General features: G+C 43.0%; 56 protein-coding genes, 1 tRNA gene and 1 pseudogene (1 of these 58 running past the window's edge). 23 read left to right on the forward strand and 35 right to left on the reverse strand.

Annotation, left to right across the window (positions count from 1 at the left end):
- Nucleotides 1-15 precede the first annotated feature (15 nt).
- The 3 genes from rpl18a to ftsY are packed head-to-tail and all read left to right on the forward strand — an operon-like array spanning nucleotide 16 to nucleotide 1813.
- Nucleotides 16-192, forward strand: coding sequence for a 50S ribosomal protein L18Ae (gene rpl18a / locus J7W08_RS01605; protein WP_048193904.1), 177 nt, complete (start codon nucleotides 16-18; stop codon nucleotides 190-192).
- A 5-nt stretch (nucleotides 193-197) separates the two neighbouring features.
- A complete protein-coding gene (gene pfdA, locus J7W08_RS01610) occupies nucleotides 198-614 on the forward strand; it encodes a prefoldin subunit alpha (RefSeq protein ID WP_233084928.1) in 417 nt (138 codons plus the stop codon).
- A 59-nt stretch (nucleotides 615-673) separates the two neighbouring features.
- Nucleotides 674-1813 carry a signal recognition particle-docking protein FtsY gene (gene ftsY, locus J7W08_RS01615; protein WP_233084929.1) on the forward strand — a complete coding sequence of 380 codons (1140 nt, stop codon included), beginning with the start codon at nucleotides 674-676 and terminating at the stop codon, nucleotides 1811-1813.
- Nucleotides 1814-1973: 160 nt separating this feature from the next.
- On the opposite strand, the gene trpA is transcribed toward ftsY, so the two are convergent.
- The 3 genes from trpA to J7W08_RS01630 are packed head-to-tail and all read right to left on the reverse strand — an operon-like array spanning nucleotide 1974 to nucleotide 4808.
- A complete protein-coding gene (trpA, locus tag J7W08_RS01620) occupies nucleotides 1974-2750 on the reverse strand; it encodes a tryptophan synthase subunit alpha (RefSeq protein WP_233084930.1) in 777 nt (258 codons plus the stop codon).
- A gap of 1 nt (nucleotide 2751) precedes the next feature.
- Nucleotides 2752-3936, reverse strand: coding sequence for a tryptophan synthase subunit beta (gene trpB, locus J7W08_RS01625; protein WP_233084931.1), 1185 nt, complete (start codon nucleotides 3934-3936; stop codon nucleotides 2752-2754).
- Between the two features lie 29 nt (nucleotides 3937-3965).
- Nucleotides 3966-4808 (reverse strand): indole-3-glycerol-phosphate synthase, encoded by an 843-nt coding sequence (locus tag J7W08_RS01630; RefSeq protein ID WP_310742514.1) that lies wholly within the window; start codon nucleotides 4806-4808, stop codon nucleotides 3966-3968.
- 684 nt (nucleotides 4809-5492) lie between these two features.
- On the opposite strand from J7W08_RS01630, the gene J7W08_RS01635 reads away from it, so the two are divergent.
- The 7 genes from J7W08_RS01635 to J7W08_RS01665 all read left to right on the forward strand — a co-directional run bounded on the left by J7W08_RS01635 (nucleotide 5493) and on the right by J7W08_RS01665 (nucleotide 11684).
- Nucleotides 5493-6272: a flagellin gene (locus J7W08_RS01635; RefSeq protein ID WP_048193910.1), complete on the forward strand. Its 780-nt coding sequence runs from the start codon at nucleotides 5493-5495 to the stop codon at nucleotides 6270-6272.
- Between the two features lie 205 nt (nucleotides 6273-6477).
- Complete coding sequence (locus tag J7W08_RS01640) at nucleotides 6478-7416, forward strand: hypothetical protein (RefSeq protein ID WP_233084933.1); 939 nt, start codon at nucleotides 6478-6480, stop codon at nucleotides 7414-7416.
- Nucleotides 7417-7525: 109 nt separating this feature from the next.
- Nucleotides 7526-7768, forward strand: coding sequence for a glutaredoxin family protein (locus J7W08_RS01645; RefSeq protein ID WP_233084934.1), 243 nt, complete (start codon nucleotides 7526-7528; stop codon nucleotides 7766-7768).
- A 14-nt stretch (nucleotides 7769-7782) separates the two neighbouring features.
- Nucleotides 7783-8703, forward strand: coding sequence for a thioredoxin-disulfide reductase (gene trxB, locus J7W08_RS01650; RefSeq protein WP_233084935.1), 921 nt, complete (start codon nucleotides 7783-7785; stop codon nucleotides 8701-8703).
- 85 nt (nucleotides 8704-8788) lie between these two features.
- Complete coding sequence (locus tag J7W08_RS01655; RefSeq protein ID WP_233084936.1) at nucleotides 8789-9181, forward strand: DUF2111 domain-containing protein; 393 nt, start codon at nucleotides 8789-8791, stop codon at nucleotides 9179-9181.
- 72 nt (nucleotides 9182-9253) lie between these two features.
- Nucleotides 9254-10144: a serine/threonine-protein kinase RIO2 gene (locus J7W08_RS01660; protein WP_233084937.1), complete on the forward strand. Its 891-nt coding sequence runs from the start codon at nucleotides 9254-9256 to the stop codon at nucleotides 10142-10144.
- A gap of 55 nt (nucleotides 10145-10199) precedes the next feature.
- A complete protein-coding gene (locus J7W08_RS01665) occupies nucleotides 10200-11684 on the forward strand; it encodes a trimethylamine methyltransferase family protein (RefSeq protein WP_233084938.1) in 1485 nt (494 codons plus the stop codon).
- A gap of 144 nt (nucleotides 11685-11828) precedes the next feature.
- Here the strand turns inward: J7W08_RS01665 and J7W08_RS01670 are convergent, their stop codons facing one another.
- The 6 genes from J7W08_RS01670 to J7W08_RS01695 form a co-directional block, all read right to left on the reverse strand.
- The gene (locus J7W08_RS01670) at nucleotides 11829-12386 is read right to left on the reverse strand and encodes a DUF2284 domain-containing protein (RefSeq protein ID WP_233084939.1); all 558 of its coding nucleotides are present in this window, start codon (nucleotides 12384-12386) and stop codon (nucleotides 11829-11831) included.
- Nucleotides 12387-12454: 68 nt separating this feature from the next.
- Complete coding sequence (locus tag J7W08_RS01675; protein ID WP_233084940.1) at nucleotides 12455-15436, reverse strand: nitric oxide reductase activation protein NorD; 2982 nt, start codon at nucleotides 15434-15436, stop codon at nucleotides 12455-12457.
- A 6-nt stretch (nucleotides 15437-15442) separates the two neighbouring features.
- Complete coding sequence (locus tag J7W08_RS01680; RefSeq protein WP_233084941.1) at nucleotides 15443-16267, reverse strand: CbbQ/NirQ/NorQ/GpvN family protein; 825 nt, start codon at nucleotides 16265-16267, stop codon at nucleotides 15443-15445.
- Nucleotides 16268-16335: 68 nt separating this feature from the next.
- Entirely contained in the window at nucleotides 16336-16833 is a 498-nt protein-coding gene (locus tag J7W08_RS01685) for a hypothetical protein (protein WP_233084942.1), read from the reverse strand.
- Nucleotides 16834-16851: 18 nt separating this feature from the next.
- Entirely contained in the window at nucleotides 16852-18231 is a 1380-nt protein-coding gene (locus J7W08_RS01690) for a monomethylamine:corrinoid methyltransferase (RefSeq protein WP_233084943.1), read from the reverse strand.
- Between the two features lie 13 nt (nucleotides 18232-18244).
- Complete coding sequence (locus tag J7W08_RS01695) at nucleotides 18245-18895, reverse strand: cobalamin B12-binding domain-containing protein (protein ID WP_233084944.1); 651 nt, start codon at nucleotides 18893-18895, stop codon at nucleotides 18245-18247.
- 417 nt (nucleotides 18896-19312) lie between these two features.
- Between J7W08_RS01695 and J7W08_RS01700 the strand changes: the two genes are divergently transcribed.
- From J7W08_RS01700 to J7W08_RS01715, 4 genes are all read left to right on the forward strand, one after another.
- The gene (locus J7W08_RS01700) at nucleotides 19313-20359 is read left to right on the forward strand and encodes a DMT family transporter (protein WP_233084945.1); all 1047 of its coding nucleotides are present in this window, start codon (nucleotides 19313-19315) and stop codon (nucleotides 20357-20359) included.
- Nucleotide 20360: 1 nt separating this feature from the next.
- The gene (locus J7W08_RS01705) at nucleotides 20361-20657 is read left to right on the forward strand and encodes a hypothetical protein (protein ID WP_233084946.1); all 297 of its coding nucleotides are present in this window, start codon (nucleotides 20361-20363) and stop codon (nucleotides 20655-20657) included.
- A gap of 12 nt (nucleotides 20658-20669) precedes the next feature.
- Nucleotides 20670-20828, forward strand: coding sequence for a hypothetical protein (locus tag J7W08_RS01710; RefSeq protein WP_233084947.1), 159 nt, complete (start codon nucleotides 20670-20672; stop codon nucleotides 20826-20828).
- Nucleotides 20829-21046: 218 nt separating this feature from the next.
- Complete coding sequence (locus J7W08_RS01715; protein ID WP_233084948.1) at nucleotides 21047-23032, forward strand: DUF460 domain-containing protein; 1986 nt, start codon at nucleotides 21047-21049, stop codon at nucleotides 23030-23032.
- Between the two features lie 114 nt (nucleotides 23033-23146).
- Here J7W08_RS01715 and J7W08_RS01720 read toward each other — a convergent pair whose 3' ends face one another.
- A complete protein-coding gene (locus J7W08_RS01720) occupies nucleotides 23147-23692 on the reverse strand; it encodes a ferredoxin domain-containing protein (RefSeq protein ID WP_233084949.1) in 546 nt (181 codons plus the stop codon).
- Between the two features lie 89 nt (nucleotides 23693-23781).
- Between J7W08_RS01720 and mobA the strand changes: the two genes are divergently transcribed.
- The 3 genes from mobA (at nucleotide 23782) to J7W08_RS01735 (ending at nucleotide 29081) form a co-directional block, all read left to right on the forward strand.
- A complete protein-coding gene (gene mobA / locus J7W08_RS01725; RefSeq protein WP_233084950.1) occupies nucleotides 23782-24387 on the forward strand; it encodes a molybdenum cofactor guanylyltransferase in 606 nt (201 codons plus the stop codon).
- A gap of 605 nt (nucleotides 24388-24992) precedes the next feature.
- Nucleotides 24993-25817: a CbbQ/NirQ/NorQ/GpvN family protein gene (locus tag J7W08_RS01730; protein ID WP_233084951.1), complete on the forward strand. Its 825-nt coding sequence runs from the start codon at nucleotides 24993-24995 to the stop codon at nucleotides 25815-25817.
- Nucleotides 25818-25823: 6 nt separating this feature from the next.
- Complete coding sequence (locus tag J7W08_RS01735; RefSeq protein WP_233084952.1) at nucleotides 25824-29081, forward strand: nitric oxide reductase activation protein NorD; 3258 nt, start codon at nucleotides 25824-25826, stop codon at nucleotides 29079-29081.
- Between the two features lie 155 nt (nucleotides 29082-29236).
- On the opposite strand, the gene J7W08_RS01740 is transcribed toward J7W08_RS01735, so the two are convergent.
- The 12 genes and pseudogenes from J7W08_RS01740 to J7W08_RS01795 form a co-directional block, all read right to left on the reverse strand.
- The gene (locus J7W08_RS01740) at nucleotides 29237-30472 is read right to left on the reverse strand and encodes an MBL fold metallo-hydrolase (RefSeq protein WP_233084953.1); all 1236 of its coding nucleotides are present in this window, start codon (nucleotides 30470-30472) and stop codon (nucleotides 29237-29239) included.
- Nucleotides 30473-30494: 22 nt separating this feature from the next.
- Entirely contained in the window at nucleotides 30495-32717 is a 2223-nt protein-coding gene (locus tag J7W08_RS01745) for a DNA topoisomerase I (protein ID WP_233084954.1), read from the reverse strand.
- A gap of 246 nt (nucleotides 32718-32963) precedes the next feature.
- The gene (locus tag J7W08_RS01750) at nucleotides 32964-33731 is read right to left on the reverse strand and encodes a succinate dehydrogenase/fumarate reductase iron-sulfur subunit (protein ID WP_233084955.1); all 768 of its coding nucleotides are present in this window, start codon (nucleotides 33729-33731) and stop codon (nucleotides 32964-32966) included.
- Nucleotides 33731-35407: an FAD-dependent oxidoreductase gene (locus J7W08_RS01755; RefSeq protein ID WP_233084956.1), complete on the reverse strand. Its 1677-nt coding sequence runs from the start codon at nucleotides 35405-35407 to the stop codon at nucleotides 33731-33733. The genes J7W08_RS01750 and J7W08_RS01755 overlap by 1 nt, the downstream gene beginning before the upstream one ends.
- The gene (locus J7W08_RS01760; protein WP_310742515.1) at nucleotides 35404-35805 is read right to left on the reverse strand and encodes a hypothetical protein; all 402 of its coding nucleotides are present in this window, start codon (nucleotides 35803-35805) and stop codon (nucleotides 35404-35406) included. Before J7W08_RS01760 ends, J7W08_RS01755 begins: the two co-directional genes overlap by 4 nt.
- Nucleotides 35785-36759: pseudogene (locus J7W08_RS01765) on the reverse strand (lyase family protein); the annotation flags it as partial. The pseudogene J7W08_RS01765 and the gene J7W08_RS01760, both read right to left, overlap by 21 nt.
- Nucleotides 36760-36869: 110 nt before the next feature.
- Entirely contained in the window at nucleotides 36870-38360 is a 1491-nt protein-coding gene (locus J7W08_RS01770) for a glutamate synthase-related protein (protein ID WP_233084957.1), read from the reverse strand.
- Nucleotides 38361-38421: 61 nt separating this feature from the next.
- Nucleotides 38422-38583 carry a rubredoxin gene (locus tag J7W08_RS01775; RefSeq protein WP_233084958.1) on the reverse strand — a complete coding sequence of 54 codons (162 nt, stop codon included), beginning with the start codon at nucleotides 38581-38583 and terminating at the stop codon, nucleotides 38422-38424.
- A 30-nt stretch (nucleotides 38584-38613) separates the two neighbouring features.
- Nucleotides 38614-39051, reverse strand: coding sequence for a DsrE/DsrF/DrsH-like family protein (locus J7W08_RS01780; protein WP_233084959.1), 438 nt, complete (start codon nucleotides 39049-39051; stop codon nucleotides 38614-38616).
- 15 nt (nucleotides 39052-39066) lie between these two features.
- The gene (locus tag J7W08_RS01785) at nucleotides 39067-39288 is read right to left on the reverse strand and encodes a sulfurtransferase TusA family protein (protein ID WP_048193926.1); all 222 of its coding nucleotides are present in this window, start codon (nucleotides 39286-39288) and stop codon (nucleotides 39067-39069) included.
- Nucleotides 39289-39387: 99 nt separating this feature from the next.
- Nucleotides 39388-39843 carry a TIGR00725 family protein gene (locus tag J7W08_RS01790; protein WP_249778714.1) on the reverse strand — a complete coding sequence of 152 codons (456 nt, stop codon included), beginning with the start codon at nucleotides 39841-39843 and terminating at the stop codon, nucleotides 39388-39390.
- 24 nt (nucleotides 39844-39867) lie between these two features.
- Entirely contained in the window at nucleotides 39868-40389 is a 522-nt protein-coding gene (locus J7W08_RS01795) for a DUF367 family protein (RefSeq protein WP_233084960.1), read from the reverse strand.
- A 437-nt stretch (nucleotides 40390-40826) separates the two neighbouring features.
- Between J7W08_RS01795 and J7W08_RS01800 the strand changes: the two genes are divergently transcribed.
- Genes J7W08_RS01800 through J7W08_RS01815 form a run of 4 tightly spaced genes read left to right on the forward strand, consistent with a single transcriptional unit; the run spans nucleotide 40827 to nucleotide 43475 of the window.
- Nucleotides 40827-41174 carry a DUF5518 domain-containing protein gene (locus J7W08_RS01800; protein WP_233084961.1) on the forward strand — a complete coding sequence of 116 codons (348 nt, stop codon included), beginning with the start codon at nucleotides 40827-40829 and terminating at the stop codon, nucleotides 41172-41174.
- 34 nt (nucleotides 41175-41208) lie between these two features.
- Nucleotides 41209-41958: a DNA/RNA nuclease SfsA gene (sfsA, locus tag J7W08_RS01805; protein ID WP_233084962.1), complete on the forward strand. Its 750-nt coding sequence runs from the start codon at nucleotides 41209-41211 to the stop codon at nucleotides 41956-41958.
- A gap of 40 nt (nucleotides 41959-41998) precedes the next feature.
- Complete coding sequence (locus tag J7W08_RS01810; RefSeq protein ID WP_233084963.1) at nucleotides 41999-42625, forward strand: class I SAM-dependent methyltransferase; 627 nt, start codon at nucleotides 41999-42001, stop codon at nucleotides 42623-42625.
- Between the two features lie 13 nt (nucleotides 42626-42638).
- Entirely contained in the window at nucleotides 42639-43475 is an 837-nt protein-coding gene (locus J7W08_RS01815; protein ID WP_233084964.1) for an MBL fold metallo-hydrolase, read from the forward strand.
- Nucleotides 43476-43487: 12 nt separating this feature from the next.
- On the opposite strand, the gene J7W08_RS01820 is transcribed toward J7W08_RS01815, so the two are convergent.
- On the reverse strand, nucleotides 43488-44702 hold the full coding sequence (locus J7W08_RS01820) for an MFS transporter (RefSeq protein WP_233084965.1): 1215 nt from the start codon (nucleotides 44700-44702) through the stop codon (nucleotides 43488-43490).
- A 125-nt stretch (nucleotides 44703-44827) separates the two neighbouring features.
- On the opposite strand from J7W08_RS01820, the gene J7W08_RS01825 reads away from it, so the two are divergent.
- Complete coding sequence (locus J7W08_RS01825; protein ID WP_233084966.1) at nucleotides 44828-45001, forward strand: PLDc N-terminal domain-containing protein; 174 nt, start codon at nucleotides 44828-44830, stop codon at nucleotides 44999-45001.
- 199 nt (nucleotides 45002-45200) lie between these two features.
- Here the strand turns inward: J7W08_RS01825 and J7W08_RS01830 are convergent, their stop codons facing one another.
- The 6 genes from J7W08_RS01830 to J7W08_RS01855 form a co-directional block, all read right to left on the reverse strand.
- Complete coding sequence (locus J7W08_RS01830) at nucleotides 45201-45419, reverse strand: hypothetical protein (protein WP_233084967.1); 219 nt, start codon at nucleotides 45417-45419, stop codon at nucleotides 45201-45203.
- Nucleotides 45420-45628: 209 nt separating this feature from the next.
- The gene (locus tag J7W08_RS01835; protein WP_233084968.1) at nucleotides 45629-46903 is read right to left on the reverse strand and encodes a Glu/Leu/Phe/Val family dehydrogenase; all 1275 of its coding nucleotides are present in this window, start codon (nucleotides 46901-46903) and stop codon (nucleotides 45629-45631) included.
- Nucleotides 46904-47144: 241 nt separating this feature from the next.
- Nucleotides 47145-49439: a CDC48 family AAA ATPase gene (locus tag J7W08_RS01840; protein WP_233084969.1), complete on the reverse strand. Its 2295-nt coding sequence runs from the start codon at nucleotides 49437-49439 to the stop codon at nucleotides 47145-47147.
- Between the two features lie 225 nt (nucleotides 49440-49664).
- Nucleotides 49665-50324, reverse strand: a complete 660-nt coding sequence (locus J7W08_RS01845) for a DMT family transporter (RefSeq protein ID WP_310742516.1) — start codon at nucleotides 50322-50324, stop codon at nucleotides 49665-49667.
- A gap of 57 nt (nucleotides 50325-50381) precedes the next feature.
- Entirely contained in the window at nucleotides 50382-50531 is a 150-nt protein-coding gene (locus J7W08_RS01850; RefSeq protein WP_233084970.1) for a hypothetical protein, read from the reverse strand.
- A gap of 62 nt (nucleotides 50532-50593) precedes the next feature.
- A complete protein-coding gene (locus tag J7W08_RS01855) occupies nucleotides 50594-51403 on the reverse strand; it encodes a helix-turn-helix transcriptional regulator (protein WP_233084971.1) in 810 nt (269 codons plus the stop codon).
- A 286-nt stretch (nucleotides 51404-51689) separates the two neighbouring features.
- Between J7W08_RS01855 and J7W08_RS01860 the strand changes: the two genes are divergently transcribed.
- Entirely contained in the window at nucleotides 51690-54383 is a 2694-nt protein-coding gene (locus tag J7W08_RS01860; RefSeq protein ID WP_233084972.1) for an FAD-binding and (Fe-S)-binding domain-containing protein, read from the forward strand.
- 577 nt (nucleotides 54384-54960) lie between these two features.
- Here the strand turns inward: J7W08_RS01860 and J7W08_RS01865 are convergent.
- The 6 genes from J7W08_RS01865 to J7W08_RS01890 all read right to left on the reverse strand — a co-directional run.
- Entirely contained in the window at nucleotides 54961-55497 is a 537-nt protein-coding gene (locus J7W08_RS01865) for a thiamine pyrophosphate-dependent enzyme (RefSeq protein WP_233084973.1), read from the reverse strand.
- Between the two features lie 292 nt (nucleotides 55498-55789).
- Nucleotides 55790-55867 (reverse strand) — tRNA-Glu (locus tag J7W08_RS01870).
- A gap of 71 nt (nucleotides 55868-55938) precedes the next feature.
- The gene (locus J7W08_RS01875; protein WP_233084974.1) at nucleotides 55939-56292 is read right to left on the reverse strand and encodes a helix-turn-helix transcriptional regulator; all 354 of its coding nucleotides are present in this window, start codon (nucleotides 56290-56292) and stop codon (nucleotides 55939-55941) included.
- Nucleotides 56293-56317: 25 nt separating this feature from the next.
- Nucleotides 56318-56542: an LSM domain-containing protein gene (locus J7W08_RS01880; RefSeq protein WP_048193936.1), complete on the reverse strand. Its 225-nt coding sequence runs from the start codon at nucleotides 56540-56542 to the stop codon at nucleotides 56318-56320.
- Nucleotides 56543-56748: 206 nt separating this feature from the next.
- Entirely contained in the window at nucleotides 56749-57120 is a 372-nt protein-coding gene (locus J7W08_RS01885; RefSeq protein ID WP_048194191.1) for a DUF3467 domain-containing protein, read from the reverse strand.
- Nucleotides 57121-57214: 94 nt separating this feature from the next.
- Nucleotides 57215-57671 carry the 3' end of a DUF5814 domain-containing protein gene (locus J7W08_RS01890; RefSeq protein WP_233084975.1) on the reverse strand. Its footprint extends 2021 nt past the window's final position, so only the last 457 of its 2478 coding nucleotides appear in the window; the start codon falls outside the window, past its right edge — the gene reads right to left on this strand; it ends in the stop codon at nucleotides 57215-57217.

Consider the following 57671-nt stretch of genomic DNA (forward strand, 5'->3'; position numbering starts at 1 on the left):
AACAGGTGATTCCGTATGCAGAATTATGTTGTCAAAGGCACATTCAAAGCAGGTCATTCTTGGGAAAATTTTACTAAGACCGTTGAGAGCCAGAACGAGAAGAATGCTCGTGAAAAGACGTATTCCACTTTCGGCAGTAAACATCATATTAACAGATCATTGATCAAGATCGATAGTATCGTAGAGGCGTGAAGCACATGTCAGAATTAAGTGAGCAGGATGTGAGGAATCTCGCATCTCAGCATCGCGAGCTCCAGAATCAGGCAGAATCTCTGCAGCAGCAGATGGGAATGGTTCAGATGTCCATCGAAGAGTGCACACGTGCAATAGGAACTCTCGAGGAACTTGAATCTGTTTCCGGCAGTATCAACACGATGCTTCCTCTTGGGGGCGGTGCATTCGTACATGCAAATGTCGCTAATCTCGAGAAGGTTGTTGTAAGTGTTGGTGCAGGCATAAGTGTGGAGAAACCCCCTGCTGAAGCAAAGGAACTCCTTAATCAGCGCAAAGAAGAGCTAAATAAGGTAGTTGAACGCTTGAATGGATCAATTGCTCAGGTCGGACAGCGTATCCAGTCCATAGAATCTATGGTTGGTAACAGAAGTCCGCAGTGATCCTGTTCATGAAGTTCTGATACTTTTTTTATTTTTATTATTTTTAAGGATGAGTTTGCGTGTTCAATAAACTCAAGGATAAACTCAGTAGTTTCAAGCAATCGATTGGAAAAACGATCGATGAGAAAGCAGTTGATCTTGAAGAGCCGGTGGTAGAATCTGTTGAAGTGCCAGCTGAAGAGTTGGTTGCCGAACCTATCGAAGAGTCCGTCATTCTAGGGGAAAAAACTTCTACTCCTGAAGCTTCAACCACTCCGGAAACTTCAACTACTCCTGTGGCTCAGCCAGAATCAAAACCCTCATTCAAGCAGAAGATAGGTTTTGCCCAGAAGGCCAAAGCTCTTGTTTTTGAGCGTGAGGTCATACTGGACGAGGGTGATATCAGCGATTCCCTCTGGGAACTGGAGATGGCATTGCTTGAAAGTGATATTGCTATTACCGTTGCTGAAGCTATTGTCGAAGCTGTCAAAGCAGAACTTGTGGGCAGCCGTAAAAAGATAGGAAGTAACACTGGTGAACATGTGGAGCAGGCTCTTAGGAATGCGATATATAATGTGATGTCTGCTAATGTTTTCGATCTTGACGAATACATCGAAAAGGCTGATAAGCCTGTTCATATAGTTTTCATCGGCATCAATGGAACCGGTAAGACCACAACGATCTCCAAGATGGCAAAACGTCTGAAAGACATGAAATATTCTGTTGTCATTGCAGCAGGTGACACTTTCAGGGCAGGGGCTATTGACCAGATCGCTATCCATGCAGAACGAATTGGCGTAAAACTGATAAAACATCAGGAAGGCGGCGATCCCGCTGCTGTTGTCTATGATGCGGTACAGCATGCAAAGGCCCACAATGTGGATGTCATTCTATCTGATACTGCAGGCAGGATGCACACCAATGTGAATCTCATGGCACAGCTTGAAAAGGTTTGTCGTGTAAGCACTCCTGATCTTATCATCTTTGTTGATGAGGCCGTTGCAGGGAACGATGCTGTAGAGCGTGCAGAGCAGTTCAACGCTGCTGTCCCTATCGATGGGTCCATACTGACAAAAACAGATGCAGATTCAAAAGGTGGCGCAGCTATCTCCATCGCATATATCACTGGAAAACCGATCCTGTTCCTTGGAATGGGTCAAGGATATGATGATCTTAGGAAATTTGATCCGCAATGGTTTGTGGACCAGTTGTTCGAATGAGAAGATCCTAAAAATGACACTTTAAAAGAAATCTTAACGAAAAAAGGTCTTTGAGTTTATCAAGGACCTTCTTTGTTTAATTTTCTTTTAGTTTTGTATTTTATTATATTCGATTGTATTCCTTTATATAATAGCATACTTGACCAAATTTTACTATTTTTCAGACCTTGCATCCGCTTTTAATATCGCTTGCAAGTTCTTCAAGACGTTTGTTAACATTCTCTCCTGATGCGACGATGTCCACAAAAGCAGATCCCACGATGATGCCGTCAGCTCCTGCTGCAACAACTTTTGAAGCCTGTTCTCCGTTCGAGATCCCAAATCCGACAGCTTTTGGTATGTCGGTCTTCACCCTGGAAAGTATCTGTGCAGTAGCATCGGTAACCTCTGAACGTGCTCCTGTAACGCCAAGTCTTGAGACAATGTAAACAAAGCCGGAACTTTTTTCCAGTATCATCTTTATTCTCTCATCTGTAGTAACAGGTGCTATCAGGAAGATCAGGTCTACACCGTTAGTTGAACATGATCTTGCAAGTTCTTCACTTTCCTCTGCAGGCAGGTCTGGTACTATAAGTCCGCTAATGCCGGAGTTTACACAATCTTTCACGAATTTGTCAAGACCTCGCTGGAATATCAGGTTATAGTATGTCATGCAGACAAGAGGTACATCAACATCAAGGGACGCAACCAGTTCAAAGTACCTGTCAGGGTTCATTCCGGCTGCAAGTGCTCTTTCGGATGCTTCCTGTATCGTAGGTCCGTCTGCAACAGGGTCTGAAAAAGGTAATCCCAGTTCGATGATGTCGGCACCGCCTTTTATAAGTGAATCAACGATCGCTGGTGTTGCTTCAATATTTGGATCGCCTGCGCAAACATATGCCAGTAAAGCAGCTTCTTTCTTAGCACTAAGTTCACTGAATTTAGTAGATAATTGCATTTTACTCACCCCTGTCGATCTTTCGAACAGCTTCAAGGTCTTTATCTCCCCTTCCTGAAAGGTTGATAACCACAAGTTCACCAAGCTCTCCTGACTCTGCTGCTTCCATGACATGGGCAACCGCGTGTGAGGATTCAAGTGCCGGGATGATGCCTTCCATAAGGCTCAGTTCATGGAATGCATTGAGTGCCATGTCATCATTTGCAACGCGCGGTGTAAGCCTGCCAATATCTGCAAGATATGCCAGTTCAGGCCCCACTCCGGAATAGTCCAGTCCGGCAGAAACCGAACTTGATTCCAGGATCTGTCCGTGTTTGTCCTGTAGGATACGGGTGCGAGCTCCCTGGAGGACACCATCTTCTCCCACTGAAAGTGATGCGGAGTGGAGTGCAGCACCTTCTGTCTGTTTCATCCCGCTACCTCCGGCTTCCACAGCAACAAGTTTCACTTCCTTCTCTTCAACAAACGGATGGAAGATTCCCATGGCATTACTGCCACCACCTGTGCAGGCTACTATGGAATCAGGGTAACGTCCTTCCTTCTCCATTATCTGCTGTTTGACCTCATTTCCTATCACACTCTGGAAATCCCTGACCATCATTGGGTATGGATGTGGTCCCACTACTGAACCTATAAGGTAGTGAGTTTCCTCTACATTTGAGACCCAGTCCCGTAAAGCTTCATTGATTGCATCTTTGAGCGTCTTTGAACCGGATTCTACAGGATGTACTTCTGCTCCCATAAGCTCCATGCGGTAAACATTCATTCGTTGCCTGACGGTATCCTTTGCTCCCATGTATACGTGGGTCTGGAATCCCATGTTCGTGCCTGCCATGGCCGTTGCAGTTCCATGCTGGCCTGCCCCGGTCTCAGCTACAAGTCTTGTTTTTCCCATGTATTTTGCAAGTAGTGCCTGGCCGATGGTATTGTTCAGTTTGTGTGCTCCACCGTGTACGAGATCCTCTCTTTTCAGGTAGATCTTAACACCGTATTTCTTGCTCATGTTCTTTGCATAATACAATGGGGTCTCACGTCCGGCAAAGTCCTTGAGGTAATAATCCAGTTCCTTCAGGAATTCTGGATCATTTTTATATTTTTCATATCCTTCCTCAAGTTCCTCAAGTGCGGGCATAAGTATCTCAGGGACAAATTGTCCTCCGTACTTGCCATACTTTGGTCCACTCATTTCATTTCCTCCTAATTGTCAATTGTATTTCAGTCAAGAGCATCAACAAGCTCTTTCGTCTTGCTGTAAATATCGTCATTTTTCACGATGGATGTTCCAATGAGTATCGCATCGGCACCAGCTGAGATCATCCTTCTCACATCATCTGCAGTATGAACTCCACTTTCACTTATTATGAGATGTTCAGTACCGCTCATGCGATCGTGTTCTTTTATTATTGGTATAAGTTCTTCTGTTGTTGCAATGTCCACTTGCATTGTTGTAAGGTTCCTGTTGTTAATTCCAATGATCCTTGCTGAGGTATCAAGTGCATTGAGCAGTTCTTCTTCATTGTGCACTTCTACCAGAGGTTCGAATCCCTTTGAACGTGCATATATGATGAAATCTTCAAGTTTCTCATTTAGAAGGCCTGCGATAAGCAGAATCAGATCACTTTTAACCTCATCGAACTGGACTTTGTCAATTATAAAGTCCTTTCTGAGGACTGGTATAGATATATTCTCCCTGACCGCTGTCAGGTTATCAGTGGACCCATTAAAAAATTCAGGTTCAGTTAGAACAGAGATCGCAACAGCTCCGGCCTTTTCCATTTCTGTGGCTATTCTCTTTGCTTCGGTAGGATCTATATCTCTTATTTTCATTGATGGGGATGCTGGCTTTACCTCAGAAATGATAGGAGCTTTTCCCTTCTGTTTTTTTGATAATATTGAGTTGATTATGTTTTGTGTATTGGGTGTGGAATTATCTAGGGGTATGCTATCATTTTTAAGTTCATAAAGTTTTTTAACCCTATTTTCAGTTGAATTTATAATTTTATGTATTGCAGAATGCATAATAACCACTTGTGTACAATGATGTCTAATGATGTACATAATACTTATTGTATATACGTTTTGCGGATTATAATATATTCTCAAGTATTGCTGTTACATAGTGTACAGACATGTCTGTTTTGAATTATTTGGGTAGGTAGTTAGGTTACACAAGACTGTAAAATAGATACGATCGTTGCAATTAACCTACTAATATCAATTCTGTAGTGACGGTTGTTTTATCTTTCCGAATGTCTTTTTTAGTAATAATTGCTGCAAAGGTTAAAATGCATAGTTGTGATAGCAATGCAAATTGCTGTGTTTAAAAGTAGTACTGGATTCTTTCGATTCATCTTTTCTAATCATATGAGAACTTCTTATACAAAAAATCCAGTCATTTACGTTTGAAGCAAAGGTTTATTTGAAATCTCCAACCGGTGAGTATTTATACGATATTCTTCAGACTCATAATGATTATAATAATATTAACTTTAAGTAATATGTAGCATTGTTTGTTTGGGCTATAAGCTTTAGAAAGGATAAAAACAATTACTTAAATGCCTCGATACTTGTCCTGGATTCAGGCTTGAGCCTTAATTCAATGACAACCGGGGATATTCAGATAATTCCATAAAATGGATTCCAAACGATTCAAAGTTTACCATTCAACTCTGAATTTGAATGAAAAATACATAACATAATCATAATTCAATGATCAAATATAACTTATGAGGAGATGAATAAATGAAAGCAAACAGGCATCTGATGAGAAAAGATGAGTGTGGACAAGTAGGTATAGGCACACTTATCATCTTCATCGCAATGGTATTGGTAGCTGCGGTAGCTGCCGCGGTATTGATCCAGACATCTGGTGTTCTTCAGGATAGGGCACAGTCAACTGGTACACAAGCTGCTCAGGAAGTATCAACCAACATGATGATCAAGAGCATTGAAGGTGTAAGGTCCAGTAATGGTACCGAGCTCTCTGACACCGTTGACCTTCTCAAGGTCAAAGTAGCACTCAATATTGGTAGTTCTGCCATGGACCTTAATCAGTTTGTCATTACTGTGACTGATGGTGTGACTACAAATGATCTTGTCTATGCTGGTAATGATAAAACACATAGTACTGCCATGGCTGGTTTCTCTTCATCTGCAAACGCTTCTGCAAATACAATTCAGTTACTCACAAACAATACAACTGGTGTCGGTGAGAACGGCAAGTACTTCTTCACTGTTGAGAAGATGAGGGATGATGACGAGTCATTCTCACAGGATAGTCCAATTATGAACCAGGGAGATTTTGTTACGATCTACATCTCTACTGTAGGCAATGCTGCAACAGGTAACACAGCTGTTGGTGATTTGACTGTATCTTCTGGTAGTCTCGATAATACCGGGCTTACAATTGAACCAAGATCAACATTCAGCCTAATACTAACTCCTGAAGCTGGTTCATCAACGACTGCGAAGTTTACAGCACCATCCTTTGGTCTGGACACAAACATTGCCCTCAAGGCATAAGGTGAATTAATTCACCTTATTCTTTTTTATTTTTAAAACCGTGAATATCAATATTTCTATTATTTTGGCCATTAATTTATCTTAGTGTATTATATTGCCTTCAGGTTATTAATCTAAAAATAATGTGGTAAAAATTGTATCTGGTTGTATGCATATTTAGAAATGCATAGGTTATACAAGGAGTTATTTTCATATGGTGGTAGTGTTGGGAAAAACATTTTTTTGTACATTAATGTGCATTGCCTTGTTGCTGGTCACTTGTAGTGGGTGCCTGGGTTCAAGTTCCGATGAAGATGTAAATGAGACTATATCTTCATTTTTGACTTCATTTAATAATGGTGATCTTAATACCGCATTTTCTTATTATGAAGGGAAAGATTTCCTTGTTCCTGCGACATTGGAGATCAAGTTCAATAACAGGGGTATACTAATTGATTCCATAAAACAGTTCGAACTGAAGGATACTGTGGTTGATGGAGATGTTGGTTATACAACTGCAGTATGTGAGGTTACGCATTTTGAAAAGAACAAAGCTGCTGGTACAGAACAGAAACTGATATACTTCAGGGTCCAGAAAGTGGGTGCCCTCTGGGTCATTACAAAAGTAGATCTTGATGGACCGATATCTGCTTCTGAAACGCTTGAAGATATAGAAGTTCCCGCTACACCGGTTGATCCGATCATCAATAATATTCCTCTAATTTCAGGGGTAACAGTTGCTGTGTTGGCTCTAGGTATTATCTTGAATAAAAAGGATAAGTCCGGGGGTGACAGCACTCCGGTACTGGATATTTCTACTGCTGTGCCGGTGGAAAAAGAAGCTCTTGCACAGTTCATTAAATTCGTACCTGCTCATCAGTACTCTGCAGGTTCAAAGGCAGCAGTGGATATATGGATCAAGAACTTCTCGCAGCAATCCTATGATAACTTAACAGTAATTGCCAATTTCCCGGGAACTGTCAAAGTTAAAAAGCCTGCATTATCATTTGGAAGCATTGGTCCGGGTGAGACTGTCAAGAAGACATGGAGTATAACTCCGGCTATATCTGGTTGGGTTGCCATAGAAGAACCTATGGTCGTTTTCGAGTATGCTGGTACCCGATATTCCGGGCAGCTTGATCCTGTCTGGCTTAATGTTCAGTGAAGGCGGAAGGTTTTTCTAAACCTTTTTATTTTTCACTTTTTAGTATGTATTTTTAAAAGATGAGCTACATATTATATTCTGTTATTTAACAAACAAGGGGATGTAGTTTATGGTAAAAGTAACTCTTATTCATGCTTCGTGGTGTCATGTTTGTCCTGCTGCCAGAAAGTTCTGGAATGATCTTAGATCGGAACGTGACTTTGACTATGAGGAGGTAGATTATGATACTCCGGAGGGTGCCGAACTCTCGGAAAAGTATTCGATCATGTCTGTTCCAACAACTATAATCGATGGTGAGATTGCTTTTATAGGCGTCCCTGGCAAGGAAGAAGCTCTTTCGAAAATATCCTGATGAGGTGGCTCAAAATGGTATACGATCTAATTATTGTAGGTGGCGGCCCCGGAGGCCTGTCTGCCGGAATATATGCTGTTCGTTACGGGTTGAACACACTCGTTCTTGAGAAAGGATTTGTCAGTGGCCAAATAGCGACCACTGGTGAAGTAGAGAACTATCCGGGTTTTCCTTCCATAAGTGGTATGGACCTGATGGATAAGTTCTCCGAACATGCAAAAGCAGCAGGTGTGGCAGTTGAGAGCAGGGAGATCCTTGGGATCCGGTCAGAGGGTGATCGTAAGATCATCAGTACGGACTCAGGAGACCTGGAAACGCTTAGTGTCATAATAGCTACAGGTGCGAATCCCCGACACCTTGGAGTTCCCGGGGAGAAAGAGTTCCGCGGAAAAGGAGTTTCATATTGTGCTACTTGTGATGGTCCTTTCTTCAAGGGTCGCAATGTGATCGTTGTGGGCGGAGGTGAATCTGCACTTACCGATGTATTGATCCTTTCAAATATTGCAGCTTCTGTATGTGTTGTACATCGCAGAGATACGCTTCGAGCATCACAGATACTTCAGGACAGGGCTTTTGCGAAGCCCAACGTTGAGTTCTCATGGAATACTGTCCTTGAAGAGATCATTGGTGATTCCGTTGTAAGGGAGGTCGTACTTAGAAACACCGTTACAGATGAGGTATGGAGAACTCCTATTGATGGTATCTTCATCTATGTTGGCATTGAGCCAAATACTGAATTTGTTGATGTTGAAAAAGATGCTTCCGGCTTCATCATAACAGATGAGAGAATGGCTACATCAGTGGATGGCATATTTGCAGTCGGGGACTGCAGGGCAGGTATTCTGCGTCAGGTTATAACTGCTGTAAGTGATGGTTCTATTGCGGCGTTTGGTGCCTACGAATATGTTTCCAATATGAAACACAAAAGCGAATGAATAGATATTTCTATTGTCTTACCCTTTAGGAATACCTTAAAAACAAAATAACTAAATGTTTCAATTTCAGGTGGGATGTAATAATATGATGTGTTTAAAGATCTGTCCGGATTCAACTTCTGAAGACCTTAAGCCAATTGCAGAAGCGGTACATTCGCTTCTTGGTATCCCTACTACTATCCGAAGCAAGAGCTTCCATGGGATCCGAATGGAGAAGGGTCAGATAATCGATGAAGATTATACCGGTCCTGTTCTGGAAGAGGTGTTGGAAAAGAATACGATCATCAGGAAAGTTCCTATGGAGGGTGTCTACAAAGGCAAAGCTGTGGTCGTGGTTCCTATCAGGTCAGCCGATGGTGAGGTTTTAGGTGCTATTGGTCTTGTGGACCTTGTGGCAGCTCTTGATATCCTTTCTGTCTTCCGTGAATATCCTGACATCATCGGTGAGGTCGAAGATGCTAAAAAGCGTATGTCATGATGGCATAGGTTTTTCTTCTCATTTTTGATCTGGTAACACAAAGCTCTTTAATATTCAGGACAATTACTGCCGATGATAGACGATGTGCTCAAGTTCTTCAGGACACTGGATAGTAAGGACCTCAGAATTCTGACCGGTATTGAGATCGGGATGAAAAATTATGAATGGGTCCCTATCGAAGAGATCCGTAAATATACAAAACTCTCTTTCGAACAGCTTGAGTACAGGCTTTTTAAGCTTTACAAGTCAAACATCGTCGTGGGTACGAAAACCCCCTATGAGGGCTATCAGATCTATTTTGACGGATATGATGCACTTGCATTGAACACATTTGTAAAAAGGGGAGTCGTCAGCGCCATAGGTGATGAGATCGGTGTCGGCAAGGAATCAGTGGTTCATGAAGCTATTCAGGAACCTGAGTTAGCTATTGCAGATCCTATCCCTGTTATCATCAAGTTCCATAGGGAAGGAAGGACTAGCTTTAAACGCGTAAAAAGAGTGCGTGACCACCTTGTTGACCGTGAACATTTCTCCTGGATATACGCAGCCAGACTTGCGGCCAAAAGGGAGTATGATATCATGCAGACATTATATGACAAGATATCAATACCTAAACCTCTTGATCACAACAGACATGCAATTGTCATGGCTCCCGCAAAGGGAAGCATTCTTGTAAAGACCAGACTTCTGGAACCGGAATGGGTTCTCGATGAGATCCTTTCCCAGATAAAGATCGTTTACTCTGAAGGAATAATACATTCTGACCTTAGTGAGTACAATATCTTCGTCAGTGATGAAGGTGTGGAGTTCATAGACTGGCCTCAGTATGTTACAGTGGAGCATCCCCATGCAGATGAGCTTCTTGAGAGGGATGTTTTCAATGTGCTGACACATTTCAGGCGCAAGTACAATCTTGAGAAGGATCTGGATGAGGTAATTTCCCAGATCAAAGAAGATGCATAAAGGTTGACCTCAAAATTGTATGTTAGTTTAAAATAATTATTATAGGTGATCGTTTATGCTAAAAGGTCTCAAAGGCAACATGAATGGTAAGTTAAAATTCCTCTCCGATGAGGAATGTGAAGAGATTCATTACTCTTCTTTGGAAGTGTTGGATGAGACCGGTCTGAAGATCGAATCTAAAAAAGCTTTGGACAAATTAGATGAATTTGGGTGTGATGTAGATAGAAGAACTTCTATTGTTAAGTTCCCAAGTTATATTGTGGAAGAATGCCTGAAGCTCACCCGTCCTTCTATTAAATTGTATGGTATTGATTCCAAATATAACCTTAAGATTGAAAAAAGAAGGTCTTATGTATCTTCTTCTTCCGGCTATGGAATAATAGATCGCGAGACACATTTGCCTCGTGATGGAAACTTAAATGATGTTGCAGAAGGTGCTTTGCTTGCAGAGAATCTTGATAACATCCACTCAGTTGTTCCTTTAATGGCAGGAGTTTCTGATGTTCCGAGTCCTGTGATGACTCCTGTCATATTAGGGGAAACTTTAAAGAATACTCAAAAATCGATTGAGTTCTACATAACCGGGGGGGTTGATGCAGATACTGATATGGACAACATCATTGAGATGTGTAAAATTGTATCTTCGGGTTCGTCTAAGTTAAAAAAGAACCCTTTTTTGATGTTCGTTGTTGATTCATTCTCGCCTTTGACTTACACAGATGATCAAATAAAAAGCCTGTTCAGATCAGTCGAAGAGGGTTTGCCTGTGGTACTTATGCCTGGTGTAATCGGTGGTGCAACAGGTCCTCTTACTCTTGCTGGTATGCTGGTTCAAAGCAATTCTGAATTTTTAGCAGGTGTGGTACTTTCAAATCTGATCAAAAAAGGTGCTCCTCTGATGTATGGTCACTATAACACTATTATGGATATGCGTACAGGTATCTATTCTGCAGGTGCGGTCGAGATGGGCATACTTGGTGCATGCATTGCTCAGATGGGTAACTATTATGATATTCCTACAAATGGTTTTTATCCAATGTCGGATTCACACGTTCCTGATCAACAGGTTGGTTATGAGAAAACAATGCAATGGGTTTTGTCGTCTCTGGGTGGTATGAATTATTTGACAGGTGCCGGTGGAGTTGAAAATGGAACTTTGGTCTCACTTGAACAATTAGTTATTGATAATGAGGTTGTTGGGATGGTGGATCGAATGCTGGAAGGTATTCAAGTAGACGATGAGCGAATTGGTGTTGATGTTATCAAGAGTGTTGGTCCAGGTGGTAATTATCTCAAGCACAAACATACGAGGGAATGGATGTATCGTGAATATTACACTCCTAAGATAAGTGAAAAGCATTCATTTGCTGACTGGAGTAAGGATAGTGGGAACGATGTAGTTCAGAGGGCCAAAATTAATCTTGAGAACATTCTTCAAAAATCAGATTCTCCTGTACCAAGTGATATTATTAAAGATATTTCGGAATTTCAGGAGCATTTGATAAAAGGATCAATTAAGCAATACTCAAACTCAAGCTAACTAGCTGATAGTTATATACCTTTTTTATTAGATGCATAACTTTGGCAGAAACATTGCATTAATGAATTAATGCAATATTTTTCTCATTTCAATTTATAATGACTTTATTTTAGCATTTTTTGGCCGCGATCTTGCCAATGATTATTAATCTAACAAAAGCAACCCCCACCATTCAATTTTATCGGTAACAGGGAATTCGAGTGTTATACCTGCATTCTTCAATGTACCGACTACGTCTATTCCCATGCCTTCCATGGACGGTCTCGCATTAAACGGATGCCTACAATCTTCTCCGCTCTTCACACATTTATCACAGTACGTACAGTCTCCGCCTGAAAATCCAGCTGCAAATCTATATCCTCTTTTCAGTGCTTCCCCTTCAAGGATCAATAGAATATCAGAAAGTTGTTTGGCCTTCTTGTTCAGTTCATGTTCAACCGAAGCAGAATCCTGAATGGTTTGTGGTTTAGGTGGATTTTTATGCTCGACTGCAAGTACCATAGCAACTCTGTATCTGGAAATAATTTTCCGGACTTCATCAATTGGTGGAAGATTGGGAGGACAAACCAGATCACCATAATGGTTACATCTTGGAACCATGCACTTTAGGCGAACACGTTCATCGACAATAATGCCTGTAGCCTGCATAAGCGAAGCTCTTGCAGCTCCATTTTCGAGTGCAAGGGATATGATTTCATCCAACTATTTATCACTGCATTCCATCTATCTCTCTCCTGTTGTTTTATGTAAATTTAGCTAATGTCTGTCCTTTACGTTGTAATGTGATTGTACAAAATGGGCAACCTCTCTGGCAAAGTGACTGCATTGTCAAGAATGGTGTACCCTACATCCGAAAATATAGAATCCATGTAGTCACTTGCCTCGGAATCAACCGTTATGCAGAAAAAATGCATTCCAAGGGTATTACCTTCCTGAATAGCCATTCTTGTATCCTCGATTGCAGCCTGTCCCTGGTATTTCCCATCAGCAAATCCTAGATCATAAGGTTCTCCATCGGAAAGCAATATTAGCAGCTTAATCTTGGCATCAACCTTTTTGAGTTTTGTTATGGAATGCCTTATGGCTGCACCCAATCTTGTGTTATACGCAGGTTCTAGTGCAGCAATTTTGCCTTCGACATCTTCTGAGAATTTTTCCCCGAAATCCTTTATACCATAATATTCCACATCAGTTCTCGTATCTCCGGAAAACGCATAGATAGCATATTTGTCACCTATACTCTCAAGCGCTTCTATCATTATGACCAGAGCCTCTTTTTCAACATCCAGTATGTTTTTCCCGTTATCCAGCTCTTTATCTGTGGAAGCGCTTATATCCACCAGGAAAAGAGTAGCTACATCCCTTTCGCGTTTATCCCTTCGTATGTAGAGGTTTTCCGTTGGGTTGATTCCACATCTCCTATCCGTGAACGCTTCTGTAATTGCATCGAAATCAAGTTCATCTCCGTCAGTCTGTCTCCTTAGTTTCTGGAATGATACGGGTTTCATCATTTTGAAAATGCGGTTTATAAGTGATATTTCATGGTTGTAGTGTTCCACTGTGTCCTGGTAAAAACTACTGGATTTTCCGGTGGGCAATACATCATATACCATGCACCATTCGGATTTGTAGTCCTTTATCCCGGCATCCCATTCATCGTAGCTATAACTGTCCAGCACATCCCAGTTTTTAGCAATCGCGCACTTTGGACCGGATTGCAAGTCTTCCTGCATAATCTCATCTTCATCCAGGTCTAGTATGGTCTGGGGGATAAAACGTTCGAGGATCTTTTCCGTAAACTCCTTCTCTTCTTCCAGGGTTGATGAGATCCCGATTCCTTGTCCCCGATAATCCAAATTTCGAATAGCATTGTATTCCTTGGTTTTTAGGGATCCAAACTGTTCCTCAAGCATGCTGTAAATGTCAAATGTCACTTCGAGTGAAGTGAAAGAGGTTGAATTGGGCTGGAATATCTTCTTTTCCAGTATACTTCTAACTTTCTCAATTGGCAGCCTGTGGCTGCCGTCAAGGTCAAATCCGGCTTCATGTCCGAGAGAGACTAACAGAAAGGCTTCCATGAACTTTTCCAGCTGTTCTTCAGGTTGTTCCCTATCTGCCACCATCTGTTCCTTTACCTTTTTGAACTCCCTGCGCAGTCCTCTGTAGAGATTTGTGGTCTGGTACTCAATCCGTGCATCCTCAATAATGCCCAATATGTCTGTTGCAATGAATGGGTTTGGGAACAGGGCGATTGGAATTGCAAAATCAATAGTTATTTCATCATCTGATGTTCCGTTTGCTTCAGCGATACCCTCTAAAAACGTAGTGTCCAGATCTGCCGCTATTTTTCCGAACAATGGCAAAAGGGCACTAACAGAACAGGTTGAGGTTCCGAATTTGGCATGTCCAACTTCATGCATAACGCTGAGCTTGTAAATCCTGAAATTATCTTCAAAATCTCCGTGTCCCTTCATTGTTGGTGTCAGGTAGATTGCCTTTCCTGAAACCACTGGATGTGAGGGATGGGCGTGTTCTTCCGGCAGGAGGTTATGCGACCTTATAACAAAATTAATTCCGGAAATGCCGAAGGCATAATACTTCAGGACTTTTGATACCCTTTTAAGGGCAACACCGCTCATCAATTGTTCAACAAATTCCTTTGAACTTCTGGATTTTAATGAAAAATATAGCCGGGCGTTAGACTCATCATTTTCAAATATCTCAAGGCCGTACATGGCCCATTCTTCAAGTTCTGTTACATCAAGATCTTCCAGCAAAGTAAGGGAGTTCCTGAAATAACCGATGGCTATTTCCCGGTTTGTTTCAAACAATATGATTCCGGTATTCACCCATTTATCAAGCTCCTTCGGATGAATATTCATCAGGATCTGTGGGAGATTCTCAAAATAGATTCCTGCAATTAAACGATCTTTTTTCAGCAACAATTCCGCATTTTTAAATATTAGTTCATAGAATTTTCGATTCAGTTTTTTCAGGACCTTTAATGAATTATTGTAATAGTCCGAGCCGTAAACTGAAGTTTCCTCTGAGATCTTTTTTCCTATAGTTACCCATTTCCCAAAGTCTTCTGCTGTGAGTTCTGTCATAACTTCGGGAGCATTTTCAAAATAGCTTTGGATGCATTTCCGGTTGATCGCAGCAAGCTGTGCACCAAGATCGATAAGGTGGCTTCTTTCTTCCATGGTTGTATTCTTGAAAGAATTTGCCAGTCCACCAAAAGTTCCCTCGAAAAAGGCTTTTGCAATATCCTTATCTTCAGCAATCAGCTCCTTTCCCTTTTCCACCCATCGCAACAGTTCTTCCATTTCCATATCGCTAAGCAACTTGGGTGTCATATCCAGGAAAATAATTGCAAGCTCTGGCTTTTCCCTTGTAAGATCCAGTGCGGTCGCTTTCCATTTTTCAAAATCTTTGTCCGTTAGAGTTGCCATCACAAGAGGGGTATTTTCAAAAAAGGTAAGTGCTGCCTGGCTATCTGATCTGGCAAATTCTTCGGTGAAACTTAGCAGTTTTTGCCGTTGTTGGAGTGGAATGGCCGAAAAAACGGTTTTTGTTTTATTGATTAGATCAATTGCATTCTTTGCCTTTTTTGCTGAAATTTGCCTGATTAAAGCTTGCCATGATCGGAGCACTTCCAGATCCATCAGTGGCATTAATTCCGGAAGTTTATCCTGATATGCCTTAACTATCTTCTTGTCAATAGTTCCCAAATTCTCTTTGTCTTTGGGCATTGATCTTCACTCCACAATGGCGGATACGATCTCGTCTATGCTTTTCTGAAGATCAAAATCATCTGTAATGGGCTTAACCATTGCTGCCCTGCATGCCTGCTTTGGATCGATGCCGGAATGTATCAGCATACCGGTGTATATTAAAAGGCGTGTGCTTACCCCTTCCTCAAGTCCATGCTGTTTGAAATTTCGTATCCTCTGGCCAATTTCCACAAGGGTGTGGGCAGTCTCTTCATCAATTCCGCTCTCATGTGCCACGATTTTAGTTTCAAGATCAGCAGGTGGGTACTCAAAGTCCATGGCTACAAATCTCTGCCTTGTGCTCTGCTTCAGGTCTTTTAGAACGCTCTGATATCCAGGGTTATATGATATAGACAGTGTAAATTCCGGGGGAGCATGGAGAATAATTCCCAGCTTGTCAACCGGCATGATGCGTCTGTCATCCGTAAGCGGGTGAATTACCACCCTTGTGTCCATTCTTGCTTCTACAAATTCATCGAGGTAACAGATGGCACCGGTCCTGACAGCTTTTGTAAGGGGTCCATCATTCCATTCTGTTGATTCTCCTTTGATCAGGAACCTTCCAATGAGATCGCTGGCTGTCAGGTCCTCATGGCAGGAAATCGTAATCAAGGGACGCTTTAATTTGTAGGCCATGTACTCCATGAACCGTGTTTTTCCACAACCTGTCGGGCCTTTCAGGTTGATGGGTAGGTTGTTTTCATAGGCAGCCGTATAAATTTCCACTTCGTCACCAACAGGCAGGTAGTAAGGCTCTTCTGTGATGATATATTCTTCAACCGGTTGCTCGGAACATATGATGTTTTTCATGATAAATCACCTGTCATTTTGGAAACACAGTTACATGTGAGTAATACAAACGTTTTTAAAATTCTGAATTAAACTAATTCGTTTTTAATGTGTTCCGACCATTCGGGAACAAGTTTATACTCAATATCCATAACACTTTCATGTTTTCCTGTGCAGCTGATTATTCCATCTTTTTTAAGTTTGACAATTTGAGGAATAAGCTTTCTGGCACAGGGACGCTTGGATAGGGAGAGTAGAATTTCTCTCAGGGTCAGTGGTCCATTGGAGGCTACAAGAGCTTTAAGGACGCCACGTTGTAATGATGTTAAATACATATTTCCTCCTTTTTTTGAATGAACTGATAAGCTTTCATATTCGGGGAAAGGTATTTTCCTTACAGGGGGTGAAATTAGAGGGCTTTGATCTTTATGAGTAATCTCACTTGTATCATAGCCCTCTTTTGTGGGTGTTGTTTGGTGGTTTTTGGTTTTTGGGGGTGGGGAAGAAGGCTTTGATTTCTTTCTGTTGCCAGAAAATGTTTCAAAACCTTCTTTTAAGGTTTTGGTGCAAATAAAATGGAATTGCACTAATCATTTCATTTTGTTTCAGAACTCGAATTCCATACCGAGGTCTGTCAGTTTAGCCTTGGATTTAGCCCACAGATCCACATATTCCTGGGATGGGGTAACTTTTTCAAGGTCGTAGCATTCATAGAATTTCTTACCCTTTGGAGCATTTCCAGCGGTTGTCGTAGGTGCATATGTCTTTTCAAGCTCAACACAGAATTCGTTCATGTCAGCCATACTCATCTTTGCAGCTGCAATTCCGATTTCTGCGGTTATGCGGGAATCCATTCCTGTGTATGCATCGACTTCAGTTCCGCAGGTACCTGCACCACCAAAGAGAATATCGATACCACCAGCAGTTATTGCACCGGCATATACTGCAATCTCATCGATCATCATTTCAGTGCATGCTCCTGCAGATGGGAATACATAGTTGCTGTACAGTCCCTTGGTGTTTCTCTTCAATGCAGCTCCTGTATGTGCTGAAACAAATGTTGGTGCTGCACTTGAACCTTCACCTGACATTGGGTTGAATGGTGGGCAAATTGAGTAGCTAGCAGCCCCAAAGACCATGTATGCCACAATACCCTCAGCAATATTTGCGATGGCAGTTGTTGCAGGTCCGCCAGTGTATCCTCCCATAATTGGACACATGCATCCATCTACTGTGAGGCTGTTCTGGCTGGTGTTAACTGCTTTCTTAAGACAGTCCCAGTCAATCTTCATATCATTCAGGAGACACAGAAGATGCATATCTTCAGGTCTCATTGCGCCAGGACCATCACCAAAGATCTGTCCTTCACTGGTAACTGATGACATGATACCGACCATTGGCATTCCAGGTCTTCCTGCCATACGCATACCTTCACGGGTCCAGACAGCTTCTGCTCTTGCACCGAGCATCTCTATTGGGGATCTTGCCTTCATCTCCATTCCGTGCAGGGTTGCAACTGATCCACAGTGAATTCCGGATGCTAATGGTTCTCTTGCATAAGATTCCATGACCTTTGCATAGTATTGTTCGCTGATTACACCACCATTTGCACCGCCGAATGTTGTTGGAGCTCTTTTGTCACCGGGCTGCCTTTGCACTACAGTAACTTTCTCGTTTCCAACACCATATGTTTTTTCACCAGGTAGAAGTCTCAACTGTTCTTTTATTTCGCTTTCTTCGAGCTTAATTACACTGTTGGTGCTTATGTTGTAGATACCGACATCGACTATGAGTTCCATAGCTGCTTTGAACATGGAATCAACCATATCCATATCCTGAGGAACAATTTCATCAGGATTGTATGTAATATCATATTCTTTTGCGAGCTCATTCAGCCTTTTTGGGAGTATTCTGTTGTCAAAGTTTTTCTCCTCTATCTTATCTGCTTCAACTGATTTCTGGTATAGGTTAATTATATCTAACATTTTAGTCACCTCTTTACTTTGAGACAAGTTTCTTTGCAGCTTCTACTGCCTGGTGTGAATTGAGTGCGTATGCATCTGCTCCAATACTGTCAGCATAATCCTGGCTGACTGGGGCACCACCGACCATCACTTTATGGTTTTCTCTGATTCCCATACCTTCAAGCAGTTTTACGATGTCTCCAAGATATGGCATTGTTGTGCTCATGAGTGCAGAACCTGCAACTATGTCTGCATTGTTGTCTTTAGCAGCCTGTACCATTGTTGTAACCGGTACATCTCTGCCCATATCTACAACTTTGAAACCGGAAGCTTGTAGCATACCTGCTACGATGTTTTTACCTAGGTCGTGGATGTCTCCTTCGATAGTTCCAATAACTACAGTTCCTTTTGTAGCAGATGTTTCGCCGGATGCAGCCATTTTTTCAGACAATGCATTGCTTGAACTGTTCATTATCTCAGCAGCGATCATGACCTGTGGAAGATAATATTCCATGGTCTCGAATCTGACACCAACTTCGGTCATAGCTTCTGCCAATTTATTCAGGAGTGTAACTGGGTCTAAATCTGCACTGATCCATTCAGCTACCGCCTCTGCTGTTCCGTCTTCATCAATTGCTACGAGGGTATCGTAAGCTTTTTGCAAAATCTCATTTTCGGATGACATTTTTGTTCACCTGTTTCCCATTTTCATTTGAGCACACTTTATCTCCTGATTATTTCCTTCTGTTTTTCTGTGCTCATATTAATCAAACATTACATCATATTTAAAGCTATTTACAAAAGACTTATATATTACATTTTAACAACAAAACATTTATATATTATAATAAGAACCTGTTAGTGGGGCTGTGGAATCCATCTTCAACTCGACACCTGACTTCTCCTCGGTGCCTTCCACGGTCCTTCTCTTTTTTGTAGGAATTTCTTTTGTATATTATATATAAAAACATCGATTAATAATTATTATATATAAACATTTTTACCATAAACTTATATATAACATCATCTCCTTTTTATATTACCACTTAATTTGATGGTAATGGACTTGTAAAGTGTGACTAGACTTGTAGGAGGTCTATACATGGATATACGAGAATTAAAAAGGTTAGAAAATAAAAGAAAAATGAATAAAGGATATATGTGGGCCCTTTTCTGTGCAGTATTATGGGCTCTCTGGTACATCCCGGGAACGATAATCTGGGCAATACCTCCATTTGATACAATGTGGGTAGCCATCGACGCAACACATGGTGCTTCAATGGCAACAATTATAGTTGCTGTGCTAATAACGGCATTCAATGCACTGACTGTTATTATTGCACTTTTAGTGTGGAATGGTGTTCTTGGAAAATTTGGGGAGATGAAAAGAACTCTGACGGAACTCCATCCTTGTAGTAAATGGTTCTTCCTTGCATCTATCTTCGGTGGTCCGATCGCAATTCTTGGTTCATTTATTGCTATAGGTTTTATTGGTGCATCATTTGCAGCAGTAGCTGCATTATTATACCCTATTGTAGGTTCTGTCCTTGCATGGAAATGGTATGGTGAACAGATCTCCAGGCGTGCAGCATTTGGTATTGTTGTTATTATGATCGGTGGTATCACCATATTCGTAGGTGGTGCCATTGCAGATATTGCTGCAGGTGGCGTTAGCTGGATAGGTTATCTTGGTGGTTTGATGTGTGCTTGTGGTTGGGGTATTGAAGGTGCTATTGCAGGCAAGGGTCTCGATATTGCAGAGCCTGATGTGGGTATTACAATTCGTTTCATCGGCGAGAATGTCATCTGGTGGATCATTATCATACCTATTGTAGCACTAGCTGGCTTCCCAGTGGTCGAATATGCATTTGCAGCACTGAATCCTCTGTCGATCCTCGTACTGGGATTTGCAGGTATCACTTTTGGTTACTGCTATGTTTCCTGGTACAAGTCCTTCCCTCTCATTGGTGTAGGTCGCGGACAGGGTATTGCAAACCTGTATGGTCTTTGTGCAGTGATCTTCCTTTATCTGTTCTTTGCGCAGGTTCCGCCATGGACTGTTCTTCTCGGTGGCGCACTTTGTGTCCTCGGTAGCTTTGTAATGATCTCTGAAGAAACGGGTGATGTGGAATCAATAAGGGGTGATTAAAATGGCAGGACAACGCCCAATAAAATTCAGGTTACTTGAGCTGTTTTCCGATGAAAAGGAACACTGGAACAATGAGATCGTTGTACAGATCCAGAAAGAGTACAACATGAACAGCAATTTCGGAAGGGATTCGATCAACTTCGATATCCTCGAGCTTGCTTCAGGTGGTATGCTCAAATCTGTAGAGTCAAAGGTCGACGAGGATGGTGTATACAAGAAAGGTTTCCTTTTGCACAAATATGCTATCACAGATTTCGGAAAGGTTCGTGCATCCGATGCATGCTTAGAGTACGTATAAGGAGGTTTGAATATGGGAGCAATGAACGACTTTATGGTAGGTTACTACGGCGAAGGATTTGACATGACCCTGGCCCCTGTACCAGCAGCAGAATATACCTGGATGATCGCGATCATCGTTATTGCACTGATCGCATTGTGGCAGGCAAGAACATTTGTGTCTCAATTTTAAGGATGCAAAAAAATAAGGTAAACAATTATGAATATTCTGGTTCCGCTCCAGAATATTCCTTTCTACTTTTTCAGTCAAATTTAAAATTTTCATAATTGAATGGCCATTTTGCTCATGTCTATTCTTCCTTAAAATGACACCAACTGGGTATATATTTCTCTTTAACATATATTACATATGGGGACATCTGATCAAGCTCTATGTGATGATGGTAGATTATGCAAAATCCAGATTATCAAACCAGGGTAATATTCGGGATAGACATCGCAAAAGGCTCCTCTCGTGCGAAGGAGCTTCCAAGGTATGCAGTTGCTGTGCTGAAAGAGGGAGAGGTAACCCATCATAAAATGGTGCGCCTTCCGCGTATATTGAAGATGGTCCGTGAGGAGCATCCTGAATATATCGCAGTGGACAACATTTTTGAACTGGCTCCGGACAAGAAGGAACTTGTGCGTTTTCTTCAAAAACTTCCTGAAGGTGTCCGGCTTGTACAGGTTACAGGTGGTCTGCACAAGAAATCCCTGTTACATCTTGCAAAAGAAAATGGACTCTCCTTCAACCAGTTCGATCCCAACGAGGAGGCAGAGGCATGTGCGCGTCTTGCAAGCATGGGAATTGGCTCTGAAGTTTCCCTTTTTGAGGACATCACGAAGATCAAGGTGAGCCGTGCAAGGTCACTTGGGCGTGGGGGATGGAGCCAGAACCGGTATCGACGTAAGGTCCATGGGGCTGTCAGGGAAAGGAGTCGCGAGGTCGAGGCGATATTGAAGAAAGCGTCAAAGGAACATGGATATACGTATACAAGCAGGATCTCCAGTGGGTTCGGAGGCTATGTGCGCGCTGAGTTCACTGTGTATGCAAAGAGGAATAAGGTTCCTGTTGGTTCAGGTTCCACTGCGGATGCCCAGATCCGTGTAAGTAACGTGGTTCGTGACAAGATCCAGTACACTCCCCTAAAGAAGCTCAAAAGGAGGCCTACTATTGTGGGCATCGATCCTGGCACCACGGTAGGAATAGCTATACTTTCTTTCGATGGGGAACTTCAGCTTCTGAAAAGTATCCGTGGCATTTCCCATGATGAGGTTGTCAAGCTTATCGCTGAATATGGGAAACCGGCGGTCATTGCTACGGATGTCACGCCGACTCCGGGTTCTGTGGAGCGGATAAGGCGCAGTTTCAATGCTGTGATAAGCACGCCTTCAGCTGAGATATCCTCTGAGGAGAAGATCGCTCTTGGAAGACCTTTTGGATATTCTAATGACCATGAACGTGACTCTCTTGCCGCGGCTCTTTATGCTTACCGGAATTACAAGAACATGTTCTCGCGTGTTGAAAAGAAAGCACCTCAGCATCTGGATATGGATAAGATCAAATTGTACGTGATCCAGGGTGCTTCCATAGGTGAAGCCATCGAGAAAGTTTCCGGCGTACCGGTTCCTGAGAAAAAGCCTGTGAAGGTAGTGGAAACTCTTGATGAAGATACTGAAGAAAGGGTCAGGAAAATTTCAGAGAAACTTAAGTTAAAAGATACCCAGATAAGCAATCTCAGAGATTATCTCCAGGAACTCAAGAAGGAGTTGAAGGCAAAGGATAAGCGTATCTCAAAACTTGAACTTAAGCTGGAGAATATGAGGAAAGCCAACCATCTTCAGATCCGCAAGGACAAGGAGATCGAGATACGTGAACATAAGATCTCATCTCTGAAGAAAGACCTGCGCAGGTCTAAAAAGTCGTTAAAAAAAGCCTATTCCAACATTAAGAAACTGAAGCAGATAAGAAAGATGGAGATCAAAGGCGAAGGGATCCCTGTAAAGATACTTCCTTCCTTTACCCGTGAGGCAATTTTTGAAATAAAGGACCGTCTTGGCATCAAGAAAGGGGATGTCATCTTCCTTCAGGATGCAAGTGGTGGGAGTTCAGTGACAGCTTCAATGGTAGTTGAATTGGGTGTTCGTGCTGTGATCACTTACTCGGATATGACATATGCTGCAGAGGATGTTTTCTTCAGGGCAAATGTCCCATTACTTAAAAATGTCAGGATGCAGAGAGTTGACGATCTTGCAGTTGTAGAGCCTGCTCTTCTTCAGGAAGCCCTGGCTGAGTGGGAAAAGGAAGCTGAGATTAAGCGTCAGGAAGAAAAGGAAAAGAAATTGAAGCATCTTGTGGATGAGTACAGAAGTGAGAGGCGCAGGGGTCTTGTCTGACCGGTTGCGATGGTCTTTTGTTTTATCCTCATTGCTGCATTCCAGTCTGATGTATCTATTTTGCTGCTTTAGCTTCATATTGAAGCTTCAACCTTTATTTTGTCTTATAGTATATTATTTTCTGTCAAAGAACAGGTTCTTGCCCTTGATGCTGAGAGGCATTCCACATGCGATGTCAGCATCCAGAAGTCCTGCTGATAATGCTCCGGCACCTACCGAGTACATTACCCTGTTGTCAACACAGAGGTCCTTTGCTCTTGCAGCAGCGCTTCCCAGTGCAATACCCATGTCAATGTACTTGAAAGAACAGTGTGGGCCTGTGAAATCAACGTTTACCTTTGATTGCTGGAGCATGTCCTTGCAGCTTTCAAAACCACAGGCTCCACAGTTTAGACCAACGACACTTTCGGTCTTGAAACCGATAAGTAATACTGCATCTGCATTGCGTACATTCTGTGCATCGCGGTTGAAGAATGTAAATCCATCTCCCTTCCTTTCTGCCATCTCTTCCATGGCTGACGCAAGGGTTTCCACATCTTCTGTTTCCAGTAATGCTGTTACAATATCGTCTTTTCCTTTTGCTTTAGGCGCTGTCCTTGCTGCAACAAGTATTGTCTTTGCAAGCATGTCAATAGTTTCGGATTCAGGATTAATTTTCATGAACACATTTATGTTATTTTCAGACTTAATAATTTCTGTGTAAAGCTATACGCATCTTTTTGTATCATCATTCTCAATTACAATTTAAGATGACAATATCAGCATTGATCCTTGCAGGCGGGCGTGGCAGGCGCCTTGGAAATATGGAAAAGGCCCTTATGAACTGTGATGGCAGGTCTGTGCTGGAAAGAACCATCAACATGCTTGATGATGTAGTTGATGAAGTACTGGTCTCCGTAAGAGATGAAGCGCAGGAAAAAGAGTTCGAGTCACATTCCTGTGGTAAAAAGATGGTCCTTGACAGTTATTCTGATATAGGACCCCTGGCAGGGATCCTTGAGGGTTTCAAGGCAGCAAAGGGGGAGTATGTCTTTGTGACTGCATGTGACATGCCTTTTATTGATCCGAAGGTCGTTGAGCTCATGTTCCAGTGTGCAGAAGGGCATGATGCAGCAGTACCCTTGCGTCCGGATGGTTCCATGGAGCCATTGTGCGGGGTCTATCGTGTTGCACCTATGTTGCCTTTGATCGAAAATTCGATAAGTTCGGGGAAGAGGTTCATACTTGCACCGGTCTTTGAACTGGATGACGTTGTAGGCGTTGAAATGGAGTGTATTCGTGAAGTAGATCCGCAGTTAAGGACATTTATCAACATTAACACATTTGATGATATGGATAAACTGGATGTATGTTGATATATCGTTACATTTTGTATTTTTCATTAGGCTTCTAAAATTCGTCACAAACAATTTGTTTTCTATGTTTCTTTTAGATACTGTTTTTCCTATGGTTCCTACAAAATCTATTTATATCAGCCATTCTCATAATTATTATGGGAATGTTATATTACATCCCATAATTGCAGGCAATTAGGCCTGATACAAGAGGGGAACGATTTGAGAGATTCAGAATCAGCACAAGAGAAAGAAGAATCTGGGCAGATGATGTACGAAGAAGAATGTAATGGGTTCTATTCAAGTTCAGGACAGGCTTTTATCAGAATACCGATGAAATAATTTGATTTCCAATGTTTGCTCCATCGATCTGTTGATCGATTTATTCGGTTTATCTGATATTAGACAGAACTTATTCAGCAAAAGAAGTTTTCTTTTTTAATTTCTTCTTTTTGCTTTTAACAATTTTATTTGTTTGCTACTATTCTCATCTAAGTTTCATCGATATTTCTGATATTACTCTAATTTATGTTGTCAGATTTTATTTTTTATCCTGCTCTTTCATCTGCAAAACATTATCAACTTTAAACACTAAAATTATATCAGAAAGTTAAGGAGTGATCCCAATGACCGATATTATCTGTTCCCAGCAGCGTGCTGAAGAATGCGTCATTAAAGAAGAACCATACTACGTTCCTGTCGGAAATGAGGTCGAGATCTTCAGGGCTGCTTATGAAAATAAACTGCCTGTCAGTCTCAAAGGACCAACCGGGTGCGGGAAAACACGTTTTATCGAATATATGGCCTACGATCTGGGGCGTCCTCTTATTACGATCTCCTGTCATGAGGACCTGACAGCTAACGATCTTATCGGCAGGTTCCTGATAAAAGGAGAAGGAACCGAATGGAACGATGGACCCTTAACAGCTGCTTTGAAAAGCGGTGCTATCTGTTACCTTGATGAGTTCGTGGAAGCAAGGATGGATACAAGAGTAGTAATTCATCCGCTTACGGATGACCGGCGTATCATGCCCATCGAGAAAATGGGTATTGTACTTCAGGCACCACCTGAGTTCATGCTGACCATCTCCTACAATCCGGGATACCAGAGCGTGCTGAAGGACTTGAAGCAGAGCACAAGACAGAGATTTGTTTCTATTGATTTTGACTACCCGCCTGCTGAACTGGAAACCGACATAGTTGCTCATGAAAGTGGCGTGGATGAGGAAACTGCTCGCACTCTTGTGGATATTGGTCATCGCATACGTAATTTTAAGCAGCATGGCCTTGAGGAAGGAGTAAGCACCCGTCTTCTCATATATGCAGGTATGCTTATCAGGTCCGGGATAGAACCAAGGGAAGCATGCAAGGTCGCCATGGTCAAGCCGATCACAGATGATGCTGACCTCCAGAAAAGCATAGATGAGATCATATCAGCTATTATGGAGTGAAAGTAGTTGTCACAGGATGAAGGGGAGGTCGTTCATCTTAAGGAGGTAATTGATATCCTGGATTCAGCAGGTCTGCTCGAGGACCTGTCAGAAGTTGAAATCAGTGAAATCTCTGCTGAATTTGAAAAAATACCTCTGGAATTGCTTGTACTTTTCAGAAAACAACCCTCCAGGTTTGTAGAATGGTTCTCTATCTGGATGTATTCACTTAACAAGGACAAGGGTCTTGAAAATATTTATTTATCTGAAACTTTTCCCGCATTCATTGCCCTCGGTTCTGCCACTTTCAGTAGTTTGGTCGAACTGGCCATAGAACTAAATTCTTTGAATTCCAGTGTTGGAAATGCATTTCTGGGAAAGATCGAAGAGCTTGGACTTTTGATGGAACCGGAACTTTTAACCATCTGGTATCCGATGATACGGGAGATTGCCGGTAACAAATGGGAAGTTGCTAATGAGCTTATTGGGCAGACTGTGATTGTCTTTTCTGCTCTTCCGGAACACCAGAGAAAATTGCTTTTGCTCTCCTCAAAGGAATTCAGGAATATTGATCTTCAGCTGTTCCTTACATTCTTTACCAGTGCACCTCTTGCATTAGCCACACTAAGCAGAAGTGAGTTCGATAAATGGACATCTCTCGGAAGAGAACTTTCTGTTGAAAACGGTGAGGTTGCCAGCTTATTCCTGAAGATTACTCCTAAGTTCATTGGCAGGATCGATATTGAAGATCTTGCAGAATATGTGGAAATGGGCAAAGGACTCTTTTCATACGATGAACCTGAAGCTGCAAAGACATTCTATGGGGCGGTTTTCAGGGGATTGGGAAATAATCTTCTGCGGGCTGACAGGGATGAAACAAGACATCTCATCGGTATTGGTGTACAATTAACTAAAATCTGCTGGAGATGTGTTGGGAGCTTTTTTGAGATTGCACCTGAGATGCTAATTCATCTGGAAATAGGGGAGTTCGATGAGTGGGTCTTTATTGGGGAGAGCATTTCGCAGAGCTCAACATTTTATGGCTCGAACTATTTCCACAATTCTCTTTCTGTATTGAAGAACACGGATCGGAAATACTATTCGACAATATTCAGTAATGCAAATCATCTGGCAGAAAATAATGGAATGCTTGCAGGAATATATTTTTCCATCCTGTCAGATGTGCTGCTCAATATACATCCGAAGGAGATCGAAAGATGGGTACATACGGGTCTTGAAGTCTTTAAAATCGACAGAGAAATGGCATTCAGTTTTTTCAGGAATTCCCCGGCATTGCTAAAGGACCTCGATGTAACAGAGCTTGATGACTGGGCGAAAAAAGGGCTTTCCATTTTTGAAGAGGATCGTGGGAGTGGCAGGTCCTATTTTTCGCTGAGGTCAAAGAGTGCAACGGAGTTTGCTGAAAAACTGATGAGTGGAGTGGCACTTAAGCGCGTGTCAAGGGTCCTTAAGTATTATTCAGTGGGAATCTCAGGCATAAATTTCACAATACGTTCAAAGAGTTTCCTGTCAGGAGAGTTCAGCAAGTATCCTAATCCGATAGTTTCCGGCAGGACGATCTATCTGGAGCCTACGGTGAAAGGGTATGGGGATTTCGAGGAGAACTTCACTATCTATAAGTTGGCTGTAATGCATGAAGTGGGACACATCCAGTTTGGAACTTCGGTCTTTGAGCTGAAGGATCTTTTGCCACTGCTAGAAAAGACTGGTATTGACATTTTGGATCTTCCTGAGGATATGGAAGTTGATCCTGCTGTTAAGTCTAACGTAGTTGCATTCGTTATCGGGAAACTTTCAGCTCCATTCATTGCTGCTGACATAATGGGAATTATAGAAGATGCAAGGGTGGAGCACATGACGACATCCCTTTACAGGGGATTGCTCCGGGAGTTCGAAAAAGTAAGAATGCAGATCTCACAGAACAGAAGTCCAGATAAATTTGGTATTGAAAGGTTTATGGAAGCTTTTTTGCTTTACTCTGTAGGTATCGAACCATCATTTGAAATTGAGAGCGATCTCCAGGAAATTTTGGATATTTCTCATGAAATACTTGTAAATAATGTTTTCAAACCTGATTCCTCCACACTTGATTCACTTGAAGCGACTATCGAAATCTATACCGTGCTTACTGATCGTTTTGGTCCCCTGAAATTAATGGAATATGAGTCGATAAGGAATTTTGACTATCGTGGAATGGGTGTCGGTTCTTCCTCTTCCACTCAAACTAGTGGTGAAGAATTTACGGAGCATGCAATGGAATCTTTTATTCCTCAGACCGTCCTTCCGGATGAAGGAGAGCTCATTGAGGACAGGCCGGGCAAAGGTCCTGAATATGCAAGATCGAAGAACTGGGAAGTGCTTGGAAGTTACAGTTATGATGAATGGGATTCCCGTATGCAGGACTATAAGAACGACTGGTGTACTGTCTATGAAGTATCCCCTTCAGGAAGTGACAATGAATTCTACCTTGAGGCCAGGGAACATTATGCACGTGAGATCACTCTGATTAACCGGATCTTTAAGATGATGAAGCCGGAATCCTTCCGCAAATTACGCAGGCAGCTGGATGGGGATGATTTTGATCTTGATGCTTTGATCGAGGCTTTTACTGACAGGAAGTGCGGTATCAACCCTTCTGACCGGTTGTACATTAGAAGGGATAAGCGTGAGAGGGATGTTGCCACTCTTTTCCTTCTGGATATGAGTGCATCAACGAGGAAGAAACTGGAAAATGGCCGTAGAATACTCGATGTGGAAAAGGATTCACTTATCATCATGACCCAGGCCCTTGAGAGCATAGGAGATAAGTATGCAATTGCAGCTTTTTCCGGCAATACCAGGTCCGATGTTGAATTCTATACGATAAAGGAGTTCAACGAGCACTTTTCAGAGGATGCGGAATGCAAGATAAGCGCTCTGGAACCTGCAATGAACACAAGGTTGGGTGCTGCGATCCGTCATTCCATCTCAAAGCTTAAGGACATCGATGCAAGGATAAAGCTTCTTGTCCTGCTTTCAGATGGCGACCCTTACGATCTTGGTTTTGCTGACGGCAAATATGAAGGGCAGATGGCCATTGAGGATACAAGGGTTGCAATACAGGAGGGCAATGCACTTGGGATGCACTTCTTCTGTATTACTGTTGACAGTGAAGCAGGAGAGTACCTGGATGCCATCTTCTCGGATGTAGGGTACACTATAATCGATAATGCGGCTTCACTGCCGGAAAGGCTTCCGATGCTTTATAACAGGATAACTACCTGATCTATTAAAGCGATGCTGTGTTCTGTTAAGTGATGATACATTTATGTTAGACTGAACTTGAAGTTTGAATTAAAAAAGATAAAAAAATGAAATTGCAGACATTATATCTGCAACCATTATGTATTCTTATGAAAAATCTGTGAAGCCCTTGAAATTTAGATCATAACATCTTCGCCGTTGGCAGGAGCATATCCTTCTGCACCGATCTCTTCATTGACCCATGTGGCGAAATCTGCTGCGTTCTCTCCATGCATTGGGAAGACCTTCTCTCCGCCTTTGTCACAGAAATCTTTCACAAGCTGCTTTAGCTCACGGTCGCCGCAGTGGGCTGAGAAATCATACTGCTCGACCTTCATGCGGACCTGCTGGATAACTCCATCGTTGTCGATGATGCCGGTATCGAGCATCATTCTTCCGTTGGTGCCTTCTACCTGATAGCCTGTAAGCATAATCTTGGATTTCGCGTCCTTGTAGAGCTGGTTGATATAGTAAAGCACAGGGCCACCGTTAAGCATACCTGCAGTTGTCACGATAACGGAGCCATGAAGTGAAACATTTGCTCTTTTTCTGCCTTTGACAAATGTTGCATTATCAAATGCATGTTTCAGGTGTGCCGGGTTCTTCAGATAATCAGGATGGTTCATCAGAAGTTTGTATATCCCGACTCCCATTCCGTCCACATAGCATGGGATACCATAGTCGCTGAGAAGCATGAGTATTTCCTGTGTTCTTCCAATGGCGAAAGCAGGTATAATTACATTGCCTCCCATGTCCAGTGTGTCCTTCAGTGAGTCGATGAATTCCCTTTCAGTTTCCTTTCTGGAAGGGTGGTCCTCGTTAAAATATGTGCTTTCTGTTATGAGTGCATCTGCTTTTGGCAGTTCATCGGCTACCGGTACAAGTCTTGTATCAAGGGTGTTGAAATCACCGGTATAGACAATGCTTTTCCCATCTTTTTCAAGATATATTGCTGAAGAGCCGGGTATGTGACCTGCATTATAAAACTCTGCAGTGTAACCGTGTGTATGGAATTCTATTCCTGTATCCACCTTTTGGGTGTTCATTGTTAACTGCTGTAGCTCCCAGCCGCTATAAGGTACGGATCTTCCTTCTCTTTCTGATATTGCAAGTGTGTCTTTTGCTAATATATGTGCAAGATCTGCAGTCGGTGGTGTCATGAACACATCAGGTTTCATGTCCATGAGATTTGCAACAGCACCGCAGTGGTCCAGATGGCCGTGTGAAACAAAGACAGCTTTAGGAGCTACTTGGTCTACAGGATAGAGCGGAGTCTCTCCAGGTTTTATCCCGTAATCGACCAGTATCTCATCGTTGACCAAGAGTGCAGAACGTCCGACTTCCTTACAACCGCCTTTGAATCCCAGTTTCATTTGTATCCCTTCTTTTGTTTATTTATGCAACAGCTTCCTGCCACTTCATGATCTTGCCGACAGAAATTCCTGTGCTTTTTGAAAGTTCTATTGCGTTTACTTCACCAAGCTCATCTACAGTTGAAACGCCTGCATCTTTGAGCTTTTCAGCTGTAACCTTTCCGATACCGGGTACATCCAGTATCTTCTCAGGTCTTGGAACTTCAGGAAGCTTCTTTTTCTCTTCTTCCTGTGTCTTTTTCCATTCGATGAAATTACATTGCGGGCAACCAAGGTCCCATGGACGCTTACCGGCATTTATGATCTTAATATGGTTGATGCCGTGTTCTTCACATGTCTTATCAGTAACAATGACCTGTCCGCTCTTTGGAAGTGGTAATGAAAAATTACAGTCAGGATATCCATCACAACCGATAAACCTGGATCCTCTCTTTGAGCGTCTGACTATAAGCTTTGAGCCACACTCTTTGCAGACTCCAATGACCTTGTCTTCGCGAAGACCGGCACGCAATGATTCTGATATCTTCTCCTTATTGACTTCAAGTTCGGCAAATACATTATCAAGCATCTTCCTTGAGTCGCTCAGGACATCCTCTTCATTGACCTTGCCTTCTGCAATACGGTCCATGTCCTCTTCCAGCTTGCTTGTCATGTCATGCCTTGTGATAGTAGGAGCATATTCCTCAAGAGCTTCTACTACTGCAAAGGATGTTTTTGTGGGCTGGAGCGGATTTCCGTGGACGTATGCTCTTGAATATAGCTTGCTGATAATGTCATGGCGTGTTGCTTTAGTGCCAAGTCCAAGCTCTTCCATGAGCTTTATGAGCCTTCCCTGTCCATATCTTCCGGGTGGCTGTGTCTCCTTTGACGTCATCTCTTTGCTCTTTATAGTGAGCACCTCACCTTCTTCAAGAGCAGGAAGCAGCCTATCCTGTGGTGCATTGTATGGGTAGTACCATCTCCATCCTGCGTGAAGAAGTCTGGCACCGTTTGCCTTGAATTCCTCATCTTCAATGTCGAACTTTACCTTAAGGGTCTCCCATTCGGCCTCTTCAGCAAAGGTCGCAAAGAATCTCCTGACCACAAGTTCGTAAAGCTTCCATTCCTGTTCATTGAGCTCGCTCTTCTTTGCAAGTGATGCAGGATAGATAGGAGGGTGATCTGTGGTTTCTTTCTTACCACGGGTCGGAACGAGTTTTTCCTTGGCAAGCAGTTTTTCGGCATATTCCTTGAAAGTACCTTTCTTGAAGATCTCGATCTGTTCTCTCAGGTCGATAGATGCCGGATAGACCGTGTTGTCAGTCCTCGGATATGAAATGAAACCGCTTGTATAAAGTGATTCTGCGATCCTCATGGCATTGGCAGCGCTATAACCGATGGAACTTGCAGCGCCTATGAATTCGGTGGTATTGAACGGGGTGGGAGGCTTGTCTGTCTTCTTTGATCTGACGACCGAAGTAACGGTTGCATTGTCACCTATGATGTCCATTACCCTTTCTGCTTCTGCTTTGTCCCAGAACTTCAGGGTCTTGTGCTGGATGTTGAAGAGTTCACCCTTCTCATCCTTGAGGGTGGCAAAAATTTCCCAGTATGGTTTTGGGATGAAAGCCTGCCTTTCTTTCTCCTTGTCGACTATAAGTGCAAGGGTCGGTGATTGTACCCTTCCTACAGATAGGAAAAGTTTACCCAGCCTGCCTGCTGAAATGGAAAGGTATCTTGTGAGCGATGCTCCCCATACCAGGTCGATGACCTGTCTGGAATGGCCTGCATCAGCAAGATTGAAATCAATAGCTGCAGGGTTTGCAAAAGCATCATCTATCTCTTTCTTTGTGATCGCACTGTAGAATACACGGTCAAAGTCTACTTCAGGGTTCACTTTCTTGATGATCTCAAGCGCTTCTACACCAATAAGTTCTCCTTCCCGGTCGTAGTCAGTAGCAATGGTAACGTGTGTTGCTTCCTTTCCCAGCTTTTTAAGTGCACTCACGATCTTTACATGTGTGGGTGTGGTGATGACCTCAGCATCGATGAGCTCTCTTGACTCTACTTTCTGCCAGTTGTTGTATGCTTTAGGGAAGTCCAGCTGGACGATGTGTCCACTAAGCCCCATAACAACGGTCCTGTCATCAGCATTGAACTCGTAGGTATCCATTCCGCTGACACGTACCTGCTTTGGTTTCTTCGGGGCAAGGATAGTTGCTATCCTCTTGGCCGCAATGTGTTTTTCTGCTATGATAAGATGCATCGAAAACTCCGGTATTATCGATTTATAAATATATGGAACGTCTTGCCGTTACCAGTGAAACTATAATGAGTATATCAGGTGTTGAAAATCTTTATATAATAAAAAGTTTTGTGTCACACTAATATTCTCGCATACTAGTTCCCGATCATATGTTCCTGTTGAAATGATGTAATATATTTTATTATTTCCAATCCTGTCCCCTTCTATACCTGTTCTATAATAATTTCAAAGAGAAGTAATCCTTACTTACTCTTCTTTTTTCTTATTTGTATCTATCCTGTTGCGAAGTTCATTTATCCCTAACGTAGGTGCCACTTTTTTGGGACAGACTGCAACACACTTGTATACAGTGTCACATCCCCATACGCCGGATTCTGAGTCCACGATTTCAAGCCTTTCTTTTCTATTGGATTCATTTTCCCTTGGGTCAAAATCAAAACGCCATGCTTTTGCAAGAGCTGCCGGTCCGTAGTATTTCCTGTCTCTTTCTGCAACAGGGCATGACCCGTGGCATATTGCACATAGGATGCAGTTGGTATATTGTTCAAGCTTGACCTGTGTCTCCTGATCCATGATGTTCTCTTTTTCAGGAATCTCATTCTTCATCTCAAGCCAGGGTCTTACAGTCTCCAGCAGGGAATAGAACGGATCCATATTTACCACAAGGTCACGTATGACATCCAGGTTAGGTAGTGGTTCTATCAGTATTTCATCATTGTCTGTTTCTTTCTTCTTGTTAGCTATCAGGACCTCCGGATTCCCTTCATTCGTAGGTTCCTTCCTCAGTTCAGATACCTGTACCTTGCAGGCTAACCTTGGTACCCGGTTGATGAGCATTCCACAACTTCCACAGACAGCACCTCTGCAAGAGTACCGGAATGTCAGGCTTCCATCAAGTTTTTCCTGAACATAGAACAATGCTTCCAGCAGATTCATTCCCGGCTTGTCCTCAACCTCAAAGAGATCATACCAGACCTTTTCTCCATCCTGTCTTCTGATCTTTAGCTTGATCATCAGTAAGTCCTCCTCTGTGGCTGGAAGATCGTTATACTAACATCTTTGTATTCCAGTCGTGGACCTTCCGGTGCGGGATAGGCGAGTGTGTGCTTTAACCAGTTCTTGTCGTCCCTTTCAAGGAAATCGGTCCTGTAATGTGCACCCCTGCTTTCTTCACGTACCAATGCTCCTAATGCGATGACATGTGCCAGGTCCAGCATACCCTTAAGCTCGATGGCATTGAGCAGTTCCAGGTTGAATTCCTTTGCTTCTGTTTTGACCATCAGTGATTTTGCTCTCTCTTCCAGATCTTTGATATCCCTGACTGCCTGCTCGAGTTTGTCGTGTTCCCTGAAAACACCCACATTCTCCTGCATGGTCTGTTTCAGTTCCTGACTTATGCTGGAATAGCTTTCTCCATCTTTCCCCATCATTTCAGAAATTGCAGTTCTCTCACTATCAAGTGCCCGTTTCAGAGGATCATCGCTCGCTTCTTTCAGTGATGCAACATACTCTGCTGCATGCACTCCTGCTCTTCGTCCAAAGACCACGGTGTCAAGGAGTGAATTTCCCCCCAGCCGGTTTGCACCATGAACACTTATGCAGGCACATTCCCCAACTGCATATAGCCCGTTAACAGGAGTAGCTCCGTCCTTGTTCGAGCAGATTCCACCCATTGAGTAGTGTTGTCCGGGCTGTACCGGGATTGGTTCCTCGACCGGGTCAATGCCTATAAAATCGATACAGATCTGCCTGATACCTGCCAGTCTTTCTTCGATAAGGTCTTTCCCAAGGTGGGTGATGTCCAGATGGACATATCCTCCGGGGAATCCTCTTCCCTCCTCGATCTCCTGCTGGATAGACCTTGCAACGATATCTCTGGGTGCCAGTTCCATCGATGAGGCTGCGTAGTCTTTCATGAACCTTTCATGGTCCTTATTGTAGAGGTATCCGCCTTCACCCCTTGCACCTTCGGTGATCAGTATATTAGTGCCCCATAATGTTGTGGGGTGGAACTGTACGAATTCCATGTCCTGGAGTGGTACTCCTGCACGATAGGCAAGACTTATCCCAAAACCTTTGTTGATGATGGCATTGGTGGATTTCGCGTAGATTCTCCCATAACCCCCGGTGGCAAGTACTGTAGCTTTTGTCTTGAAAACCTCAAGTTCGGAGTTTAGCAGGTTCATAGCTACAAAACCCAGACATCTGTCATCCTCGATCACAAGTTTTGTTACAAGCCATTCCCTGTAGACCTTGATGCCGGCACGCAGGACCCTTTCGTGAAGTGTATGAAGAAGGTTGTGTCCGGTCCTGTCCCCTGCATAGCATGTCCTGGGAAATCCTGCACCTCCAAAAGGACGCTGTGCTATGGTACCATCATCCTTCCTTGAGAAATTGGTACCCCAGTGTTCCATTTCAAGAACCCTGTCAGGGGCTTCTTTACATAATATCTCAACAGTGTCCTGGTCGGCAAGATAGTCGCTTCCCTTTACTGTGTCAAATGCATGCGATTCCCAGCTGTCATCGGAGCCAAGGGATGCATTGATACCTCCTTGTGCAGCTCCGGAGTGGCTGCGTATCGGGGGAACCTTTGAGATGATGGCTACATCCACTCCCTTTTCATGAAGTTCAATAGCACATCTGAGGCCTGAAAGGCCGCCTCCTATCACTATCACATCATGTGTGATCATTTACCCACTCCTGTCATGGTGATGGGATCAAGAAGCTTCTCTACGTCTTTCACATCCATTATGTTCATATCCTTTACCACTTCGATTATGCTCTTATTCTCCCTGTGTGCAGTATGTGCGATCTCTGCCGCCTTCTCATAACCTATGCTTGTTGCCAGTATGGTGACAAGAGCAAGGCTCTGCTTTGATAGTTCTTCACATCGTTCTCTGTTCACAGTGATCCCCCGAAGGCACCTTTCTGTAAAGGAGATCGATGCACCTGTGAGGATCTCTATTGAGCTAAGAAGATCATAGGCAAGTACAGGGGTGAATACGTTGAGTTCGAACTGTCCTCCCTGTGCAGCCATTGTTATTGTTGTATCATTCCCGATGATCTGGAAACATGCCATGTTAAGCATCTCTGCCATCACGGGGTTCACTTTCCCGGGCATGATGGAAGAACCGGGTTGTATTGCTGGGAGATTGATCTCACCGATACCTGCTCGCGGACCACTTGAAAGAAGACGTAGGTCATTTGCGATCTTGATAAGGGTCACAGCAATACTTCGCAGTGCACCCGATGCTCCGAGAATGGCTTCTGCAGACTGTGTGGCTTCAAATGCATTTTGAGCCAGCCTAAAATCCTGGCCTGTGATATGCTCCATCTCTTTTATTGCCAGCTGTCCGAAATCTTCCGGTGTGTTCAGCCCGGTACCAACAGCAGTGCCTCCCATGTTCAGCTCCTATAGGCCATCAATTGCAACTTCAAGCCGCTTGATCCCAAGTTCAAGCATATGTGCATACCCGGAGAATTCCTGGCCGAGTGTAACAGGCACTGCATCCTGCAGATGTGTTCTTCCGGGTTTGACGATCTCCATGAACTCAGCTGACCTTTCAGCAAATACTGTCAGCATTTCCACAAGTGCAGGCATGAGCTCTGAATTAATGGTCTCCACAGCAGCAATGTGAATCGCAGTATGTGTTGTATCATTTGAGGACTGGGACATGTTCACATGGTCGTTCGGGTGTATTATGTCATAATGTCCCTTTTCAAACCCAAGGATCTCAAGTGCCCTGTTGGCAATGACCTCGTTTGCGTTCATGTTCTGTGATGTTCCTGCACCTGACTGGAACGCATCTACCACGAACTGGTCATCGAACTTACCTTCTCTCACCTCGGATGCAGCTCTGATTATGGCTTCTCCCTTTGTGGTATCAAGCTTTCCGGCTTCCATATTCGCACGTGCTGATGCCATCTTTATTGCAGCCTGTGCTTTGACAAAAGAAGGGGGCAGCCTCTGGCAGCTGACCTTGAAATTATGAACTGCCCTTGTTGTCTGAGGGCCATAATAGGCATCCTCAGGCACTTCCACTTCCCCAAGTGTGTCTTTCTCTAAACGGATATAACCCCCCCGGGTTTATTTTATGCTTTTATTTTATAGGCCTGCTTTATAACCTTATTTTCTATGATATGCATCAGATCTCAGACATGTTCGATCTCGGTATGATCTGAAATTTCGGAATTTGTAGTGCAAAGGTCATTGATGCTTAATTTGTGAACATCATCATTTCCTGTGAGCCTTGCGAAATTCTCAAGTTCTTCGGTGGAAACTCTAAGGAAGTTCTCAAGTTTCTTTGCAGAAATATCGATCTTAAGTCTGGAACGAAGTTCTAGGTCCTGTGTTGTGACACCGACCGGACATTTTCCGGTATCGCATTGCCTGTATTGCTGGCAGGCACACGCCATGAGTGCTGCTGTACCTATGGCAATGGCATCTGCACCAAGTGCAAGTGCCTTTGCAAGATCGGAAGATACACGCAGGCCACCTGTAATGATAAGGGAAATATCCTTTATGCCCTTCTCATCCAGGAATTTCCTTGCACGGTAAAGAGCAAATATTGTAGGTATGGATGTTGCATTCTTAACAAATTTGAGTGCAGCAGCAGTCGCCCCCGGTCTGCCATCGATGGTAATGAAGTCGGGCTTTGCATAAACAGCAATTTCAAGGTCAGCTTCGATATTGCCTGCAGCCATCTTGATGCCGATAGGTTTGCCTCCGGAGGTCTCTCTGAGCCAGTCAACCTTTGCTTTCAGGTCGTCCTTGCTTCGGATATCATCAAAATGAGCAGGACTTACGATATCTGTACCTTCCGGAAATCCCCTGATCTCCGCCAACTCGTGTGTTACCTTCTCAGCGGGCAGGTGTCCGCCCATGCCAGGTTTTGCGGACTGTCCGATCTTGATCTCGATAGCATCCACCTTTTTGAGATTATCTTCGGTGGCGCTGTATTTGTTAGGCACATATTCAAAAATATACTTGTGGGCTTTCTCCATGCTCTCTTTAAGGATGCCGCCCTCTCCTGAGCACATTGCAGTCTTTACAGCAGCACTTCCCATTGCAAGGGCCTGTTTAATTTCACTGGATAATGCGCCATATGACATATGGGTAATGAACACGGGAGTTTCAATAATAAGTGGATGCTTTGCTTTTGGGCCAATGACGGTGTTAGTGTTGACAGCTTCATCCTCGTTAAGAGGCATCTTTGCAAGCTGCGCCCCTTTAATAAGGATGTCATTCCATGAAACCACATCCTGCTTTGTCCTCATCGGTTCGAGTATGGATTCACCACTAACAGAGATTTTGTGGATGTCTTCCATGTAGCTTTCAGTAGTGTCAGAGTTTCTTCTCCATTCTCCAAGATAACCACTGATGTCTATTTTTCCAAATTCTGATACTGTGATCTTACTTTTTGTACCACATTTCGGACAGGTGACTATCTCTTCTGAAGTGATCTCCTCGATCTCTTCTTTTTCAACAGGCATCTGGTGGTTCTTGTCAGCACCACATATCGGACAGCGCCAGTCGTCAGGGAAATCTTCCGGCTTTGTTCCGGGTTTTATGTCGGTGTTCGAGTCTCCCCTTGTATCATCATACTCAAAAGCACCACAGACGTTGCATCGGTATTCGCTCATCCTAAAAGCACACCCCTTTGCTGTGTTAAAAAAAGATAAAGCTTAATAATATCTAAAAATATCAAACTGGCATCAGGTGGCTCTTATCTGCACCACATATCGGACATTTCCAGTCATCAGGGAAATCTTCAGGTTTTGTTCCTGGAGCGATGCCCATTTCAGCATTTCCTTCTTCGTCATTGTATTCAAAAACGTTACAGACATTACATCGGTAGCCTGTCATTTCAGTTCACACTCCCCTTGTTACTTTTATTTAAATGAATAATGTTATTTTCGCATCTCTGGCTTCGTTGACATAAGTGCCTACTGCACCATACTCATCGATCCACTCGGTTCGCAGCTCTTCGGCTTTGACTCCCATGATCTCCATGGTCATCTCACAGGCAAGTATTTTCCCGCCCAGTTCCTTGTAGTCGTTCATGAGCTTTTCAAGAGAAGCTACGTTTGCTGCTTTCATGCGTTTGTTTATCATCCACTTTCCAAGTCCCAGCATATGCATCTTTGAAAGGGGTCCCTTTTCAAGTCCACCTTTTTTAAGTCTCTGAAGTCCCCAGAAAGTGAAGTACATGGAAACATCCATTCCCATTGCAAGTGCCCCATTGCCAACTATAAGAGCGCTGTATATTTTGTCCATATCCCCACTATGGACAATAATGACAGCCTTATCGGTAGTCTCTGCAGTATCGGTCATAGTAACCCCCAAACGTTACCTGCGTATCTTTATCTTCCATTCCTCATCTTTTTCTTCAACACCAATGATCTCAAGCCCAAGTGCTTTGCATGCCATTGGTATTTCCTTTTTTGATGCGGGATGCGTTCCGAGAATTGTGACCTCATCTCCTTCGGATGCCTTCTTCAAAGCTTTGCGGCATTCTACAAGAGGTACTGGGCATGTTTCTCCTCTGGTATCTATTTCAATATCTGTCATATTTGATCTCCCCCATTAATTTGTGTAGATCATAAATTGTAGTATAGCACCACAATTTGATCCCTAATCAACTATCTTTATTATACTATTAAAGTATTGTTACCTTGTCAAAAATAGCCCCAATGCGATCTTAACAGCATCCTCCGGGCTTGCTGCGACCCATGCTCCTTCTACGTCCCATTTTGATTCCAGTGTTACGACCGGCTTTCCCATTTTTAGAGAAAGCGCTATCTCTGAAAGTGTGCCGTATTCTCCATCTACGGCTATCAGTGTATCACATGATTGTGCAATGATCGCATTTCTTGCATGTCCCATTGCAGTAACGATCACAAGATCAATATACGCGTTCGCATCCTCTTTCCTGTTTCCCGGAAGTATGCCTATGGTCTGCCCGCCTTCTGCTTTACATCCCATTGCTGCAGCTTCCATCACACCACCCAGGCCTCCGCAAATGAGTATTGCGTCGTTCTTTGCGATCTCAGCACCGACGGTTTCGGCTAACTTGGCTACTCTCTTATCGCATGAACCTGCGCCAATGACTCCGATCTGTATCAATGTATCAAATTCCTTTTTTGCCGTTTAGATGTATTCGCCCTGGATCCTGATGATGTCCTTGCTGTCTTTTGCTTTGGAATAATCTTCAAGCGGCTCTTTATTAACCTCAAGGAAACTATGTCCCCAGTTGAACTTTGAAAGGATCTCCTCTGCCTGTTCCTTATTACCAAGTATGTAAAGGGCTGCTGCAAATGCTTCAACGGAATTGAGTTTGAAAGGCCTCCCGAAATTCACAGGATTGGCAGCTACAAGATAAGGAAGTGCACGGTGTTTAAGCTGCAACCTTAAAAGTTGTGGGAATACTTCCTCAACGGTTTCCCAGGAGCAATCAAGTACAGTTATGTTCTGCTCGTTGCTGTCTGCTGGGGAAAGTGCCTGTTCTGCCATTGGGTCGAGTAGAATGGATCCGCGTGGGATCTTCTGGACCTTGTCGAAAAGGCGTGCAAGATCAAATCGTGCCATCTTTTTGCCGGTGCATTTTTTCGGATCGCACTGACGGGCGTGATAAATGTGAAGGTGGTACTTTTTCTCTTTCTGTTTATCCATGAAGCAGTAATTGTTGTTTTGAAGGTTATACTTTTTGGATTCCAGTTCGATCTCAAAATTTAAAATGGATAAAAAAGTTCATGATAGTGAAATTGATCGGGTCAAATACAATTTCTGATAGTTCTGAACAAAATATTGTATATACAAAAATAGGTATGAATCCTGATACTGAGGAATCCCAGCATCAGGTTCAAATTGGTGGTAGTATTCGTTTTTCCTCAAAGACATTCTCAAATAGGATTTAATAGTGTCTTTCAGTATTCGCTAATTATCATTATACTATTTAAATGTTAACGGCGTAAACATTCTACGAAAAGTTATTTTAATATGCTAAAAAAAACGATCTAAACTTATAAACATGCATTTTCTGTTCAATAGATAACTACATAAAATGTTCAGCTGTTATATTGAAATATATAGTAACAGGATACGTTCTTATGAATATTATAAAAGGAGCAATTATTGGACTGATATGTACAGTCATTCTCTATATGGTACCGCTGGTGAATGCACTTTCTCCTTTCTTTGGAGGTTTTATCGGTGGATATGTTGCTTCCGAAGGTGCTTTCGGTGGCTTCAAAGTTGGTGTTTTGATGTCTTTACTGGCAGCTATTCCCGGATTCATGCTTTCAGGTGCTCTGGCACTTCTGCTTGCAGATATTCCGGTATTGGGTGCTATTCTGGCAGGATCAGGTCTTTTTATTACATTCGTAATTGTCATCTACACTGCGATATTCGGAATTATCGGTGCTGTTGTAGGTGGAGCTATCGCGGATAATAATTGATCTTCCCTTTCTTTTTTTTAATGCAGGAAACCAAATGATGCCTGAAAAAGAAGTGGTAATAGAGATCCCATGGGATGCCGAAGCAAAATTAATGTCAAGACCTAACAGGTTCCTGGGAATTGTGGATATAAGTTCAATTTCCGGATCTCCTGCTGATGTGCAGGAAGAGAAGGTCCACATTCATGATCCGGGAAGACTTGAGGACCTTCTCTATGCAGGCAATGACCTGCTTCTGAAAAAAGCTGCCAATACTAACCGGAAGACCGGCTGGGATGTCATTGCCGCTAAAGCTGATGATGGCTGGATCCTGATCAATTCAGCATTCCATCGCAAGATCGCGGAATGGGCTATAAGGAACGAGGTATCCCCTTTCCTTGAAGGGCTGGATTCAGTTGCAGCTGAGCAGAAGTTCGGGGATAGCCGGCTGGACTTTCTTCTGGTAAAAGGTAATACGAAGATATGGGTGGAAGTAAAAGGTTGCACTCTTATTAATGACAGGAAAGCAATATTTCCCGATGCACCGACCTCTAGGGGTAGAAGGCATATTGAAGAACTGATAAAGGCGGTCAGTGGTGGTGATGAAGCACTTCTAATCATACTGATATTCAGGCCTAATGCACAATGCTTCGCACCGAACGAAGTTATTGATCCTGATCTTGCAGCTGCTTTCAGGGATGCGATGGATGTGGGCGTTAATGTATGCCCCCTGGTATTCAACTATGAGGGTCGGGAAATTATCTACAGGGGCAATATATCTCTGTGTGATGGATGGAAATTACTTTGAATTATTGCTTATGCCGATTGTTTATGTGGAGTTGATGTGATTGGATATCGAGGACGTTGTGAGGATTCATGCAAATCCTTCAGGTGAAGATGGGAAAAAAGTTGGTCTTGAGATGAACGAGCACCATTATGAACTATGGAAATGGGGTATTGGCCATATCTCCATTGAACCGGATTCATGGATACTTGATGTTGGCTGTGGTGGCGGACGTGCTGTGAGTATCCTTGCGGACCTTGTAGAGGCTGGTAAAGTTTATGGTGTCGACCATTCCAGTGAAATGGTGGGGCTTGCCACCGAGCTGAACAAGAATGCGGTCGACAGTGAACATGTCACCATAATACATTCCTCTGTTTCAGAGTTGCCGCTTTCCGATGACATGTTCGATATTGTCACAGCTTTTGAGACATGCTATTTCTGGCAGAATATCGTGGGGGACCTCAAAGAGGTCAGGCGTGTGCTCAAAGATGGTGGCATACTTCTGATAGTCAATGAGATGTACGAGCATAGCAACTTTGAGGAAAGGAACACACCTTTCACTGAAGTGGGTGGCATGAACATCTTCTCACCTCAGGATTACAGGGATATGCTTGAAAGTGCAGGTTTTTCTTCTGTTGAGGTCGATGAAGTTCCGGAAAACAACTGGATAACCGTTATTGCAAAGAAATGAACAGGGGTCATACATGCAGGTAACAGAACATGTTCATGCCATTAAAGTACCTTTTAGCCTTACCACCGACTCAGGTATTGTGGTAGAGCGTTTCGTGTATGCTTATCTAATTTATGGGAAGAATGTCTGCCTTGTGGACTGTGGTGTTGCATCTTCAGATAATGTTATCTTCGACTACATGAAAAAGACAGGCAGGGATCCGCAGGATATCTCACTGATAGTACAGACGCATTCCCATGCGGATCACATAGGTGCTACTCCTGCGATAAAGGAATTAACAGGATGCGAAGTTGCTGCCCACAGGGATGCAGTAGGGTGGATAGAACATCCTGATATCCAGTTCGGTGAACGTCCAATTCCTAATTTTCATGCCCTTGCAGGTGGTCCAGTGAAAGTGGATCGTGTGCTTGAAAATGGGGATGTATTCGATCTTGGTGAGGGTCTGTCCCTGAAAGTAATTCACACTCCGGGTCACTCTAAAGGTTCGATCTCATTACTGTTATCTTCTGACAATGTTCTGTTCTCCGGTGATGCTATTCCTCTGGTAGGGGATATTCCGATCTATGATGATGTTACAGAAGTTCTCTCATCCCTCAGGAAACTTCGGGATATACCTGATATGAAGGTACTTTTGTCCTCGTGGGATGATCCGATTGAGGGTGAAGATACCTACAAAGCTATCGATGAGGGAATTGAATATGTCAAAAAGGTTCATGAGGCTGTTCAGAAATTCTCATCGATTTCATGGGAAAAGGTTCTGGAAGAGATCGGATTGGAAGGTGTTCCTGTTAATCCATTGGTCGTGAGGACCTTTGAGGCACATTTGAAAGTGAATGAAGATCTTTCTTGAGCTTTCTGCTTTTCAATTGATCCCGGGATTTCCAGTATTTCCAGTATTATAACTGCTCTTCCTTAATGCAGCCCATACTAATATTCCTGATAGGATGATCAGCAGGCTGCTGATATGGAATGGTGTTTCAAAACTGACATATCCTCCAAAAACTCCACCTATCAGTGGTCCCATTGCTACTCCTGCAGCCTGTGCACTGGTTATGGTGCTCACCTTGCTGCTTACCTTCTTCTCTCCTGAGAGTTCCACTGCCAGAGCTAGTAGGGGTGTTTCAACTGCTGCCATGGCTATACCCTGTAGTAATCTCAACAGGATCAGAGAGTTTATGGTATCAACGTGGCCGAGGCCATATACTATTATTGCGTTAAAGAAGATGCCTGCAATTATGGGAAGCTTTCTTCCAAACCTGTCCGAGAGGATACCTATGGGTACCTGGAACACTATCCTTGAGATCACGTAGGCAGATAGTGCTATGCTGAGCAGGAATTCGGTTGCTTCAAGCCTTGTCTGATAGGCAGGCAAGAGGGAAAGAATGAGCATTATACCTACAAGCATCATGAACATGGCAATGGCAAGTATCCTGATGATGGCAGGTCCGTCAGGTGATTCCTCTTCCGGGTATTTGGTCTCAGGTGCTCTTGTTTCTTTCACAAAGAGGACTATGAGGATAGCACTCAACAGAACAAGGGCTGCACTGATGTAGAATCCGGCAACGAATCCATAGTAGGTCACAACAGCACCGCCGACCATTGAACCTATTCCAAAGAATGCACCCCTGAGGCTGGAGTATATGCCCATTGCCTGCCCCCTGGCCGTTGAAGCTGACAAGTGTGTGACCATTGTAACGATGGCAGGAATGGTTGCACCGATTGCAATTCCCTGAACTATCCTGAGGAAAAGTATTGATTCAAAATAGCCTGAAGTGGCATAGGTGTAACAGATAATTGCGAAGACCATGTAACCAATGGTCAGGAAAAGCTTTCTCCTGTCAAGCCGTTCGCTTAATCTTCCCATATATGGCTGGGAAATAGAGTTCGCCAGTCCGAATACAGTTGTTGCAAGCCCTGCTTTTAGAACTGCCGGCATATCCTGCAATATCAGGGAGTCCATATTCGCAACGTACAAAGGTATTATGAACACCAGCATTCCAGTAGCAAGGTCCTTGAATAGTTTGGATATGGAAAGGACGTAAAGCTGGCGCTTAATTGGATGGTCCGAAGGTGCCATATATTCATTTATTTATGATGTATGGTATAAAAGGAAGTAGGTTGGTAGCCTGTTATGGTTTTTGAGGCCTTTTCTAGCAAAATGTTATATATTAATCATGTCAATCTAATCGTGGAGGTTAAAAAATGCTCGACGCCATATGGGGTCTTTTGGTACTATTGTCAGTTATCTGGGTTATCTACGATGTAGTGACACAGAATAAGAGATTAAGCGGTGCAATGAAAGTTGTATGGATACTTGTCGCACTTGTATTCGGTATCCTTGGTGCTGCTGTATATTATTTCATAGGAAGAAAATAAGACATCTTACATTTTATTTTTTTGTTTTTCTCAATTTTTTTTAAAAATACATCATTGCTGTTATAAAAAAGTAGTTTTCCAAAGTATCAAATTCTCTTGAATCTGTTTTATGTCAATGCAAAATTCATTTGGAAAAAGGAAATGATCCTCATAGACTTATCTTTCTGAGTATCATTGCATGTTGAAAAAATGGATTAATTTACTTACTTTTGGCTCGAGCAGCCAGTCCTCTTGAAAGTATCTTGTAGGTCATCAGATATACTCCAAGAATTAATAATATTATATTTTGAGTGAGTGTAAGGCCACTGTTGGACAGAACTGGTATGTTAATGCCAAGGAAATTGCTTATGCTGGCAATGAAGAATGCAAATCCTGCTATCTCACTTATAATACTTTGGTTTTTGTCGATTATTCCCATAATTGATCATCCATGAATTCGGTCATTAGTTCAAAGTCTTGTTCATTAACTGGAACCGGCTGCTTCAAGTATTCGATCATTTTAATTTAATGAGTTAACGATCTTTCACTCTAAATGGTCTTTATTTGTATTTAATTGCAGTGTATGGAGAAAAAAGTGGAATAAAGAATGGAATTTAATACCAAAAATGAATGTGGGGATGAATATAATTAAAGATTCCCACGGAGTCTCTCAGCGTACAGTACCCTGCGAACTGAGAATTGTAATGCTGCTCGCCTCATACTGCAATCTTGTTCCATGCAGATCTCATATACTTTATCAAACGCAGTTATCATTTTCTGCTGTAGCCTTTCCAGAACTTTATCCTCTTCCCAGTAATCCTGGCTAAGATTCTGTATCCATTCAAAATAACTGACCACAACTCCGCCTGCATTAGCAAGTATGTCAGGTATAATTATCACATGTTTGTCAAGTAATATTCGACTTGCATCCATTGTAATAGGGGCATTGGCAAGTTCAAGGATTATTTTTGCTTTTATGTCATGAACGTTCTCGCGTTTGATCTGTTTTGAAAGAGCTGCCGGGATGAGTATTTCACAATCGGATTCCAGCAATTCGTCATTGGTTATATTCCTGCTCTCCGGGAAATCTATCACGCTTCCGGTCCTGTATTTGTGGTCTATGACCTCCATAATGTCAAGACCTTCCTCTTTGAATATTCCACCACTGGAGTCGCTTACTGCACATATTGTGAATCCTTTCTCATGGAGTATGCGTGCAGCGTTCAATCCTACTTTTCCGAATCCCTGAATGGCAACACAAAGCTTGGACTTGTCCATTTTAGCTTTTTCCATAGCTGCTTCAAGTATGTAGACGCCACCAAGAGATGTGGAATATTTCCTTACCTGACTTCCTCCTAATTCTATAGGTTTTCCGGTAACAATTGAAGGCGTATGTTCCCTTTTTATCCTCTCGAACTCGTCGAGTATCCATACCATGATCTGTTCATCGGTATACACATCGGGTGCAGGGATATCCTTCAATGGTCCGATGTAGTCAGCGATCTCCCGAATATATGCTCTGGTAACCCTCTCAAGTTCGCCTCGGCTGAGTTCTTTGGTATTGGTCACGATGCCGCCTTTTGCACCACCGAATGGTATGTCAACAAGAGCACATTTTATGGTCATCAGAAAAGCAAGATCCTGAAGATATTCAATGGTAAGATCCGGATGATACCTTATTCCTCCCTTGGTGGGACCTCTGGAGTCATTGTATTGAACCCTGTGACCGATGAACATCTTCATTCTTCCGGAATCCATGCGCACGGGGAAATGTACTGTAAAAGAACGTTTTGGCATGTCTAGCAGGTCGATCTCTTCTGTTGACATGGCAAGGTGATCATATAGGGTTTCCATTTCCTGCATGCATAATGAGCAGGTCATTGCACTATCCGCATGGATCCTTTCGATTTTATTTTCTATCAAACTTGCACTTCCTGATCTTCCCTTATGCTAAATTCAAGTAATCGTTTTCCTTTATCAAAATGGAATGGCCAGTATCATATCAATTCTCTGATTGGCAGGTGACCTATGGTAATTTCCAATAGGTACAATAGTTTATTGTTCTTAGAACTTATAACCTGAACTGATATTCCATTAACATCAGCTGCCTTCAACCAGCTATCTGGTATGAACTATCCATCAAGCAGTACTCAGGTATCTATCATTAACCATAGACCGGGCTTTCTATCTCTCTGGACCTCTTTGTCTTCAGATCGCCTTTAAGGTCCTCGTAATATTTCATGGTGTCAGAGGTGACAGATGTTCCCGTTTCAGCGATCGCTTTCAGGAAGTGTTTTTGTGAGACCTCTTTTGCCATGAGGTCTTCACGAAGGGCAAAGCGTCCTGCTTTTTTACAGACCGCAGCAACATCGGCTCCGGTGTATTTGTCTGTTGAAGTCACGAGTTCCTCTATATTGACATCACTTGCAAGTGACATCTTTTTAGTGTGGACCGCAAAGATCTTACGCCGGGTGGGCAGGTCAGGCACAGGTACAAGTATGAGCTCATCAAATCTTCCCGGGCGGAGAAGTGCCGGATCGATGATGTCAGGTCTGTTCGTAGCACCTACGATCACAACACCATGGAGTTCTTCAAGACCGTCAAGTTCCGAGAGTAATTGGTTCACGATACGTTCAGTAACCTGTGGTTCTCCCATTGCTCCTCCGCGTATGGGTGCAAGCGCATCAAGCTCATCAAGGAAAACGATGGATGGTGCTACCTGACGTGCACGGGCGAACATTTCTGAGATGTGCTTTTCAGATTCTCCATACCATTTTGAAAGCAGGTCACTTCCCTTTGAGGTTATAAAATTAGCATTGGATTCATGTGCGATGGCTTTTGCCAGCATGGTCTTACCGGTTCCAGGTGGTCCATAGAGCAATACTCCCTTTGGAGCTTCCACTCCGATACGCTGGAATGATTCCGGATTTTTAAGAGGCCATTCTACAGCTTCCTTGAGAAGTTCCTTAACATCTTCCAGTCCTCCAACATCGTCCCATCCCACATTTGGCGTCTCGATCATGATCTCGCGCATTGCAGAGGGTTCCACATCCTTCTGTGCTACTTTGAAATCTTCTAAGGTGACGCTCAGCTTTTCAAGGATCTCGTCCGGGATGTGTTCTTCTTCAAGATTGATCTGGGGGAGGACCTTCCTGAGCGAGCTCATTGCCGCTTCACGACAAAGTGCTGCAATGTCCGCTCCCACAAAACCATAACTGGTTTCAGCCAGTGTCTTAAGATCCACGTCATCTGCAAGTGGCATTCCGCGGGTGTGTATCTGGAATATTTCCAGCCGACCGTCCTGATCCGGTACATGTAGTACTATCTCACGATCGAACCTTCCGGGACGGCGCAGTGCCATGTCTAAAGCTTCCGGACGGTTGGTTGCACCAATAACTATGACATTCTTGCGTTCCTTCAGGCCGTCCATCAATGAAAGAAGCTGTGAGACGACCCTCCTTTCGACCTCCCCGGTAACTTCTGCTCTCTTCGGTGCGATGGAATCGATCTCATCAAGGAATATGATGGCTGGTGCATTCTTCTCGGCATCATCGAATATCTCACGTATCTGATGCTCGGATTCACCATAGTATTTTGACATTATCTCGGGACCGTTGATGGATACGAAATAAGCATCTGATTCATTAGCAACCGCTCTTGCCAGCATGGTCTTGCCGGTCCCGGGCGGGCCATGTAGCAGCACACCCCTTGGCGGTTCTATGCCCAGCCGGTCAAATAGCTCCGGGTGCTTCAACGGTAACTCGACCATTTCCCTTACTTTGGAAATAGCTGGCTTGATACCTCCAAGGTCTTCATACATTACAGTAGGTATCGACTGCTCCGGCGGGAGCTCTACCGCTTCGGGTAGTAATTGAAGTTCTGTCATTTCAGTGATCTTGACAATACCCTTTGGGGATGTTGAGACCACCTGCATCTTGATCTCGCCCAGACCGAACGATAGGTCAAAAATGTCACTGAACATGTCCTCAAGCATCATGCTTCGTGCAGGGCTTTCCTTTGATCTTCTGAAATGTGTGGTAGAGATGAAATCCCCTTTTGAGACTGTCCTGTTCCTGAAAACGGATGCAAGGATGTTACTTGAGGCTGAAATGTGCATCCCTTTGCTCACAGGTGCGAGACTTACATTAATTGCTTCCTTCCAGTCTGCTTTTCTGACCTCTACATAATCCCCGATGCTGATCTTCGCGTTTGCACGTATAAGCCCGTCCATTCGGATAATATCAAGCCCGGAATCTGCAGGATTAGTGTTTATCGCAAGTGCAGATGTTGTACGATTTCCCTCGATCTCTAGAACTCCGTATTCTCCAATACCAATCTTCTCTCTGTGCACCGGATCGATGCGCACGATGCCTTTTCCAACATCTTCCTGAGTTGCCTCAGCTACCTTCAGTTTGATGCTATCCCCGTTCGAATTGCCTTTCTCTACAATTGTTGGCATACTCCTATCTCCCACAGATAATCTTAATATAATATATGTCAACTTCAAGTATTTATTATTGTTTGGAAGTGATGTGGGAGTTTTTCAAATAGGTTTTCAGGATTTACTTCTAAGACATGCTATCGATGACCTGCCAGATAACAAATTACGACAAGAATATGATCTTCGATCATGTTGTCATTGTCAACATAGTCCTTGATCCTGAAGAATTGTTACTCTTCACGCTCAAAATAAGAATATTATAATTGCACCAAGTGCCATTATGGCGGCTCCAAAACCTTTTCTCCGAACATTTGTTTCTTTGAATATCAGCATCCCGAATACCACACTGAACAATGCATTAAATCGTTTCACGGAAATGACGTATGGGACTATCTGCATGCTCAATGCAATATTTACTGATACAGCGATCAGGGTTATCACCATGCCTATCAGGATGAAAGCGGGCAGATTGTTGACGTATGCGATCTTTATGTTGTCGGGCCTTTTGCATAGGGAGATTACAAGGAACGTTACGCTGATCAGTAAACATACGATCGATGTGCCAAAGAAGATATCTGAATTTAGAACGACCAGCTTGTCGTAGTTCGATGAGATGCTGAACAGGAACGCAACGATCAGCATGTAGAGAGAACCTCTGTTCCTGAAGATCGCCCTTAACGGGTCTAGCAGCTTTTGCTGGTCAGTGGTAGAATTCAGTACATAAGAACCAGCAACGATCAGCATTATCCCGAAAATACCCTGTGAGGAGGGAAATTCACTAAGCATGATGAATGATGTTAATATCAGAAAAGCAGGTGTAAAGGAGATCATCGGGACGGTCAGTGAAAGGTCTGTGATCTTCAGTGCCCTGTATGATAGAACAACGGCTATGACGTTGAGCAGTGTGGTTGAGAAAACAGAATAAAAAAAAGCATCTCCAAGGTCTGGAAATCCCTTGAACTAGGAAATGGTGAAGAGGATGACAAAAGCAAAGAAGAAAGTTCCGACCCCAAGAACATACTGGTCAACCTCTTTGAGCATTTTCTTGACCAACATAAAGTAAGTGGCGTCAAAAAAAGCACCCAGGACAGCAAAAAGGAACCAGATCATATAAAATAATGATCTGTGATACTTTATCAGACTTTCCAGGAATGTCGATAAGGTTGACTGGCTTATTTAGTAATTTCCTGAAGCATTTTTTCTTTTTCAACAGGTATCGATAGTTTCTTGAAATGCTCTATCAGTTCTGATCCCCATTGCAGAGATTCCGGATCATAGCTTGTAAGTTTCAGGTGGTCAAGCACCATTTCTTTGTTGAATAGTGTTATCATGAAAAGATTATCAGTGACCGATATCGATCCTATTGGCACATCTTCTTTCAAAATGAACAGTTCTGACCTGTCCGATTCGAGTATTGTCCTCAGGTCCTTTTCACTATCCTGTTTCATCCTGTCAAACACAGGTTTTGTGAGTATGAGTGTTATATTGATGCCTCGTTTGGCAAGCATGGCATAGTTATGAGGGCACTGTGGATGGAAAAAGGAAGCAAGAGTTTCAATGCTTGCAGACTTTGCAAGGCTTTCATTGAATTCTTTTGGAGGTTCAAAAATATAGATCATATCAGGCTTTTTGAGCTCGCATTTTTTCAGATTCCATATTCTGTTGCGAAATTCCTCTGGAATATCGCTCAGGTGCCGGCTCATCCAGTACTCATAATTGTCTTCGAGAACTTCAATAGTACCAAGAAGTGGCTCCATTTTTGTGACAAGCATCCTTGCAGCTTCTGTCAATGAATAAACTTTGTCATCATATTCAATAAGGTCAAGTTTTCTCAGCTTCTTGATCTGCGGGAGCATGGCGCTGGCTGTAACGTCGAGTACTTCCTTTATCTGATCGATATCCTTCGGTCCGTTCATTAGAAGCAGAAGTAAGTTTTTCCTTTTCTCTGAAAGAAAGATTGTATCGATAAGCGAAGCTTGCATTTTTGATCTTTTCCTGAATGTAATGTGGATGGTATTTGTTTGCAATTCTATTTAATTTCATTCCATTATATATGTTGATCTGGCTCTATGTTATTTTAAAGCCCTGATGAATTTTAATGCCTTTGTTTATCGCAAAGCCATTGCGTTTTTTTACGTTTTTACGATACATTAGGAGGTTAGGTTATATAAATTCAATTCCAACATTTTTATTGTTAACACAGTTACGAATCTGGCAGATCATAGGGTAAAACGCATATTAGAATTCATGAAAAATGAGGGATGATCCATGACCAATAATGGAATTAACGATGGTTTGAAAAGCCAGCTTGAAGAGATATTTGAGAACCGTGTATCTTTCAGTAAACTTGAAAGAATGGTATATTCTCATGATGTGGGAGTCATTCCTGACTCCGTAAAAAAGACAATAGCTACCATGCCTGATGCAGTTGTTCAGCCTGTGAACGCTGATGAGATATCTACTCTTGTAAAACTTGCAAATGAGAATAAAGTTCCTATCATTCCAAGAGGTGCAGCATCCAGTGGTTTCGGCGGTGCGGTTCCTGTTGCAAATGGAATTGTAATCGATCTTGCCAGAATGGCAAATGTAATTTTCATTGATCCTGAATGTCTCACCGCAGAGGTTGAGCCAGGTGTGGTCTGGTCAGAACTTGATGGTAAGCTTAAAAGAAGCGGATTGACATTGCGCCTGTATCCAAGCAGTGCTCCAACTTCCACGGTTGCCGGATGGGTTGCTCAGGGTGGTAGTGGGATTGGCAGTTATGAGTACGGTACATTCCGGGACAACATCGTTTCCGTTGAAATGGTCGATCCACAGGGTGACCTGAAGGTAATGAAAGGAGATGATCTTGACCTTGTCTATTCACTTGAGGGTATTACAGGTATTATCACAAGAATCACATTCAATGTGAAAAAGGACGAAGAGCACATTCCAATCCTTGCAGCATTCGATAATGAAAAGAAATTGCAGGCAGCACTAGATGAAATCCGAAAAGCAGGAACACGTGTCTGGTCAGTGAGCATACAGACTCCCAGCTATGTGGAACTGAGCCAGAAGGCTGCAAACGATACAACTCTTCCAAAGGGCAAGTATCTTGCACAATTCGTGCATCCACGATCATCTGCCGAAGTTGCATCCGAAGTGGAAGATATTGTCAGACGCAATAAAGGTGAAGTTCTTCCTGAGAGCGTTGCCATGCATGAGTGGGACCAACGGTTCTACACCATGAGGCTCAAGCGCCTTGGTCCTTCATTGATAGCCAGTGAACTGATCGTACCTGCGTATTCGATGGCTGATTTCCTGAAGTCCGTCGATAAGAAGTTCAAAGGTGATTTTGTCTTTGAAGGTATAATGGAAACTCCTGAAAGGTTTATCATGATGGGGTTCATGCTGGCTGATGAGAGGAAAACAAATTATCCACTGAAATTCTCATCCTCGCTTATTGTGGCAGATATTGCAAAGAAGCACGGTGGCAGACTGACGGCCACAGGCATGTTCTTCACCGATGAGTCAAAGGAGCTGCTGGGTAAAGACCTGTTCAACAGGATCGTTGCTTTTAAGAAAGAATTCGATCCTGAAAACATAATGAATCCTGGAAAGGTCCTACCACCTTCGGTCGAAAAGGACTCTCCGATAAAACAGCTTTCCATTGCCATGAAGGGTGCTAGTAAGGGTAAATCCCTCATGAGCCTTGCCGGTAAGATCATGGAAGGGAAGGATGTGGAATACAAGTATGCTGACAAATTGCCTGAGGAAATAGGCAAGGACGCATTCATCTGCGCTCAGTGTGGAGCTTGTAAGACCACCTGTACTGTATATGAAGCAGATCCCTGGGAAAGCAAATCACCAAGGGGTAAGTGGTACTTGCTTGCTGAATATCTCAAAGGTAAAATTGAATTTGATGAGGAGCTCGCAACCGATATGTTCCTGTGTGCTACCTGCAAGAAATGTGATATCAAATGCCAGACGGACCTGAACATCGCTCACCAGTTCATAAGCCTGCGTACCATCATGGGTGAAAAGGATTTTGAGAACACCGGTCTTGGCATGATAAGACAAAACGTGCTCAATTCTGGAAACTTCTGGGGACTGCCTAAGGAAGCTCTTGATTGGAAGACAGATGATATGAAGATGGCTGAAACGGGGGCAATTGGTTACTGGCCCGGATGCTGGTCATCTGCCGTTACCAAGAACATGCCTCAGAACATAGTGAGGATCCTGGAGAAAGCAGATATTGAGCTTGTTAATCTTGGAGAACAGGACGATATCTGTTGTGGCCTTTATCTTGCACTTGGAGGATACTCCGAGGACTTTGTAAAGGCTGTTGAGAAAAACATCAACCTGATCAACGAGAAAGGTATCAAGACTCTCATATTCTCCTGTCCAGGATGTTTTGCGACCTTCACAGAGCAGTATTCTGCTGTTGCAGAGATGCTCGGACTTAACTGGGATGTTGAAACAAAGCACGTGGTCGTCCTGCTTGATGAACTTATCAAGGATGGCAAGTTGAAGCTTGACAAGCCACTGGATAAGAAGGTAACATACCATGATGCATGTCATGTTTCCCGATGGTTCAATGCCTACGACTACCCAAGAGATGTGATAAAAGCAATCCCTGGTGTGGAATTCGTGGAAATGGAACACAACAGGGAAGAAGCTCTCTGCTGTGGTATTGTAACAGCATTCGATGATCTTCCAACAGTGGCCCACTGCGGACAGAAACGTATCGGTGAGGCTACTGAAACGGGAGCCTATTATCTTGTAACAAACTGTGCAGGATGTGCATCACAGCTAAACCTAACTTCCAATATGATGCAAGCACCTGTAAAACAAAAGGATATCACAGATCTCCTGTGTGACTCAATGGGAATCGAAGTGACCTATGATCCTACGGAGGCCATCGGTCAGTTCATGCAACAGGCAATCGAGTTTCTTGGAACAAGTTGCATACGCCGCCGCTAAAGTTAGGATGGGTTGATGAAGGTCAGCCCTGTTTCTTTATTTTATTTTTCTAACCTTCCTCCGGCAAATTTATGGTCCTTCTCTCCTTCATAATCCATTGGGGTTGGCATAGAGCCTTTGAATCTCTGCGTATCGCATACCTGGCCAGAAACAAACCTCATAATATTCTGAAGGTAATTTTTTTCAATGTTTGCAACCAACTTATCATAGTCTAAAGAACTTAAGATCCTAACTCCTTTTACTTTGATAGGTTCTCTATTTCACCGGGAGAATCTACGAATCAACAAAGCAAGCAATAGTAATAAACCTACAATTGCTATTCCGCCCATTCCAAATTTAGCAATGAGTAATATCTCGTATGGGTTCATCATTCATGTTTATGTTTTAATAAAACTTAAACTTTTATAGACAATTATTTGAAGATCTTGAAACGTCTGAGTCTTCCAGCTTCCTCCCGACCGCCCGGATCTCCAAAAAAAGGCCAGGCTTTATTTCCTACTTCTCTCTTCTATCATGTTAGCATGTACATACTTAAATAAAAATATTGAAAGGTGACAATGTCACCTAAAACTTCCCGTTATTTATTCTTCCCTATCCGTTCTGGTAATGGTGTCATTACTGGCAATTTTGGACTATTATAATTCATGGAATCTCTCTCTAATATGATGTCCGATGTCAAAAGCAAATCAAAATTTAACTGGAGTGCCTGAGAAAGGTAGTATCGATCGTGAGGGGGGATAAAGTCGATCAACCAGACGCCTCCTTCCTTAAAGGCAGATAGCAGGGTCTCACCAAGTTCGTCAGCGATACTAATGCGTATTCCTCTGGCACCAAAACTGTTTGTCAGTCCCATGAAGTCCGGGTTCTTGAAAGAGCTATCGAAGGATTCTCCGAATTTCTGATTGCTTTCCCACTCTATGAGGCCGTAGAATGAATCGTTATAAATAATGATCACAAGATTGCAGTTCAGTCTCACAGCAGTTTCCAGATCCTGGAGATTCATAAGAATGCCGGCATCTCCTGCAATTGTCACAACTTTCTTTTCATGGTGTATAAGGCAGACCGATATCTCGGCAGATAGGCCAAATCCCATGGAAGCCAAGCTGTTTGACATCAATACGGTGTTAGGGGGCTAGTGCTGGATAGAGTCTTCCGATCCAGAGCTTGTGAGCACCCACGTCGCTGATCAGGATATCCTTGCGGTTCAGGTTCTGTCGGACTTCCCGGAGGATGTGCTGGGGTTGCTATGGCTGCTCATCAATTGCAAAAACGTTAATTGAAACTGTACTGCCGTTCTCTTCTTGTAGCTATTAGCTTTGGAATTAGAAGAATTTACGTAAAAAGAGGCTTAATTGTAATAGCAGAACGCTTATGTGTTGTAAGATGAAATTTTAAAAAAGTTAGATTGGTGCTCCGGCCGGGATTCGAACCCGAGTTTTCAGCTCGAAAGGCTGGAATGATTGACCGGACTACACTACCGGAGCACGCTGTTTTTTGCTTACCTTGAAGCGACCCTAGTAGGCAGGTTTAGAATATAAACCTTTCGCCCCGTGGGTCATTCTTCGTCTTTTTCTACCTCATCTTCCATTTTTATCTGGTTGATCCAGGTGGAGAGTAGTTCGCAGATCTCGGGCTGGCAGGCTAATCTGCAGCCTGCACAGGGTGAGAACATCTCTCCTGCGAGAAGAAGGTCAAAGGATTCTTCTTCCGGTTTAACTACTTTAATCAAATAGGTCCTGGCACCGTTGTTGACCGCAGACTCACGATATATGAGGTTTGCGTTCATCAACTTGGTGATGACCCTTGAACACTTGCGACTGTCGATCTCCAGCATTTTCCAGAGTTCGTTCTGGTAGACACCGTCTTTACTGTCGCCTATCAGTTTGAGAGTTTTATCTTCTATTTCCATGGTCTATGTCCGGAAAATAAAAGTTTTAGTTCTCTACAGGTACGATCAGGATTATGTTGTTTCCTCTCAATACAACGGAACCAAGAGAGCGCAGGCGCTGTCCGTCAGCTATCTCAACAGTGTCCACAAGGTGAAGGTTAAGGTAATCGTCAGCACTTTCTAATGTACCTTCAAGAATATGCTGGTTGCCTTTCATCTCTACCTGGACCTTAGATCCTACCAATTTCTGAACTTTCTTATTTGGGAACAAGATCGTATCCTCACACGCATTATTCAAAGATAATTAACAATATGGTTTGCAATATGTATTACTACGTATTGGAAAAAGTAAACTGTCCAACCTACTATTTATTACTGCCGATTAGAAAGCCGAATAAGTTTCCATTATGCTATTATTATAGTAGATATGCAGCTAACTTCTTCAAGTTTAATTTTAGTCTTAGTTCTAATTTAGCTTTAGATATATCCCTGTATCTCGGATGTATCCTCAGGCTGCTTCATTTTTGGTGGTTGCTTCTGCACTCTGGTGATCGGTCCGAACATTGCCTCATAGTCGCGGATGTGCTGCTCAAGCCAGTGGGAAAGCTCCAGTGCCGCAAGAGGGGATAGTATCACTTCTGTCTCAATGCTTCTCTGGACCACCTGTGAATTAGATGACTTATCGAATCCCTTTGGGCTGTCATTGTAGAAGCCGATCCTGAAATCATATGGGCTGTGTCCGCCAAGTGCGCCGATGGCATAAACCTGTTTGAAGTCCTCAGGTTTCCTGATCTCGATCTTCAACTTCTTTGCCACTTTACCTTCAGGATTCTTTTTCTCTTCTGTCATGGTCATGTATCCTTCAAAAGCCATACCTAATTTGGAAAAGTAATTGTTAACATACATTAAAAGGTTTTGTTATTATTAATCAAAAGGGCGGTCTTCATCTCACGATAAGCTTCTTAAGGTGCTTCGCCGAACTTGCCAGGTCCTTCTTGGAATATGCCTTTGCGATCTTTTCAACAGCATCAAGGTTGCGTATCGCATCATCCAGATATCCAAGCAGGTCTCCCGGGTACGCAGTAATGCCATATTTATCCTCAAGGTAGTTCACGATCTGTATGGGGTCATAACCATCCACTCTCAGGTTAATGATCTTCTCTGAGAACAACCTCTCGGGGCAACCGCAATAAGGACTTTCCTTACAACCGCAGGTCAGGAAATCAGTAGCAAAGTTCAGGATCTGGTCCTGCATCTTCATCTCGAGCCTGGAAAGGTTCTCACCCTCAAGCACAATGTCCATGGAAGCGCCCTGGAACACCCTTGAAGGCATATTGATCTTCAGTGCAGTGGAGATCTGCGCTGCGTACTTGAAATAGACCGCTTCAAAGAACTCCAGG

Source organism: Methanococcoides orientis (assembly GCF_021184045.1).
Lineage (GTDB): Archaea > Halobacteriota > Methanosarcinia > Methanosarcinales > Methanosarcinaceae > Methanococcoides > Methanococcoides orientis.

Bases quoted from the DNA above. Each gene is read 5' to 3' on its own strand.
- J7W08_RS01655 (WP_233084936.1), top strand. From the start codon at position 8,789: ATGATGTGTTTAAAGATCTGTCCGGATTCAACTTCTGAAGACCTTAAG.
- J7W08_RS01775 (WP_233084958.1), bottom strand. From the start codon at position 38,583: ATGACAGGCTACCGATGTAATGTCTGTAACGTTTTTGAATACAATGAC.
- J7W08_RS01865 (WP_233084973.1), bottom strand. From the start codon at position 55,497: ATGTCAAACAGCTTGGCTTCCATGGGATTTGGCCTATCTGCCGAGATA.
- mobA (WP_233084950.1), top strand. From the start codon at position 23,782: ATGACAATATCAGCATTGATCCTTGCAGGCGGGCGTGGCAGGCGCCTT.
- J7W08_RS01815 (WP_233084964.1), top strand. From the start codon at position 42,639: ATGCAGGTAACAGAACATGTTCATGCCATTAAAGTACCTTTTAGCCTT.
- trpA (WP_233084930.1), bottom strand. From the start codon at position 2,750: ATGCAATTATCTACTAAATTCAGTGAACTTAGTGCTAAGAAAGAAGCT.
- sfsA (WP_233084962.1), top strand. From the start codon at position 41,209: ATGATGCCTGAAAAAGAAGTGGTAATAGAGATCCCATGGGATGCCGAA.
- J7W08_RS01840 (WP_233084969.1), bottom strand. From the start codon at position 49,439: ATGCCAACAATTGTAGAGAAAGGCAATTCGAACGGGGATAGCATCAAA.
- J7W08_RS01785 (WP_048193926.1), bottom strand. From the start codon at position 39,288: ATGACAGATATTGAAATAGATACCAGAGGAGAAACATGCCCAGTACCT.
- J7W08_RS01875 (WP_233084974.1), bottom strand. From the start codon at position 56,292: ATGGAAATAGAAGATAAAACTCTCAAACTGATAGGCGACAGTAAAGAC.
- J7W08_RS01795 (WP_233084960.1), bottom strand. From the start codon at position 40,389: ATGGATAAACAGAAAGAGAAAAAGTACCACCTTCACATTTATCACGCC.
- J7W08_RS01755 (WP_233084956.1), bottom strand. From the start codon at position 35,407: ATGATCACACATGATGTGATAGTGATAGGAGGCGGCCTTTCAGGCCTC.
- J7W08_RS01705 (WP_233084946.1), top strand. From the start codon at position 20,361: ATGGCAGGACAACGCCCAATAAAATTCAGGTTACTTGAGCTGTTTTCC.
- J7W08_RS01740 (WP_233084953.1), bottom strand. From the start codon at position 30,472: ATGAAACTGGGATTCAAAGGCGGTTGTAAGGAAGTCGGACGTTCTGCA.
- J7W08_RS01660 (WP_233084937.1), top strand. From the start codon at position 9,254: ATGATAGACGATGTGCTCAAGTTCTTCAGGACACTGGATAGTAAGGAC.
- J7W08_RS01820 (WP_233084965.1), bottom strand. From the start codon at position 44,702: ATGGCACCTTCGGACCATCCAATTAAGCGCCAGCTTTACGTCCTTTCC.
- J7W08_RS01860 (WP_233084972.1), top strand. From the start codon at position 51,690: ATGACCAATAATGGAATTAACGATGGTTTGAAAAGCCAGCTTGAAGAG.
- J7W08_RS01730 (WP_233084951.1), top strand. From the start codon at position 24,993: ATGACCGATATTATCTGTTCCCAGCAGCGTGCTGAAGAATGCGTCATT.
- rpl18a (WP_048193904.1), top strand. From the start codon at position 16: ATGCAGAATTATGTTGTCAAAGGCACATTCAAAGCAGGTCATTCTTGG.
- J7W08_RS01750 (WP_233084955.1), bottom strand. From the start codon at position 33,731: ATGATCAAGCTAAAGATCAGAAGACAGGATGGAGAAAAGGTCTGGTAT.
- J7W08_RS01680 (WP_233084941.1), bottom strand. From the start codon at position 16,267: ATGAAAAACATCATATGTTCCGAGCAACCGGTTGAAGAATATATCATC.
- J7W08_RS01800 (WP_233084961.1), top strand. From the start codon at position 40,827: ATGAATATTATAAAAGGAGCAATTATTGGACTGATATGTACAGTCATT.
- J7W08_RS01825 (WP_233084966.1), top strand. From the start codon at position 44,828: ATGCTCGACGCCATATGGGGTCTTTTGGTACTATTGTCAGTTATCTGG.
- J7W08_RS01690 (WP_233084943.1), bottom strand. From the start codon at position 18,231: ATGTTAGATATAATTAACCTATACCAGAAATCAGTTGAAGCAGATAAG.
- J7W08_RS01645 (WP_233084934.1), top strand. From the start codon at position 7,526: ATGGTAAAAGTAACTCTTATTCATGCTTCGTGGTGTCATGTTTGTCCT.
- J7W08_RS01760 (WP_310742515.1), bottom strand. From the start codon at position 35,805: ATGCTTAACATGGCATGTTTCCAGATCATCGGGAATGATACAACAATA.
- pfdA (WP_233084928.1), top strand. From the start codon at position 198: ATGTCAGAATTAAGTGAGCAGGATGTGAGGAATCTCGCATCTCAGCAT.
- J7W08_RS01850 (WP_233084970.1), bottom strand. From the start codon at position 50,531: ATGATCTGGTTCCTTTTTGCTGTCCTGGGTGCTTTTTTTGACGCCACT.
- J7W08_RS01695 (WP_233084944.1), bottom strand. From the start codon at position 18,895: ATGTCATCCGAAAATGAGATTTTGCAAAAAGCTTACGATACCCTCGTA.
- J7W08_RS01630 (WP_310742514.1), bottom strand. From the start codon at position 4,808: ATGTACATCATTAGACATCATTGTACACAAGTGGTTATTATGCATTCT.
- J7W08_RS01700 (WP_233084945.1), top strand. From the start codon at position 19,313: ATGGATATACGAGAATTAAAAAGGTTAGAAAATAAAAGAAAAATGAAT.
- J7W08_RS01855 (WP_233084971.1), bottom strand. From the start codon at position 51,403: ATGCAAGCTTCGCTTATCGATACAATCTTTCTTTCAGAGAAAAGGAAA.
- J7W08_RS01885 (WP_048194191.1), bottom strand. From the start codon at position 57,120: ATGACAGAAGAGAAAAAGAATCCTGAAGGTAAAGTGGCAAAGAAGTTG.
- J7W08_RS01830 (WP_233084967.1), bottom strand. From the start codon at position 45,419: ATGGGAATAATCGACAAAAACCAAAGTATTATAAGTGAGATAGCAGGA.
- J7W08_RS01635 (WP_048193910.1), top strand. From the start codon at position 5,493: ATGAAAGCAAACAGGCATCTGATGAGAAAAGATGAGTGTGGACAAGTA.
- J7W08_RS01675 (WP_233084940.1), bottom strand. From the start codon at position 15,436: ATGCCCAAAGACAAAGAGAATTTGGGAACTATTGACAAGAAGATAGTT.
- J7W08_RS01745 (WP_233084954.1), bottom strand. From the start codon at position 32,717: ATGCATCTTATCATAGCAGAAAAACACATTGCGGCCAAGAGGATAGCA.
- J7W08_RS01720 (WP_233084949.1), bottom strand. From the start codon at position 23,692: ATGAAAATTAATCCTGAATCCGAAACTATTGACATGCTTGCAAAGACA.
- J7W08_RS01710 (WP_233084947.1), top strand. From the start codon at position 20,670: ATGGGAGCAATGAACGACTTTATGGTAGGTTACTACGGCGAAGGATTT.
- J7W08_RS01770 (WP_233084957.1), bottom strand. From the start codon at position 38,360: ATGAGCGAATACCGATGCAACGTCTGTGGTGCTTTTGAGTATGATGAT.
- trxB (WP_233084935.1), top strand. From the start codon at position 7,783: ATGGTATACGATCTAATTATTGTAGGTGGCGGCCCCGGAGGCCTGTCT.
- trpB (WP_233084931.1), bottom strand. From the start codon at position 3,936: ATGAGTGGACCAAAGTATGGCAAGTACGGAGGACAATTTGTCCCTGAG.
- J7W08_RS01665 (WP_233084938.1), top strand. From the start codon at position 10,200: ATGCTAAAAGGTCTCAAAGGCAACATGAATGGTAAGTTAAAATTCCTC.
- J7W08_RS01715 (WP_233084948.1), top strand. From the start codon at position 21,047: ATGCAAAATCCAGATTATCAAACCAGGGTAATATTCGGGATAGACATC.
- J7W08_RS01780 (WP_233084959.1), bottom strand. From the start codon at position 39,051: ATGACCGATACTGCAGAGACTACCGATAAGGCTGTCATTATTGTCCAT.